Source organism: Neoroseomonas soli, assembly GCF_018129065.1.
GTDB classification, from domain to species: Bacteria; Pseudomonadota; Alphaproteobacteria; order Acetobacterales; family Acetobacteraceae; genus Neoroseomonas; species Neoroseomonas soli.
Genome location: NZ_JAAEDM010000016.1, coordinates 1 through 54,403 on the forward strand (window position 1 = coordinate 1; position 54,403 = coordinate 54,403).

Sequence of the window (54,403 nt, forward strand, 5' to 3'; positions counted from 1 at the left end):
CACCCTGCCGCGCGGCATGCCGGTCCCGCCCCCGCAGCCGCAGACCCTGCCCACGCCCGTCGCCGCTCCGGCCGCCCCGGCGGCCAGCCAGGGTGGCGGCAACCGCTGGTCCGTTCAGGTCGGCGCCTTCGCGTCCGAGAACCTCGCGCGCACCACCGCCAACCAGGCGCGCGACACCGTCGCCACCATGGGGACGCGCGCCTCGGTGACGCCGGTGCGCCAGGGCAACGCGACGCTCTACCGCGCGCGCGTGACCGGGTTGACCCGCCAGGCGGCGGACCAGGCCTGCTCCCGCCTGCGCACGCGCGGCGCATGCACGGTGGTCGCGCCGGACGCCTGATCCCGCCGGATCGGGACGCTTTGATGCAAGGGGCCGGGGCCGAAGGGTCTCGGCCCCTTTTCCATGCCCGCGCGTCGCGCAGGGGCGCCTCTGCATATGGGCGGGACTGGCCCCCTTGCCGGCATGGCCCGCGGCGGCCACCCTGCCGCCCGCCTTAGCGGAGGAAAGCCCATGCCTGTCGATGGCAGCCCGGTTCGACCATCAACACTTGTCTCGGGCTTTGCTGCCCTCGATGCCATGGTCCGGCCGCGCTCGGTCGCGGTCATCGGCGCGTCGGACGATCCGACGCGCATCGGCGGCCGGCCGATCTCCTACATGATGAACCAGGGCTTCAACGGGCGCCTGCTGCCGGTGAACCCGAATCGGCCCACGGTGCAGGGGCTGCCGGCCTTCGCCTCCGTCGCCGCCCTGCCGGAAGTGCCGGATGTCGCCATCGTCGCGGTGCCGGGCGAATCGGCGGTGCAGGCCGTGGCCGACCTCGGCGCCAAGGGCTGCCACGCGGCCATCGTCTTCACCGCGGGCTTCGCGGAAGTGGATGACGCCGGCGCCGCCATGCAGGACCGCCTGGTGGCGGCCGCGCGCAGGCACGGCATGCGCATCCTCGGGCCGAACTGCCTCGGGCTGTTCAATGCCGAGGTCGGTTTCTACCCGATGTTCTCGACCTCCTTCGAGCAGGGCTGGCCGATCAAGGGGAACATCGGCATCGCCTCGCAGTCGGGCGCCTATGGCACGCACCTGTTCGCTACCTCGCGCGCGCGGGGCCTCGGCACCACGGTCTGCGTGACGACGGGCAATGAGAGCGACGTCTCTCTCGGCGAAGTGATCGGCTGGATGGCGCAGGCGCCGGAAGTCGAGGTGATCTGCGCCTACGCTGAGGGGATTCGCGAGAGCGAGCGCTTCGTCGCCGCGCTCGACCTGGCGCGGCGCAACCGCAAGCCGGTGGTGATGATGAAGGTGGGCCGGTCCGAACTGGGCGGCCATGCGGCGAAGTCGCACACCGCGTCGATCGCCGGCGACGACACCATCACCCAGGCGGTGCTGGACGAATTCGGCGTGGTGCGCGCGAACACCACCGAGCAGATGCTCGACATCGCCTACGCGGCGTCGCGGCGCATCTACCCGGCGAAGAACAGCCTCGGCGTGATTACCGTTTCCGGCGGCGCGGGCGTGCTGATCTCGGATGCGGCGGAAGCGGCCGGGGTGCCGATGCCGGAAATGCCGGCGGAGGCGCAGGCGAAGCTGAAGTCGCTGATCTCCTTCTCCGCGCCGCGCAATCCGGTGGACTGCACCGCCCAGGCGGTGAACCAGACGGAGATGTTCGAGCACTTCCTCGAAACCACGGCGGATGCCGGTGGGTATGCCTCGATGCTGGTGTTCCTGACCCAGACGGGCGGGTCCACCACCATGGCGCCGAAGTTGCGGCCGTATCTCAAGCAGGCGCGGGAGAAGTTCTCCGACCGGCTCTGGGTGCTCTCCGTCATCGCCTCCGCCGACAAGGTGAAGGGCTATGAGGAGGACGGGTACATCGTCTTCGAGGACCCGACCCGCGCGGTCGCGGCGATCGAGGCCATGGGCCGCTTCGGCGCCGCCTTCGCCGCGCCGGCGGCGGAAGAAATCGTGGTGCCGGACGTCGCCCTGCCGGCGACGACGCCGACCGAGGCCGAGGGCAAGCGCATCCTCGCCAAGGCCGGCGTGCCGGCGGTGCCGGAGAAGGCCTGCGCTTCGGTCGATGAGGCCGTCGCCGCCGCGGAGTCCTTCGGCTACCCGGTGGTGGCGAAGATCCTGTCGCCGGACATCCTGCACAAGAGCGAGATCGGCGGCGTCATCCTCGACCTCGCCAGTGCCGATGCTGTGCGCGAGGCCCATGCGACGCTGCTGCAGCGTGCCGCCGAACGCGCGCCCGGCGCGCGCATCGAAGGCGTGCTGATCGCCAAGCAGATCAAGGGCGCGGTCGAGATGGCGCTCGGCGTCGCACGCGACCCGGTCTTCGGGCCGGTGGCGATGGTCGGCCTCGGCGGCGTGTTCATCGAGATCCTGAAGGACGTCTCCTTCCGCCGCTGCCCGTTCAGCGAAGCCGAGGCCGAGCGGATGATCCGCTCGCTGAAGGGCTTCCCGCTGCTCGACGGCGCGCGCGGGCGGCCGAAGGCGGATGTGAAGGCGCTGGCGGGTGCGCTCGCCGCGCTGTCGCGCTTCGCGGCGGGCGCCGGCGACCGCCTGCTGTCGGTGGACGTGAATCCGCTGCTGGTGCTGCCCGAGGGCCAGGGCGCCTTCGCCGCGGATGCCGTGATCGAGGTGGAGGAAGGCAAGTGACCATCAACTACGAACACCTGCTCAACTACCCGATCCCGGAGATCCGGCAGACCATCCGCTGGCAGGACACGGCGCTGTACAATTTCTCCATCGGGCTCGGTCAGGACCCGATGGACCAGAAGCAGCTCGACTTCCTGTACGAGCCGCGGCTGAAGGCCATACCGGCGATGGCGAACGTGCTCGGCTATCCGGGCTTCTGGCTGCGCAACCCGGACACCGGCGTGGACTGGACGCAGGTGCTGCATGGCGAACAGTCGCTGATCCTGCACAAGCCGCTGCCGGCGGAAGGCGAGATCATCGGCAAGTCCCGCATCAGCGCGATCGTCGATCGCGGCGCCGGCAAGGGTGCGCTGCTCTACAACGAGCGCGTAGTGCTCGATGCGAAGACGGGCGAGAAGCTCGCGACGCTGGAAGGCACGACCTTCGCGCGCGGCGATGGCGGCTTCGGTGGCCCGTCCGGCCCGGTGAAGAAGCCGCATGCGGAACCCGAGCGCGCGCCGGACGTCGTCGTGGACCTGCCGACGCGGCCGGAGCAGGCGATCGTCTATCGCCTCAACGGCGATCACAACCCGCTGCACATCGACCCCGAGGTCGCCGCCAAGGCCGGCTTCCGGCAGCCGATCCTGCACGGGCTCTGCACCTTCGGCGTGGTGTGCCATGCGCTGATGAAGGCGTTGTGCGGCTACGATCCGGCGCGCTTCGGCCGGATGGACCTGCGCTTCTCCTCGCCTGTCTTCCCGGGCGAGACGATCCGCACCGAGATCTGGCACGAGGAAGGTGGTGCCGCCTTCCGCGCCCGCGTCGTGGAACGCGACAAGGTGGTGGTCAGCAACGGCCTGTTCAGGCACCCGTGACGAACGACGCCGGGAGAGAGACGGAACGATGATCAACAAGATCGTACAATCCATGGCCGACGCCATGGCGGGCATCAAGGACGGCTCGACCGTGCTGATCGGCGGCTTCGGCGCCGTCGGCCAGCCGGACCAGCTCATCGAGGCACTGATCGAGCAGGGCGCGAAGGATCTCACCTGCGTCTGCAACAATGCGGGCACGGGGCGCGTCGGCCTGGCGAAGCTGATGGAACTCGGCCGCGTCAGGAAGATCATCTGCTCCTTCCCGCGCAGCGCCGGTTCCGTGGTGTTCGAGGAACTGTACCGCGCCGGCAAGCTGGAGCTGGAGATCGTGCCGCAGGGCACGATGGCCGAGCGCATGCGCGCCGCCGGCGCCGGCGTGCCGGCCTTCTTCACCGCCACCTCGGTCGGCACGCTGCTCGCCGCCGGCAAGGAGCAGCGCGAATTCAACGGCCGCCAGTACGTGATGGAGCATGCGCTGAAGGGCGACGTCGCGCTGGTGGAAGCCTGGGAAGGCGACCGCTGGGGCAACCTCGCCTACCGTTCCTCCGGACGGAACTTCAACCCGGTGATGGCGATGGCATCGGACCTCACCATCGCGCAGGTCTCGCATGTCCGCGAACTGGGCGAGATCGAGCCCGACCACGTCCACACGCCCGGCATCTTCGTCCATCGCGTGATCCGGGTGGATCGCGGCCCGGACTGGGCGTAACGGTAAGCCAGGAGAGGAGACACACCCATGCAGGGTTTTGACCGCAAGGGGATGGCCGCCCGCCTCGCCCAGGACATTCCGGAAGGCTGGTACGTCAACCTCGGCATCGGCATCCCGACCATGGTCGGCGACTTCGTGCCGATGGACCGCGAGGTCATCTTCCATTCCGAGAACGGCATCCTCGGCATGGGCCCCGCGCCTGCGCCGGACAAGGTCGATCCGTGGCTGGTCAATGCCGGCAAGCAGGCCGTCACGCTGCGCCCCGGCGGGTCCTACTTCCACCACGCGGACAGCTTCGCGATGATCCGCGGCGGGCATATCGACCTCTGCGTGCTCGGCGCCTTCGAGGTCGCGGCGAATGGGGACATCGCCAACTGGGCGACCAGCGAGAACGACACGGCGCCGGCTGTGGGCGGCGCGATGGACCTCGGCGCCGGCGCCAAGCGCCTCTGGGTGGTGATGGAACACACCACCAAGGACGGCCGTCCGAAGCTGGTCGAGAAGTGCGGCTATCCGCTGACGACGCCCGGCGCCGTCAGCCGCGTCTACACGAATCTCGGCGTCTTCGAGATCGTGAAGGGCAAGGGCTTCGTCGTCGTCGAGCTCGCCCCCGGCGTGACGCTCGAACAGGCCCAGGCCGCGACCGCCGCGCCACTGCACACGCAGTGAGTCCCGCGCATCGCCAGCGGCGATGCGCCCCCGCCAAAGAAGGGAGGGGGTTCGGGGGAGGTTCCCCTCCCCCGACCTGCCCATGAGGAACCGATGAGCCAGGCCCTGGACGACCGATCCGAATCCATCCGCATGATCCGCGACAGCGCGGGTGCTGTTGCCCCGCGCGGCGGCGACACCAAGCGCGTGCGCGCCCTGCGCTTCACCAATCCCGGCTTCGACAAGGGCGTCTTCGCCCAGATGGGCGAGCTCGGCTGGATCGGCCTGGCCGTGTCGGAAGACGCCGGCGGTGCCGGCCTCGGCATGTCCGAGGCGGTGGCGCTGGCCGAGGAGATCGGCGCCGGCCTGGCGCCCGAGCCGCTGATCCCGGCGATGCTCTCCGCCCGCCTGCTGGCGGCGGCCGAGGACAAGGCGCTGCTCGCCCCGCTGCTGGAAGGCGGCAAGGTGGTGCTGACCGCGTGGCAGGAGAAGGCGGACACGCTCGCCGTGCCCGGCACCTCCGACGCGCCACGCGTCTTCGTCCCGATGGCGGCGGGGGCCGATGCCTTCCTGCTGCCGGTGCGCGAGGGCAACCGCATCGCGCTGCTGGCGCTGGATGCGGCCGGTGCGGATGTGGCGCTGGAAAAGACCATGGACGGCGGCAATGTCGGCACGCTCCGCGCCGACCTCTCGCGTGCCGCGCGCGTCGCCGACGATATCGGCGCGGTGGTCGAGCAGGCGCTGGACGAGGCGGCGCTGGCGACCGCAGGCCACATGCTGGGCCTGATGGAAAAGGCCTTCGAGATGACGCTGGCCTACCTCAGGACGCGCCAGCAGTTCGGCCGCATCATCGGCACCTTCCAGTCGCTGCAGCACCGCGCGGCGGACCTCAAGGTGCACATCGCCCTGACGCGCGCGGCGGTGGAATCCGCCGCGGCGGCGCTCGATGCCGGCGCGACGGGCGCGGTGCGGCAGGCGGCCGTGTCCAAGGCCAAGCACCGCGCGGCGGAAAGCGGGCTGCTGGTGCTGCGCCAGTGCATCCAGCTCCATGGCGGCATCGGCTACACGGACGAATACGACGTCGGCATGTATCTGCGCCGCGGCATGGTGATCGCGAACCAGTACGGCTCGGCGACGCTGCATCGCCGCCGCTTCATGGCCCTGGCGCCGGAGGATGTGGAATGAGCGAGGCCGCGCGTGTCCGCGAGGAGATGGACGGCAACGTCCTGATCCTCACCATCGACTACCCGCAGCGGAAGAACGCCATCGCACCGGCCGTTCGCGCGGCGCTTGAGGAAGCGATCGAACGCGCCCATGCCGACAAGGCGGTGCGCGCCATCGTCATCACCGGCGCGGCGGGCACCTTCTGCGCGGGTGGCGACATCTCCTCCATGGATGTGGGCGACGCGCTCGCGGGGCGTGAGCGCATGCGCCGCACGCACCGCCTCGTGCGGCTGATGGCGAAGGGCGCGAAGCCGCTGGTCGCCGCGGTGGAAGGCTGGGCAGCCGGTGCCGGCATGGCCGTGGCCTGCGCCTGCGACACCGTCGTCGCCGCCGAGGATGCGCGCTTCGTCGCCGGCTTCCACAAGATCGGCCTGATGTCCGACATGGGCCTGCCCTTCTTCCTGCCGCGCCGCGTGGGCGTCGGCCGGGCGCGCCGCATCCTCTTCTACCATGAGGTGACCGGCGCCGCCGAAGGCGAGAAGATCGGCCTCGTGGACTTCGTCGCGCCGCCGGGCAAGGCGCTGGAGGTCGCGCTGGAGAAGGCGCGCTTCCTCGCCGCCGAGGCCGCCGGCCCGATCGAGCTGACGAAGAAGATCCTGGCCGAGGGCCTCGACGAGGCGCTCGCCGACGAGCAGACCTTCCAGGGCCTGCTGTTCACCACCGCCGACTTCCAGGAAGGCCGCACCGCCTTCCTCGAGAAGCGCAAGCCGAACTTCGGGGGCTGACCATGGTCAACATCGCTCCGCGCGAAACGCAGGACCTCAACCTGATGGAGGACGAGGCGTTCCGCGCCCATGTCCGCCAGTGGATCGAGGCCAACTACCCGGCGGACCTGCGCAACCCGCCCAAGCGCCTGCACTGGGATGAGAACAAGCCCTGGTACTTCAAGCTGGCCGAGAAGGGCTGGCTCTGCCCCGGCTGGCCGCGGCAGTTCGGCGGCCTGGGCCTCGCACCCGCCAAGCAGATCATCTTCACGGAAGAGATCGAGCGCTACGGCTGCGCGCGCACCAACGACCACGGCATCGTCATGGTCGGCCCGCTGCTGATCAACCACGGCACGCCGGCGCAGCAGGAGTACTTCCTGCCCAAGATCCTCTCCGGCGAGCACATCTGGTGCCAGGGCTATTCGGAACCCAATGCGGGCTCCGACCTCGCGGCGCTGCGCACCGAAGCGGTGCTGGACGGCGACCACTACATCGTCAACGGCCAGAAGATCTGGACCACGCTGGCGACGGACGCCAACTGGTGCTTCCTGCTGGTGCGCACGGACAAGAACGCGAAGAAGCAGGAAGGCATCTCCTTCCTGCTGGTGGACATGGCGACGCCGGGCATCACGGTGAAGCCGATCATCAACCTCGAGTACCATGACGAGTTCTGCGAGGTCTTCTTCGACAACGTGCGCGTGCCGGCGAAGAACCTGGTGGGCACGCCGAACCGCGGCTGGGACATGGCCAAGGCGCTGCTGTCCTTCGAGCGCATCTACCTCGGCTCCCCGCGCCTGTCCGCCTATGCCTTCACGCGGCTGCGCCAGCTCGCGGAACGCATGGGCGTATGGGATGACGCGGCCTTCCAGGAAACCTACGGGAAGCTGCGGCTCGACCTCGAGGACCTGAAGTCGCTCTACGGCACCTTCGTCGAGAAGCTGCGCCGCGGGGAGACGCTCGGCCCCGACGTGTCGATGCTGAAGATCTTCCAGACGGAACTCTTCCAGCGCATCACCGATACGATGCTGGAAATCGCCGGCGAGAATGCGGGCCTGCTGGAGCCGATGGAAGGCAACCGCAACCTCAACCCGACGGGTCTCTACATCCAGGCGCGCCCGGCCACGATCTATGGCGGGTCGAACGAGATCCAGCGCAACATCCTCAGCAAGAACGTGCTGGGGCTGCCGGGGTAGGACCCGCACGAAGGGATCGCTCGGCCAATCCGGGCGATCCTTCCGGCCAGCTTCGCCGGGTTTGCGGCGATCTTCGCGAGGACCGGCGGGCCGTCCCGGTCGGCATCGATGGCCGTGGCGGCTTGCCCGCATCGCCGCTGCGGCGCCATGCTCGCCGCGCATCACCGCAGCGGACCCAGCCCGACATGACCGACCTCTGGCGCCTTCCGGCCACTGACCTCGCCGCCCGCATCCGCGCGAAGCAGGTTTCCGCCACCGAGGCCGCGCGCGACGCCCTCGCCCGCCTCGATGCGGTGAACCCGAAGATCAACGCGGTGGTGGACCACCGGCCGGAAGACGTGCTCGCCCAGGCCGCCGCCGTGGACGCGACCATCGCGCGCGGCGAGGACCCCGGCCCCCTCGCCGGCGTGCCGGTGACGATCAAGGTCAACGCCGACCAGGCCGGCTACGCCACCACCAACGGGCTGCGCATCCAGCAGGACCTGATGGCGGCGGTGGACAACCCCGTCGTTGCCAACCTCCGCCACGCGGGCGCCGTCCTTCTCGGGCGCACCAACACGCCGGCCTTCTCGCTGCGCTGGTTCACGCGCAACTCGCTGCACGGGCACACGAAGAACCCGCGCGATCCGTCCATCACGCCGGGCGGCTCCTCCGGCGGCGCGGCGGCGGCGGTGGCGGCCGGCATCGGCGCCATCGGGCACGGCACCGATATCGGCGGGTCGGTCCGCTACCCGGCCTATGCCTGCGGCGTGCACGGGCTGCGGCCGACTCTCGGGCGCATCCCGGCCTGGAACGCCTCATCGGCTGAACGCCATATCGGCGGGCAGGTCATGGCGGTCTCGGGGCCCATCGCGCGGACCATCGCGGACATCCGTGTCTCCTTCGCCGCCATGGCGGCGCGCGACATCCGCGACCCCTGGTGGGTCGGGGTGCCGATGGAAGGGCCGCCGGCACCGAAGCGCGCGGCGCTCTGCATCCGTCCCGACGGCATGGACACCCAGCCCGCCGTAGAGGCTGCCCTGCGCGACGCCGCGAAGCGCCTGCAAGCCGCCGGCTGGACGATCGAGGAAACCGACACGCCGCCCCTGCGCGAACCCGCCGCGCTCCAGGCGATGCTGTGGCTCGCCGAATCCCGTCGCGGCCTGAATGCGGCGCTGCAAAGGGAAGCCGACCCGGACGCGAGCTTCATCTTCGGGCAGATGGAAGAACTCTGCCCCCTCCCCGACATCAACGCCTTCATGGATGCGCTGCAGAAGCGGTCCTACTTCGTGCGCGTGTGGATGGAGTTCTTCGAACGCTTCCCCGTCGCCATCACGCCCGTCTCGGGCGAACTGCCCTTCCGTGACCAGGAGGACGTGGAAAGCCCCGAGGCCTTCCGCCGGATCATGGCGGCGCAGCTCACCCAGGTCGGGCTGCCGCTGATGGGACTGCCGGGGCTGACGGTGGCCACGGGACTGGTCGGGACGATCCCGGTGGGCGTGCAGCTGCTGGCCGGGCGCTACCGGGAGGACCTGCTGCTGCAGGCCGGTGCGGCCATCGAGGCGGGTGGCGTGCCGGCCTCTCCGGTCGATCCCGCCTGAAGCAGGCCGGAGGGCTCTGCCCTCCGGACCACCCGCCGAGGGCCGAAAGGCCCTCGGAACCCGTTACTCTCGGCGGACAGGCGGGACGCTGCCGCCAGGGCCGGGGCCCTGCCAGGGGGCCGAGGGCGGCTGCTGGCCATAGCCGGGCGGCGGCGCGCCATGGCCCTGCGGGGGCGACTGCCAGCCCTGGGCAGGCGGCGGCTGCCATTGCTGCTGCGGGGGCTGCGGCTGCTGCCATTGGGGTTGCTGCTGCCACTGGCCCCCCTGCTGCGGCTGCCAGCCGGGCGGCGGCATGCCGGGCTGCCACTGCGGCGGGCCATAGCCGCCGCCCAGGGGATCGGGCCCGAAGCGGTTCGGCCCTGGCGTGCCGCGCAGGAAGCCGATCTCGACCAGCATCCAGAGCGCATAGCCCAGCAGCACCACGGCCAGCGCGAACCCGGCCACCATCAGGCCACCCCCGCCGGCGCCGGCGGAAGCGACCGCTGCCCCGGCCACGATCAGCACCCCGCACACGGCGGCAAGCAGGTAGTACCCGCCGATCCACCAACCGCTGCGGTCGCGGTCGTGCAGCCGCTTGATCGCGCCGGCGAGCGAAGGCCACAGCGTCAGCAGCGCCGCCAGCCCGCCGATCGGCCCGGTCTGCACCTGGTCGGCCGGCACGGCATCGCCGAGCATCGTGAAACCCAGCGCCACGTCGAGCACCTGCGCGACGATGGTAAGCGCGAGCAGCGGCAGGACATAGCCGAGCCAGAAGGTCTTGCGGCCGATCCTGCCGCGGAATGCGAGCCATTGGCCGAAAGTCATGTCCGATCCCCGCGACGGAAGCGCTTCACACCACCATGCCGCGCGGCCGCCGCGCAAGCCCCGGACCACCTTGCCGGCGTTCCTTTCGACGCATACCGTCGCGTTATCGAAACACGGCCGCCCCGGTGGCGCGCCCGACGGTCCGGGAGATCGTTCCGCATGTTCCGCCGCAAGCTGCTCACCCTCTTCGCCATCCTCGGCGCCGCCGCGGTGTCGGCCTGCGCGCCGCAGACGATCGCGGTGCCGCAGCCGGTCTATGTCGCCCCGCCGGCGGTCGCCTGCGACACCCGCTTCCAGGTGGTGAACAACTCGTCCATGACCGTCATGCAGGTGTTCTTCAGCCATTCCAGCATCAACAACTGGGGCACGGATCAACTCGGCCAGTACGTGCTGCGGCCGGGCGGCACGTGGAACTATCGCGCCGCCAACGCCGGCGCCTACGACTTCCGGATCGTGTGGCAGAACGGCCGCGCGGCGGAACTGCGCCGCATCGACATCTGCCGCGCGAGCCGCATCGTCGTGACGAATTCCGGCCTCTACGCGCAGTAATCCGCTCGCGGCACCCGCAGCGGCGCGATAGCCTCCCCGGCGTCACCGACGTCGGGGAGTTTTCTTATGGCCGAGGACCGCCTGGGCATCCTGGAGCAGCGCCGCATCGAGGCCGCCTTCGCCAAGGGCATCTACGAGGAGATGAAGGCCGAGCTCGGCGAGGCGCGCGCCAAGGCCATCCTCTCCCGCGCCATCGTCAAGCTCGCGAAGCAGACGGCGGCGGAAATGGCGAAGGAAGGTCCGGACGGGAAGCCCTCGCTCGAGCACTTCATCGCGCTCCAGCCGCTCTGGACCAAGGGCGACGCGCTGCGCATCGAGACCCTGCGCAAGGACGCGAAGCACTACGACTTCAACGTCACCCGCTGCCGCTACGCCGAGATGTACCGGGAGATGGGCCTCGCCGAGCTCGGCGCCGTGCTCTCCTGCAACCGCGATGGCGCCTTCTGCGAAGGCTACGATCCGAAGCTGAAGCTCGAACGCACGCAGACCATCATGGGCGGCGCGAGCCACTGCGACTTCCGCTACCGGATGGAGGAATAGCAGCCGCGCCCGGCGCTGCGCCGGGGAAGTGACGGCGGCGATCCGGTGCGCGATAACCCGTGCGGGTTGAGGAGAACCGCCATGTCCAGGATCACGCGCCGCGTCGCGCTCGCATGTCCGCTTGTCATTCCCATGGCCGCCCGCGCGCAGGACTGGCGTCCGGGTCAGCAGAGCCGCATCGTCGTCCCCGCCGCGCCGGGCGGCACGGCGGACGCCATGGCGCGGTTGCTCGGGCAATACCTCCAGGCCAAGTGGGGCACGCCGGTGGTGGTGGAGAACCGTTCCGGCGCCGGAGGCACCATCGGGACCATGGAAGTGGTGCGCGCCCCGGCGGACGGGCGCCACATGCTGCTCGGCAATATCGGGCCGCAGGCGATCGGCCATTCGCTGTTCCGCAACCTGCAGTACCGGCCGGACAGCCTCGCCCCCGTCGCCAATGTCATCCGCGGGCCGAACGTGCTGGTGCTGCACCCTTCCGTACCGGCGCGGACGGTTCCTGAATTCGTCGCCTGGCTGAAGGCGCAGGGCGGCAGGGCCTCCTACGGCACATCCGGCATGGGGCAGTCCCCGCACCTGTCTGGCGTGTGGTTCCACCAGCTCGCCGGCACGCAGGCGGAGGCGGTGCATTTCCGTGGCGCGGGGCCGCTGCTCATCGACCTGCTCTCGGGCAACGTGCAGTTCGCCTTCGACAACCTGACCAGTTCCATGCCCCACATCCGTGACGGGCGCCTGCGCGCACTCGGCGTGACCAGCGCCGCGCGCAGCCCGCAACTGCCGGATGTGCCGGCCATCCGCGAGACCATGCCGGAACTGGCGCCCTACGACGTCTCGACCTGGTTCGGCGTGTTCATGCCGGCGGCCGCGCCGGCGGAGATCGTCCGCAGCGTGAACGCCGACGTACAGGCCATGCTGACCCTGCCGGACACGCAGGCCCGCTTCGCCCAGATGGGCGGCGTGCCCGCCCCCGGCACCCCCGAGGACTTCGGCGCCTTCGTCCGCGGGGAGATCGAGAAGTGGAGCGGCGTCATCCGGCGCGAGGGCCTGCAGATGGACGCGACCTGACCCTCGCCGCGCCCGGCATCTTCCCGGCCGGGCGCGCCCGCGCCATGCTCGCCCCAGGCAATGAATAGCCTGGGAGGAAACGAGAATGGTCGCCTTCACGCGCCGCGCGGCGATGGCCGCGCCGCTGCTTGCCTTGCCGCCCGTGGCGCGCGCGCAGTCCTGGCGGCCGCCGGGGCAGACGCGCATCATCGTCCCTGCCGCGGCAGGCGGCACCACCGACATCATGGCGCGCATCCTCGCGCAGTTCCTCCATCCGCGCTGGAACATCCCGGTGGTGGTGGAGAACCGCACCGGCGCCGGCGGCACCATCGGCTCGCTCGAGATGGTGCGCTCCCGCCCCGACGGCACCACGCTGATGCTCGGCAATATCGGGCCGCAGGCGATCGCCTACTCGCTGTTCCGCAACATGCCCTACAGGGCGGAGCAGATCCTGCCCATCGCGGGCACCATCGCCGGACCGAACGTGCTGGTGGTCAACAGCAGCGTGCCGGCGCGCACGGTGGCGGAACTCGCCGCCATGCTGCGCGCGCGGCCGGGGCAGATCCCCTACGCCTCGACGGGCGTGGGGCAGTCCACGCATCTCTCGCCGGTGCTGATGCTGCAGATGCTGCACGCCGAGGCGATCCACGTGCCGCATCGCGGCTCCGCCCCCGCGCAGGTGGACCTGCTGGCGGGCAACGTCGCCTTCATGATCGACAACCTCACCGGCATCATGGGCCACATCCAATCAGGCCGCGTGCGCGCGCTGGCGGTCACCAGCAAGGAACGCAACGCCATGCTGCCCGAGGTTCCGGCGATGCGCGAGACGATGCCGGAACTGGCGAACTACGAGGTCAACACCTGGTTCGGCCTCTTCGGCCCGGCCGGCCTGCCGGCGGAGGCGGTGACCAGCCTGAACGCCGAAGTCGCCGCGCTGGTCGCCCTGCCCGAGACGGAACGCCGCTTCGCCGAGCTCGGCGGCTTCCCGATGCGCGGCAGCCCGGAAGACTTCGCCGCCTTCGTGCGCAGCGAGATCGCCAAATGGGCGGAGGTCATCCGCAAGGAAGGCCTGCAGATGGACGCCACCTGATACGGGCGGCGGCGACCGTTGGCCCGTGGCCGGCGGTCGCTGCCACCGGCATCCCCTTTGTCGTGCGCGCGGCCGCCCCGCCAGCCGCGCGTGCGGACACGCCCCGCAGTGATGCCGGGCGCATGGGTCCGAGTTTGGCGGGCGGGGACGTGCTGCTGCGCGACGGCGCGGCACCGCATGCGGACGACGCCGCCGAGCGGGATGCGGCGGCGATGCCCGCACAATCCGGCATGGCAGGCATGATCGCCGAGGACCCGCGCCGGGGCCGCACCCGCCGTTGATGCGCGGCCCGCTTCGGGCCACGCTGCGCGGATTCCGGGAGGACCGACGCTATGATCCGACGCCGCAGCCTGCTCGCGGCCGCCACGGCGGCCTGTGCCGCGCGCCCCGCCCTCGCGCAGGCGCCCTGGCCGACACGACCGGTCCGCTTCATCCTGCCGGACGGCGCCGGCGCCGGGAACGACACCACCGCGCGGCTGATCGCGCCGCTCCTGGAAGCCGCACTCGGCCAGCCCTTCATCGTCGACAACAGGCCGGGCGCCGGCGGGCGCATCGGCGTCGAGGCCGCCTTCCGCAGCCCGCCGGACGGCAGCACCTTCCTGCTCGGCAATGCCGGGTCGAACGGCATCAACGCGGCGATCTACCGCGACCTGCCCTTCGACCTCGCCACCGCCTTCGATCCGGTGGCGCTGCTGGTGGTCGGGCCGAATGCGCTGATCGTGAACAGTCGCGCGCTGCCGGTGGCGAATGTCGCGGAACTCATCGCAACGGCCCGCGCGCAGCCTGGCCGGCTCAGCTATGCCTCGGCCGGCGCCGGCTCCTCAGCGCATATGAACATGGAGCTGTTCAAGCACCAGGCGGGGCTCGACATCGTGCACGTGCCCTATCGCGGCGCGCCCGCACTGGTGCAGGCGGTGATCACCGGGGAAGCGCCGCTCGCCTTCGCCAACCTGGTGAACGTCATGCCGCAGGTGCGCAGCGGGGAGGTGAAGCTGCTCGCCGTGACCTCCCTGGCCCGCGCGACGGACCTCCCGGACACGCCGACGGTGCACGAAAGCGGCCTGCCCGGCTTCGAGAGCCTGGCCTGGAACGGGCTGCTCGCGCCCAAGGGCACGCCCGCGCCGATCCGCGAGAGGCTGCACGCGGAACTGACGAAGCTGCGCGGCAATGCGGCGCTGCAGGAGCGCGTGCGCCTGCTCGGCGGCGAGTTGGCGGTCTCCTCCCCGCAGGAATTCCAGGCGCGGATCGATGCCGACATCGCCAAGTGGAAGCGCCTGGCCGAAGCCGCGAACATCCAGGCCCAGTGAGCATGCGCATCGCCTCGATCGAGTTCCTCGGCGTCAACGTCACGCCCAAGACCAACTGGTCCTTCCTGCTGGTGCGCACCGAGGACGGCCGCACCGGCATTGGCGAATGCACGCTGGCGAACCAGGAAGCATTGCTGGAAGCGGAGGCGGCGCGGCTCGCGGCGAATCTCGCGGGCGAGGATGCACGCGCCCGCAACCGCCTCGCGCGGCTGATCCCGCATGCGCCCGCCGGCCTCGTCGCCCACGCCGTGCTCTCGGCCTTCGAGCAGGCGCTGTGGGACCTGGCAGGCCAGGAGGACGGGCGGCCGATCCACGCCATGCTCGGCGGCGCATTGCGGGAGGCGGTGCCGCTCTACGCCAACATCAATCGCGGCGCGAACCCGCGCACGCCGGAAGGCTTCGCCGCCGCCGCGCAACGTGCGGTCGCCGAGGGCTTCCGCGCCGTGAAGCCCGCGCCCTTCGAGCCCCTGGTCTGGGAAGACGCGGCGGATGCATCCCAGCGCGCCGCCTATGCCGAGGGCCTCGACCGCATCGCCGCGGTGCGCGATGCGGTCGGGCGCGACATCGACATCATGGTGGACGCGCATTGGCGCTTCTCGCCGGGCGGCGCGGCGCGGCTGGTGCAGGATGTCGCGCCGCTCGGCTTGTTCTGGCTCGAATGTCCCGTCAGCGAGGCCAACCACGCGGCGATCCGCCGCCTGCGCGCCATGGCGAACGACCGTGGCATGCGGCTCGCGGGCGCCGAGACGCTCGCGGGCCTCGGCGCCTACCGCACCGTCATCGAGGCCGGCTGCTACGACGTTCTGATGCCCGACATCAAGTACGCCGGCGGGCATGAGGAGATCCGCCGCATCGCCGCCCTGGCCCAGACCGCCGGCGTCGAGATCGCGCCCCACAACCCGACCGGCCCGGTCTGCCACGCGCATTCGGTGCATCTCTGCGCCACCCTGCCGAACCTGCTGCCGCTCGAGGTGCAGTTCGGCGAGACGGACCGCTTCTTCACGCTGGTGACGGGACACGACCTGCACTTCGCGCGCGGCAACGCAACGCTGCCGGGCGCACCTGGCCTTGGCAACGCGCTCGACGAGGCCGGCGCGCGGCTGATGCCCTGGCAGCCCATGCCAAAACCCTGGCTCGACCCGAGGCTCGGCTGATGCCGATCTGGGTTGGCGCGACGATCCTCGCCGGGCTGTTCCAGACCTGGCGCACGGCCCTGCAGCAGCAGCTGCGCGGGCAGCTCTCGGTGAATGCGGCGGCGGTGGTGCGCTACCTCTACGGCGTGCCGGTGGGCGTGCTGCTGGTGACGCTCTACCTGGCGCTGTTCGGCGGCAGCCTTTCGGCGCCGTCCTGGACCTATGCGCTCTACTGCGCGCTCGGCGGCTTCGGGCAGATCATCGGGACCAACCTGCTGATCATGTCCTTCGGTCATCGCGGCTTCGCGGTGGGGACCGCCTACTCGAAGACGGAAGCGGTGCAGGCGGCCTTCATCGCGCTGATCTTCCTGGGCGAGTCCTTTGCGCCGCTGGCCTGGCTCGGGATCGCGGTCTCGGTCGGCGGGACGCTGTATCTCTCGCTGGCAGGGCGCGTTTCCAGCCTGCGCGAGGTCGCGGCCGCGACGGTGCAGCCGGCGGCGCTCTACGGGCTCGGCGCGGGGCTCGCCTTCGCGCTCTGCGCGCTCGCCATCCGCGCCGCGACGCAGTCGCTCGACGGGCCGGACCCGACGCTGCGCGCGCTGGAAACGCTCGTCGTCATCAACACCATGCAGACGGTCATGCAGGGTGGCTGGCTGGTGGCGACGGAGCGTTCCTCCATCCCGCAGCTCTTCACCACCTGGCGGTCCTCGGCGCAGGTCGGGGCGCTGTCGGCCTGCGGTTCGGCCTGCTGGTTCACGGGCTTCGCCTACGCGCCAGTCGCGCTGGTCCGCGCCGTCGGGCAGGTGGAGATCCTGTTCACGCTGCTGTTCAGCCGATTCTTCCTGAAGGAACGGATGAAGCGGAGCGACGTGACCGGGGCGCTGATCGTGGTGGCCGGCGTGGTGCTGGTGCTGGTGGGGCGGTAACGCGGGGGGAGAAGGGAACTTCTCCCCCCGCACCCCCCTCAACCTTCTTTGTCCCTTGGGAACCGACAACGGAAGTCAGTCCCCAAAAGACAAAGAAGGGAGGGGGATCGGGGGAGGTTCTCCTCCCCCGACCTTACTTCTTCATCTTCTCGAAAAACGGCGCCGGCTTCACGATGCGGTTCTCCATCTTGACCAGGATGCCGCGCTTCGCGACCTCGGCGAGGTATTCGCCCCAGGCCGGATCTGCCGCCATCGCCGCGCGCCGTCGTTCGCGATCGGCCTGGTCCGCGTAGCCCCACATGTGGACCACCGTGTTCAGCGAGCCTTCGATGGTCGTGTACCAGCCGACGCAGTTGCCGAGGTGCTTCTGCTGCAGCGGCCAGCCCATCTTCTCGTAGAGCTCGACGAATTCTGCCACGCGGTTGGGCAGGCAGGTATAGATGCGCAGGTCGACGATCATCGGCTTTCCCTCCGGTTGGGCGCGCGCAGCATGTCCTGCCGCGCGCGCCCGGGAAAGGCCGGTTACTGCACTTCGATCCGCGCCAGGTCCTGGAACCAGGACTGGGCGGGGGTGAAGTTCCGCACGCGGCGGCTCATCGCGCGCGGGTTCAGGTCGTGCACGATCCAGAGCCAGGGCGGATTGTCCACCAGGCGCTCATGCGCAGTCCGCAGCAGCGCGGCCTGGCGCGTCGGGTCGCGTTCCACCTCGAGCTGCGCGAAGGCCGCATCGAACTGGGCGTCCCGCCAATGGCCGTTGTTCGACCCTGCCGGGGAGAAGTTCGCCGAGAGGAACCACCGCGCCATCGCCGAGGGGTCCGAGGAGTAGAGGCTGATGTTCACCGCATCCGCCCCCAGCCACTGCGGCTGCATCGGCGTGAAGCGCAGGGCGGAGAGCAGCGTGTTCCACTCCACCACCTCGAAGTTCACGCGGACGCCGCAATGTTCCTGCAGCGACTGCTGGACGAACTCGTTCATCGGCAGCGGCAGCATCTGGCCCGAACCGGAGTTCGAGATGCCGACCTTGATCGTCAGCGGACGCTGCGCGTTGTAGCCGGCTTCGGCCAGCAGTGCCCGCCCGCGCGCCGGGTCCAGGCGGTAGCGGTTCTGCGGGCTGCCGAAGGCCGGGTCGTTCGGCTTCAGGAAGCCCACGGCAGGCTCCGCCGTGCCATTCACGAGCTGCACCATGCCCTCGCGGTCGACGCAGTAGTTGAGCGCCTGCCGCACGCGCACGTCCTGCACGGGGCTGCCGTCCCGGCCTGTCGCGAAGGTCCAGGGCCAGACATGCGGGTAGGAACCGGTGCTGATGGTGAAGCCCGCGCTGCGCAGCGACGGGATCGCATCGGGCGGCGGCACCTCGATCCAGTCCACCTGGCCGGAACGCAGCGCCGCGAGGCGCGTATTCGCCTCCGGCATCGGCAGCAGCAGGATGCGGTCGAGCCGCGCGCGGCCGTTCGCATCCCAGTAGCCGTCATGGCGGGTCAGTTCCGCCGACTGCCGCGGTACGAAGCGCGAGAGGCGGAACGGCCCCGTCCCGGCCGGCGGCAGAGCCGCCACGCGGCCCCAGTCGCGGCCCGCGGTCTCCCAGGACTGCGGCGAGGCGAGCAGGATGTAGGTGACCAGGTACGGCCAGTAGGAGAGCGGCCGCGCCGTCGTCATCTCGACGGTGAAGTCGTCCACCTTGCGGTAGGATTCCAGCGCCGGCACGCGCCCGCGGACGATGGCGCTGCCCGTCGCGTCGAACTGCGGGCTGTCGTTGCGGAAGAAGCGGTCGAAGTTCCAGATCACCGCATCCGCATTGAACGGCGTGCCGTCATGGAAGGTCACGTTGCGCCGCAGGTGGAAGCGCCAGATCTTCGGGTCGTTGGCGTCCTGCTCGTAGCGCTCGGCCAGGCCCGGCCTGACGCCCGCGTTCTGCTGCGGGTTCGAGAGGTCCCACAGCACCAGCGATTCGAAGATCGGATAGCCGAGGAAGCGCAGGCCCTCGAAGCCGTTGTTCGGCAGGCCCGTGGTGGTGGGCACGTCCGTTGCCGTCATGGCGATTCGCAGCGTGCGCGGCTGTTGCGCCAGCGCAGTGCCCGTCGTCAGGGCAAAGGCCGCGGCAACCACGCCACCGGCGAGGCGTGATGTCCTCATCTGAAGTTCCTCCCAAATCCGGCATCGGCCGGTCGTCAGCACCCTAGCAAGGCTGGCGCGAACGCCAAGCCATGCTCATTCGGGGCGGATGTTCTGCTCGCGGATGAGGCGGCCCCACATCTCCGTCTCGTCCGCGAGCATCCGCCGCATCGCCTCCGCATCGCCGGCTGTCAGGGCGACGCCCTGTTCCGCCATGCGCGCGACCAGCGCGGGGTCGGTCGTCGCCTCGCGCAGCGCCGCGCCGGCACGTGCGACGATCGGCGCGGGCAGACCCGCCGGGCCGAACAGCCCCTGCCAGAACACGCCGTCGAAGCCCGCGACGGCGTCGGCGACGGGCGGCAGGTCCGGCAGCACCGTCATGCGCTCCTTCGAGGAGACGGCGAGGCCGCGCGTGGCGCCTTCGCGCAGCGCCGGCAGCGCTTCCTGCGCCGCGCTGAACATCGCCTGGATGCGGTTGGTGCGCAGGTCGATCAGCGCCGCCGCACCGCCGCGATAGGGCACGTGCACCACATCGATCCCGGCGCGCGCGCGGAAGAGCTCGAGGCACAGGTGGTTCACCGCGCCGGTGCCGGAGGACCCGAAGTTCAGCTTGCCGGGGTTCGCCTTGGCGTAGGCGATCAGTTCCGCCGTGTTGCGCACCGGCAGGGAAGGATGGACGTGCAGCACGAAGGCCGTGCGGAACACCGTGCCGATCGGCGTGAGTTCCGTACGCGGATCCTTGGGCAGCAGGTTGGGCTGCAACGCAGGGTTGATGGCGAGCGTCGAGGTTCCCATCAGCAGCGTGTAGCCATCCGGCCGCGCCTGCGCCGCCGCGCTGTTCGCCACCGCAGTCGCGGCGCCCGGGCGGTTCTCCACCACCAGGCTCTGGCCGAGGGCGCGGCCCATGCGTTCGCATACCGCACGGGCGCCGAAATCCGTCACGCCGCCGGGCGGATAGCCGAGCAGCATGGTGACGGCGCGGTTCGGCCAGGCATCCTGCGCCGCGGCGCCACGGGCGAAGGCGGGCAAGGCGAGCGGGGCGGCAAGCAGCGCGCGGCGGGTGGTCATGGCGTTCCTCCAGGCTTGGTTGCGGCCATCGTGCCGCCCGCCTCCACCGACGGCAACCGCGCGCCGCAACGGGTCTGTCATGCGCTCGTCATCCGGGAGTCACGGCCCGCTGCTACTGCGCCGCAATACGGAGGCACCGGGACCATGCTGGAAATCGATGGGTTGACGCGCCGCTTCGGCGACAGGACGGCCGTGAACGGCGTGAGCCTGCGCATCCCCGCGGGACAGATGGTCGGCGTCATCGGCCGCTCCGGCGCGGGCAAGTCCACCATGCTGCGCATGGTCAACCGCCTGACCGATCCGTCGGACGGGCGCATCCGCTTCGAGGGCACCGACGTCACCGCCCTGCGTGGCCGCGCCCTGCGCGACTGGCGCATGCGCTGCGCCATGATCTTCCAGCAGTTCAACCTGGTGCAGCGGCTCGACGTGCTGACCAACGTTCTGGTCGGGCGGCTGAACCGGCGGCCGGTGATGACCTCCCTGCTGCGCATGTTCACGGCGGAGGAGCGCGCCATGGCGCTGGCCGCGCTGGACCGCTTCGACCTCGCCGAGACCGCGTTGCAGCGTGCCGACACGCTTTCCGGCGGGCAGCAGCAGCGCGTCGCGATCGCGCGCGCCATGCTGCAGGAACCGCGCATCATCCTCGCCGACGAGCCGATCGCGAGCCTCGACCCGCGCAACTCCCGCATCGTCATGGAATCGCTGCGCGGCGTGAACCGGGAAGGCATCACGGTGCTGGTCAACCTGCACGACCTCGCCACCGCGCGCGACTACTGCGACCGCATCGTCGCGCTGAACGCCGGCCGCCTGGTCTTCGACGGCCCGCCCGAGCACCTGACCGCGCAGCGCATCCGCGAAGTCTATGGCGTGAGCGAGGAGGAATTCGCCGAGGAGGCGGCCATCGCCGTCGGCGCCACGCCCCGCCACGCCGCCATCGCCGCCTGACCCACCCCCAAGGGAGAGTTCCGATGATCACCCGCCGCACCCTCGCCGGCCTGGCCGCCGGCGCGCTGCTGACGCCCGGCCTCGCCGCCGCGCAGCAGCAGGCGATGCGCCGCACGCTCGACGCCAGCACCGCGATGCCGGAAGCCGGCCGCCGCCCCTGGGCGGAACAGGTCCCGCAGCTGCGCGTCGGCCTGCTGGGCGGCGAGAACGAGGCCGACCGCCTCGGCCGCTTCGGCGCCTATCGCGAGCTGCTGGAGCGCACCTTCGGCGTGCCGACGCGCCTCTTCCCCGCTTCCGACTACGCGGGCGTGCTGCAGGCCTTCTCGGCCGGGCAGATCGAGGTCGCGAGCCTCGGCGCCTCCGGCTACGCGGGCGCCTGGCTCGACACCAATGGCGGCGTCGAGCCGCTGGTCGTCGCCGAGGAGAATGACGGCTCCATCGCCTATGTCGCGGTGATGGTGGTGCGGGCGGATTCCGGCATCACCAACCTCGAGCAGATGCGCGGCAAGTCGCTCGCCTGGGCCGATCCGAACTCGACCTCGGGCTATCTGATCCCGCGCTTCGCGCTGCGCCGCGCCGGCATCGGCGTCGAGAGCGGGCAGTATTTCACCCGCACCGGCTTCGCCGGCGGCCACGAGCAGGGCGTCGTCGCCGTGCTGCAGCGCCAGTACGACGGCGCGGTGACCTGGGCCTCGGGCCAGGGCGACGCCGCGCAGGGCTACAGCCGCGGCAACCTGCGCGCGATGGTCGAGAAGGGCATGCTCAACATGTCCGACCTCCGCGTGATCTGGACCTCCGACCCGATCCCGAACGGCCCGCTGACCGCGCGCAGCGCGCTGCCGGCGGCCTTCAAGGAAGACATCAAGCGCTTCCATCTGGCGCTGCCCAAGGCGCATCCGGACATCTACCGCCAGGTCGAGCGCGGCGGCGGAACCGGCTACCGCGAAGTCAACCACCAGACCTTCGACCTGATCGTCGAGCTGCGGCGCGAGGAAGCCGCCGCGCGCCGCCGGCGTTCGTGAGCACGGCCTACGGCAACGACCTCCCTGCGGTGATCCGCGGGGAGGAAGCCTACCGGGCGGCCCGCCGACAGAAGCGCGCACAGGCGCTTCTCGGCGGGCTGATCCTGCTTGCCTGCCTGCTCGCCGCGGCCTGGGTCAGCGAGGCGCATCCCGCCACCCTCTGGGCCGGCCTGCCGCGCATCGGCGAATACTTCGCCCGCATCCTGCCGGACCTGCGCTGGCACGCGCTGTTCGCGGGATCGGAGACGGAAGGCTCCATCGCCTTCTGGTTCTACCGCCTGCCCGAATGGGCGCTGCTGATCCTGGAAACCGCCAACATGGCGGCGCTCGCCACGCTGCTCGGCTCGGCCGCGGCGCTGGTGCTGGCCTTTCCGGCGGCGCGCAACATCGCGCCCTCGCCGCTCGCCTTCCATCTGGCGCGCCGGTCGCTCGAAGCGCTGCGCACCGTCCCCGAGATCGTCTATGCGCTGATCTTCGTCTGGGCCTTCGGCGTCGGGCCGCTGGCGGGCATCCTCGCCATCGCGCTGCATTCGGCCGGCGCCAACGGCAAGCTGTTCGCGGAAGCGATCGAGAACGCGGACCTCAAGGCCTGGGAAGGCGTGCAGAGCGCCGGCGGATCCTGGCTGCATGCCTGCCGCTTCGCGGTGCTGCCGCAGGTGCTGCCCAACATCATCTCCTACCTGCTGCTGCGCTTCGAGGTGAACATCCGCTCCGCGAGCGTGATCGGCTTCGTCGGCGCCGGCGGCATCGGGGAGGAACTCTACAAGGTGATCTCCTTCAACTACTATGAGGAGATCAGCGCCATCGTCATGCTGATCATCCTGACCGTCGCCTGCGTGGACCTGCTCTCCGAACGCCTGCGCCACGCCGCGATCGGGCGGCTGGAGGCGGCGCGATGATGCCGCGCGCGAATGTCGCGACGTGGCGGGAACGCATGCCCGCGGCCTTCGGTGTTTCCCCGGCGCGGCGCGCGTTGCGCGCGGTCGGGTGGGCGCTGTTCCTCGCCTGGTTCGCCGGCGCGCTGTGGTGGTTCGGCTTCACGCCGCAGCGGCTGTGGAACGGGCTCTCGGGCCTCGGCACCATCGTCGTGCTGATGGTACCGCCCTCCCCGGGCGAACTCTGGGTCGAGATCCTGAAGGGCATGGCGGAATCCGTCGCCATGGCCTTCCTCGGCACCTTCATGGCGGCGATCGTCGCGGTGCCGCTCGGCTTCCTCGGCGCGCGCAACGTCGTCACCAGCGTGCTGTGGCGCTTCTCGCTGCGCCGCCTGCTCGATGGCTTCCGCGGCGTGGACCAGCTGATCTGGGCGCTGGCCTATGTTCGGGCGGTGGGGCTCGGGCCGCTTGCGGGCGTGCTCGCGATCTTCACGGCGGATATCGCGGTGCTGGCGAAGCTCTACGCCGAAGCGATCGAGAACGCGGAGAGAAAGCAGGCCGAAGGCGTCGTCGCCGCGGGCGGCGGGCGGCTATCCGCCGTGCGCTTCGGCATCCTGCCGCAGGTCGCGCCGGTGATGCTCGCGCAGGCGCTGTATTTCTTCGAAAGCAATACGCGCTCGGCCGCCATCCTCGGCGTGGTGGGCGCGGGCGGCATCGGATTGCAGATCGCCGAGCGCATCCGCGTGCGGCACTGGGACGAGGTCGCCTTCATCATCCTGCTGATGATCGTGACGGTCGCGGCCATCGACTTCCTGTCCGCCCGGATCCGCCGCAGGCTGATCGGCACCCGCGCCTGACGGGCGTTGTGGCCCGCGGCCGCGCGGCGCATCCTCCCGCCGTCGAACGGGAGAATGCGATGAGGAAGGGCTACAAGGCGCTGCTCGAGGAAGCGAACGCGGTCATCGAGACGGTGCCCGTGGACCAGGCCCTGCGCCTGCTGGGAAATGACGGCGTGGTCTTCGTCGATCTGCGCGACCCGCGCGAGATCCAGCGCGAAGGGCGCGTTCCCGGATCCTTCTCCTGCCCGCGCGGCATGCTCGAATTCTGGATCGATCCGGAGAGCCCCTACGCCAAGCCGGTCTTCGCCGAGCCCAGGAAATTCCTCTTCTACTGCGCGAGCGGTTGGCGGTCCGCGCTGGCGACGAAGACCGCGCAGGAGATGGGGCTGGAGAACGTCGCGCATGTGGGCGGCGGCTTCACGGCCTGGCGGAACGGCGGTGGCGCGGTGGAAATGCCCGAACCGAAGCACCGCTGACCGCGAGGGGCTTCGCCCCTCAAGCGCGTGGATGAGGTTTCATGGTGTAAGGGCGGCGTGATGCCCCCGCATTGCCAGAAAGGCGCCCTCAACTTCCCCATATGATGGGCGTTGATCTCCCATGGCGCCGTCCGCGCCCAAGGAGAAGCAGGCCATGCGCAGCTTCACGAAGCCGGGCACACGCGCAGCGATCCTGGCGCTTCCGCTCGCCCTGCTGCTGCCGGCGCCGCTGCCGGCGCAACCCTTGCCCCCGCCCGTCGCCGGCGCGGACGCCACCGCGGCCGAACCGTTCGACCCGCCGACGCGCGTCGGGCGCATCGCGCGCCTGAGCGGCCAGGTCTCCTATCGCCTGCCCGGCGACGAGCAATGGCAGCCGGCAAGCCGGAACCTCCCCATCACCGAGGGCAATGCCATCTACGCGGCGCCAGGCAGTCGCGCGCTGCTGGAGGTCGGCCAGAGCCGCATCGCGCTGGAGGGTGGTTCCGACCTCCAGTTGGCTGCGCTCGATGACAGGGCGCTGGCTGCCACGCTGCCGCGCGGCGCGGCGTATGTGACGCTTTCCGGCGTCGCACCGGGAGAGACGGCGCAGATCGTCACGCCGCAGGCGGGCGTCACCCTGCCGGTTCAGGGCCGCTACCTTTTCGAGGTGCCGGAGAGCGGCCCCTCGCGCGTCGCCGTGCTGGAAGGCGAGGCCCTGCTCGCCACCGGCGGCGGGGAAATGCGCCTGACCTCGGGCCAGGCCGCGATCTTCGCCGAGGGCGCGCCCCCGCGCATCGAGCGGGCAGGGCCGGGCTCGCCCCTGGTCGCCTGGGCCGATGGCGTCCTGCCGCCGCAGCGCTACGCCGTTCCGGCCGCCGCCGCCGGCATGACGGGCATCGGCGAACTGGCCGCCTATGGCACCTGGGCGCCGAGCCCCGAATACGGCCAGGTCTGGTATCCGAACGTCGCCGCCTCCTGGGCGCCCTATCGCGACGGCTACTGGGAGTGGGTGGAACCCTGGGGCTGGACCTGGGTGGACGCGCAGCCCTGGGGCTATGCGCCGTCCCATTACGGCCGCTGGGTCCAGATCGGCCCGCGCTGGGCCTGGACGCCGGTGGTGGTGGTGGCCGTGGGTGCACTCATGCCGAGCCCGGTCTGGGCCCCCGCCAATGTGCGCTTCTTCGGCGGCGGCTACGGCGGGCCGGGCTATGCGCCGGTCGCCTGGGTGCCGCTCGCGCCGCGCGAGGCCTATTACCCATGGTATCGCGCCTCTCCCCGCTACGTGGAGCGGGTGAACCTCCGCTACGTCACCAATGTGCGCGAGGTGACGAACGTCTGGGTGCAGAACCGCGACGGGCGCGACTTCCGCCGCGGGGAGACGATCGAGCAGTTCCGCAACCGGCGCTACGCGACGGTCGTGCCGGCCGAGGCGATGCTGCGGTCCCGTCCCGTGCGGCAGGAGATGGCGCGCGTGCGGCCGGAGGACCGGCGCCGGGTGGCGTCGCTGCAGGAGGGCGTCCCTCGCCCCGGGCCGGGCACGGCGGGGCTGACGCCGCTGGCCGCCGAGAGACTCGGCATTGCGCCGGACGCACTGCGCCGCGGGCCGGCGCGGCGGGGTCCCTCCGCCGAACCGCATGCGGCGCTGCGGGAGCGCCTGCCGGACGAGATGCGTGGTCCCCCCGAGGGACGGCGCTGGGCCGATCGTCGCCCGGATGAGCCTGTCGCCGGAAGGCCGGCGCTGCCGCCGGGCGCGCGCCCAGGCACCCCGATGCCGCAAAGGGACGCGACGGCGCCGCCGCGAGCCGGGACTTCTCCCGCACCCGGCGGCCCGCGCCCACCCCTGGACGACCAGCAGCGCCAGGCCATCGAGCAGCAACGCCGCCTGATGGAGGAACATCAGCGCCGTGCGGCCGACCGGCCAGGCCGGGTGGTCGAGGACCAGCAGCGCACGCAGGGCCAGCCCCCTCGCCCGGGCGAAGAACGCCAGCGCGGCCGCCTCGACGCGGTGCGCCCCGAAGGCGCGGACCAGCGGCAACGCCAGCCCGTCGAGCAGCAACGCCGGGCCATGGAGGAACAGCAACGCCGCGGCGCGGAACAGCAGCAACGCCAGGCCGTCGAACAGCAGCGCCGGGCCATGGAGGAACAGCAACGCCGCGGCGCGGAACAGCAGCAACGCCAGGCCGTCGAACAGCAGCGCCGGGCCATGGAGGAACAGCAGCGCCGCGGTGCGGAACAGCAGCAACGCCGCGCCATGGAACAGCAGCAGCGCCAAGCCATGGAGCAGCAGCGTCGCGCCGTGGAGCAGCAGCAACGGCACGGTGCCGAGCAGCAACAGCGCCGCGCCGCCGAGCAGCAGCACCAGGCCAACCCGCGGCGCAACCAGCAGCGACCTGAGAACTGATCCGCGGCACCCTGCCGCCGCGGCCGCGTCTGCGCGGCAAGGCCCCGCCAACCGGAACGGCCCGCGCCGGCCGTTCCGGCACGGGCTCGCCGATCGGGCCGTCGAAACCGGCGTCAGGTCCTGGAACCACGGCTGCGCCCGCACGAAGCCCGTTGACGCCTCGGTGCATCGCGCGCGGGCAGAGGGCGGGAGCGGCGCCGGCCGGCCGCTGATCGACAGGCCCAGTCGCACGGCTTGGTCGAAGAACGCGATGCCATGAGGCAGCGCCCTTCGCCCTCCCGTCCGTCATGCCGTTGGACAGCGGCACGGCCGAGGCGGTCACGCCGGCACGATGATTGCCCCCGGGGATCGAGCGCATGGCGCGATGTCGCCGGGCCGCGTGGCAGCCAGGCCAAGGGCGATGCCGGCGCCGCGAAGGCGCCGACGGTTGAAGGACGGGCACGCCAGGCGGTGACGCCAGTTGGGAAGCCAGGCGTATGCAGCGCAACATGATTTGCGGGGCGCAGGCGAAGGATCTTCGAACTACGCGGGAACCGCACATCGGCAGTCCTGCACGCGCATGAAAAAGGCCGCCCAGGCGAACCGGGCGGCCTCATGGCCTCGGTGCGGGTCGGGCGCTCAGTCCTCGCGGTCGCGCTGCGCTGCCTGGGACTGCGCGGCCAGGGCGCGGGCCATCTGGCTCAGGGCTTCCTGGTGCTTGTCGTTGTCGATCAGGGCGAAGTTGCGCGCGAGTTCGAGGAACATGCGCTGGCGGGGGGAGACCGGCTGGGCCTCGCCGCCCGGCTGCAGCCCCTCGAAGAAGTAGGACACCGGGACGTCGAGGACCTGCGCGATCTCGAACAACCGCCCGGCAGAGATCCTGTTCAGCCCGCGCTCGTACTTGTGCGCCTGCTGGTAGGTGACCCCGATCATCTTGGCCAACTGTTGCTGCGAGAGGCCGAGCATCGTCCGGCGTTCGCGTATCCGTGCGCCGACATGGTGATCGACGACGCTTGCTCGTTGCGTGGAACTCTCGTCCTCCCCCGGGGGGTCGGCGGCGTGCAGATTGGAGGTGGGAGACAGGCTCATGGCGTTGTCACCTAGACTATCGAATTCGCGTGCGCCAGAAAACAGATCTTCTACTTCTGCGCGCATCACGAAGCCGAGACGACTCTAGGCCTTCGGCCGAGCCGAGCGCAACCTTGCAAGTTCCTCGCGGAGCGAATCGATCTCCGCCCGCAACGCATCGACCTCCGGCCCGGCTGCCGGGGCGCCCCCGTCCTCCCGCCGGGCGAAGGGCGCGAACAGGCTCATGGCGCGTTCCAGCATGGCCATGTTCTGCTTGCCCATCTCCTCGAGGTTCGGGAACGAGGGGGGAAAGGGCACGAATCCGCCGATCGCCTGCTCCATCGTGCGGCGCATCTGATCCTGCTGGCGCCCGAAGGACGCCATGGCGAATTCGAGGTAGCGCGGCACCAGGCCCTGCAGGTTGTCCCCGTAATAGCCGATCAGCTGGCGCAGGAAGGCGGTGGGCAGCAGGTTCTGCCCGCCCTTGCTCTCCTCCTCGACGATGATCTGCGTCAGGACGGAGCGGGTGATGTCGTCCCCGGTCTTGGCGTCGTAGACCACGAAATCGCGGCCGTCGCGGATCATCTTGGCCAGGTCGTCGAGGGTGACGTAGGTCGAGGCCTCGGTATTGTAGAGACGGCGGTTGGCGTACTTCTTCACGACCACCGGCGGGGCCGGGGCCTCGTCGCCCTGCACCATCCCCGCGGCCTTGGTTCCAGCCATCGACATTTCGCCTCGCTTCAACCCTGTATGAGGCATGCTAACACGCCCGATGCCGCAGTGCGAAATACGCAATCGGCACCGTTCCGTCCGCGGCCGCCCGGGGCTATGGTCCGGCGCGGCGAGGAGCCCCGATGGAACGGCCTGAGGATCTCGACAGCCTCGCGGAGGACTGGATCACGCTGTGGCAGAGCGAGATCGCCGGCCTGGCGGCCGATCCCGAACTGGCAGAGCAGTGGGCTGCCTGGGCCGCGCTGGGCGCCGCCTGGATGCGCGCGGCCACGGCCATGGCGCCGCGCCATGGGGCCTATCCGCATGACCGGCCCGCTCCGCCGCCGGGGCCCCCGCCCGCTGCCCCTGCATCTGGGGCTGGCGGGCATGCGGGCGCTGGCCGCGACGACCAGCCTGCCCGGGCCGCCATGGCCGAGCGCCTGGCTGAACTCGAGCGCCGCCTGGCCGATCTCGAGGGCGGGCCAGGCGGAAAGGGACAGGATCCTCGCGGCCCTGGCCGCCGCGGGCCACGCGCCTGAAGCCTTCGGCACCGCCGTCCTGACCCGGCTGGCGCGGGCCGACCGCGCGATGATCGCCGGGCTCGCCGCCTATCGCCGCCACCCCTGGCAGCGCGAGGCCGCCGACCCGCCGGCGATCTGGGCGGAGGGCGGCTCCCGCATGCTCGATTTCGGCGGGGACGGCCCCGCGGTTCTGTTCGTCCCGTCATTGGTGAACCGCGCCTATGTGCTGGACCTGACGCCGCCGCGTTCGCTGATGCGCTGGCTGCCCGGCCAGGGCTTCCGCACCCTGCTGCTCGACTGGGGCTGGCCCGGCGAGGCGGAGCGCAACTTCACCCTGACCGACTACATCGCCGGACGGCTCGAACGCGCACTCGCCGCCGCGCCCGGTCCGGTGGTGCTGGCGGGCTACTGCATGGGCGGGCTGCTCGCGCTGGCCGGGGCGCTGCGCCGGCCCGACCGCGTGCGCGCGCTGGCGCTGCTCGCCACGCCCTGGGATTTCCACGCCGGGCCGGACGGGCCGCGCCGCGCCCGCACCGCCGCCGCCCTGCTGCCGGGGCTCGAGACCATGATGGAGCCGACCGGCGCGTTGCCGGTGGACGCGATCCAGTCGCTCTTCGCGTTGCTCGATCCCTTTGGCATCGCGCAGAAGTTCCGCGCCTTCGCCAGGCTCGACCCCGGTTCCGAGCGTGCAGCGCTGTTCGTCGCGCTGGAGGACTGGCTGAACGACGGCATCCCCCTGCCCGCCCCGGTCGCCCGCCAATGCCTCGCCGGCTGGTACGGCCGGAACGAGCCGGGGCGGCTCGCCTGGCGCGTCGCCGGCCAGGTGGTGGACCCGGCCGCCTGGGACGGTCCGGCCTTCGCCGGCATTCCGGAACGCGACCGCATCGTGCCCCCGGCCTCCGCGCGGGCGGCCGCGGCGCGGCTGCGGCACGGCACGACGCACATCGCCGCCGGCGGGCATATCGGCATGGTCGCCGGCGCCGGGGCGGAAGCGGCGCTCTGGCAGCCCTTCACCGCATGGCTCCGGCGCTTGTAGCCACCCCCCGCCCAGGCGCATGCTGCGCCGCAATGGCCCTAAGGGAGAACAACCAGTCATGACCGAGATCGTCATCGCCTCCGCCGCCCGCACGCCGGTCGGCTCCTTCAACGGGGCCTTCGCCTCCCTGCCCGCGCACGCGCTCGGCACCATCGCCATCAAGGCCGCCATGGAGCGCGCCAGGATCGAGGGTGGCGACGTGGACGAGGTGATCCTCGGCCAGATCCTCGCCGCCGGCGCGGGCCAGAACCCGGCCCGCCAGGCCAGCGTCAACGCCGGCATCCCGGTCGAGCACACCGCCTTCGGGATCAACCAGCTCTGCGGCTCGGGCCTGCGCGCGGTCGCGCTCGCCGCCCAGCAGATCGCTTCGGGCGACGCCCGCATCGTCGTCGCCGGCGGCCAGGAGAGCATGACCCAGGCGCCGCACGCCCAGCAGCTGCGCGCCGGGCAGAAGATGGGCGACCTCGCGCTGGTCGACACCATGCTGCGCGACGGCCTGATGGACGCCTTCCACGGCTACCACATGGGCAACACCGCCGAGAACGTCGCCCAGAAGTTCCAGATCACCCGCGCCGAGCAGGACGAATTCGCCTTCAACAGCCAGCGCAAGGCTGGCGAGGCGATGAAGGCCGGCCGCTTCGCGGACGAGATCACCCCCGTCACGGTGAAGGGCCGCAAGGGCGACGTCGTCGTCTCCAGCGACGAATACCCGAAGCCCGAGACGACGATGGAAATCCTCGCGAAGCTGCGCGCGGCCTTCGCCAAGGACGGCACGGTCACCGCCGGCAACGCCTCCGGCATCAATGACGGCGCCGCGGTGGCGGTGGTGATGACGGCCGCGGAAGCGGCCAAGCGCGGCATCACGCCGCTGGCGCGAATCGTCTCCTGGGCGACCGCGGGCGTCGATCCGTCGATCATGGGCACGGGTCCGATCCCGGCCTCCCGCAAGGCGCTCGCCAAGGCGGGCTGGAAGATCGACGACCTCGACCTGATCGAGGCGAACGAGGCCTTCGCGGCGCAGGCGCTCGCCGTGAACAAGGACCTCGGCTGGGATACGTCGAAGGTCAACGTGAACGGCGGCGCGATCGCGCTCGGGCACCCGATCGGGGCCTCCGGCGCCCGCGTGCTGACGACCCTGCTGTTCGAGATGCAGAAGCGGAACGCCAAGAAGGGCCTGGCGACGCTGTGCATCGGCGGCGGCATGGGTGTCGCCATGTGCCTCGAGCGGTAGTCGCGACACGCGAGGGGGCGCCGCCCCCTCGCACTCCCCCGCCAAAGGCCGAAAGGCCTTTGGAAACCGGAACCTGGCGGGGCCGGGAGAAGAAGCCCGTGGGGCGTTGCGGGCCAGGGCTGCCCTACGTGACCGACAGCGAGGCCCGGACCCGGGCATCGTAGTCGTCGGCGAGATCCCGCAGCGCGGCGGCGCAATCGCCGGCGAAAGACGGGCCGTGCATCAGCGCCAGCGTCCGCGGCGAGATCTCCGCCAGCCGGCGGATCGTCCGCCCCATGCCGGGGTTCAGGCTCGAGAACCTGAAATAGTCCTCGGTGGCGATGGCCGGGCCGACGATGTCCGAGCCGGTCAGCGCGGGACCATCCCCCACCTGGGTGAAGAGATCTCCGCACAGCAGCGTGCCCGACGCCTCCTCATAGAGCACGCCGGCATCCCAACCGTGCGGGATGTGCGGCGTGTCGACGTAGCGGACCCGCCTGCCCTTGCCGAGGTCGATCACCTCGCCGTCCTGCAGCACGCGCGGCAGGCGGTCGGCCATGTCGTTCAGCGACACCATGCAGCCGGTCTGGCCGTGCGCCACCTCGGCCCGCGGCGCCACGGCGAGCCATTCGTTCATCGCCCCGCACTCGTCCGCCTCATAATGGCCGAAGCTGATCCAGCGCAGCTTCTCCGGCGGGATCAGGTGGCCGAGCGCCTCCCGCAGCACCGGGAACATGCCCCGCAGCCCGGCGTGGAAGAGCAGCGGTTCATCCCCGAGCACGACGAAGTGGTTGAAGGTGAAGCCGGCCGGCGGGGCGATCGCGTCCACACGGACCGAAAGCCTGAAGATGCCGTCGGCGATCTCGCCGATGCGCGCGTTCATGGTGCTGTCTCCCTTGGGGGCGGGCCGGGCCGATGATGGGCCTTCTGTTTATTTTCGAAGTACGCTATCGTGCATTCATTCCGATCTCGCTGTCAATAATGATCGCACAACACCGTGCAATGGAAACCGCATGGCACGCCCCTACACCCTCAAGCGCCGGGCCGAGCGGCAGGCCGAAACCCGCCAGCGCATCGTCGAGGCGGCGGTCGAGCTCCATGGCAGCATCGGGCCGGCGCAGACGACGATCACCATGGTGGCCGAGCGGGCGCAGGTTCAGCGTCACACCCTCTATGCCCACTTCCCCGATGAGCGGAGCCTTCACCGTGCCTGCTCCGGCCTCGCGCTCGAGCGCGACCCGCTGCCCGACCCGCAGGCCTGGCATGCTGGGGCGAAGCCCGAGGCACGGCTGCGGGCAGGGCTCGCGGCGATATACGGATGGTACGGGCGCAATGCGAAACTCGCGGGCTGCGTCCTGCGCGATGCGGAACACCATGCGCTGACCCGGGAAACCGTCGGCCTGCGGCTCGCGCCCTGGATGCAGGCCGTCCACGAGATCCTGTCGGAAGGCCTGACGCAGCAGCAGCGCGCGATGCTGCACCTGGCGCTTGGCTACTTCACCTGGCGCGGCCTCGTGCGCGAAGCGGGGCTCGCGGAGGCCGAGGCGGTGACGGCGATGGTGACGGCCATCCTCGGCCAGCCGTGATCGACGGCATCAGGCCTCGAGCAGCACCACCCATTCCCGGCGGCCCGCACCTGGTCCGTCCGCCGACGGACGCAGGATCCGCGCAGCACCGAAGCCGGCGGCGCGGCCGTGCCGTTCCCAGTCGGCATCGCCCCAGGTGCGCAGGAAGTAGGCGGGGCTCTGGAACGGTTCCTCGCCCGGGAAGATCACCCAGGACAGGCAGACCAGGCCGCCGAGCGCGGCGACGAAGACCTGGCGCACCAGGAACAGCACCCCGTCGCCGAGCGGGACCTTCATGTGCTGGACCCAGCGCCCCTCGAGCGCCGCATGCGCGTCGAGATCGCCATGGACCAGGGCGAGGCCGCCCGGGCGCAGGACACGGCGGAATTCCTTCAGCGCCTCGATCTCATCGGCCTCGTCGAGGAAATAGCCGAAGGAGTTCCACATGTTCAGGACGAGGTCGAAGGCGCCGTCCGCCACGGGCAGGTGCCGCATCTCGGCCGCGGCGCAGGTGGTGGTTCCGCTCGCGCGCGCGATGCGCAGACTTTCCTCCTGCAGGTCCATGGCGACGACGTCGTAGCGGCGGCGCAGGAGTTCGCTCGCATGCCGGCCGGTGCCGCAGGGAATGTCGAGGATGCGCGGCCGCCGCGGTCCGAAATGCTCGCCGGCGATGCGGCAGATCATGTCGGCTTCGCGCCGCGTCAGCTCATCCTCGGTGATCGCGGGATTGGCCGGGTCGCGCGGGAAGCGCGCTGCGATCTCGCGGTAGGCCTCCCCGAAATAGGCCTGTTCCCCGGCCTTCCACCAGGTGTCCGATGGCCTGGCGACGGTCGCGAATTCCTCCGCCGGGCAGGTCCAGAGGTGCCTGGCGTCCTCTGTCCCGACGCGCGCGAAGCGCCGCGCCACCGTCGCTTTCAGCGCATCCATACCCATGCGGCGCCAATATCCTGGTTTCCAAAGGCCTTTCGGCCTTTGGCGGGGTGGTCCGGAGGGGCGGCGCCCCTCCGGTGCCCTGTCAGAACAGCAGCCCCTTCTTCAGCATCCCGTGCACCCCCTTCTCCCCGTTCACCGTCTGGGTGACGCGGAAATCCACCGCGAGCGAACAGAACTGGTAGGCATCCGCGTCCGACAGGTTCGTCCGCGAGCAGATGAAGGCGATCATCTCCCGCAGCGCCTGCTTCATGGCGAGGTCGAGATCCTCGTTCATGCCCATGGTGATGTAGTGGGTCTTCGTCTCGGCGCGCGGGAACTTCAGCACCGGATCCTTCGCCCCGCCGCCCTTGACCAGCGAGAGGCGGAAATGCCCCGTCAGGCAGATTTCCAGCGCGTTGATGCAGACCTCGCCGTCGCCCTGCACGCCGTGGCCGTCGCCGGCGGAGAACAGCGCGCCCTCGTTGAACACCGGCAGGAACAGCGTCGTCCCCTCGGTCAGTTCCTTGTTGTCGAGGTTGCCGCCGATCGCGCGCGGCTCCTTGGTGTTGACCGTCCCCCAGTCGCGCGGCGGGGCCACGCCCATCACGCCGAAGAAGGGTGCGAGCGGCAGGTCCATCCCGCCCTCCTTGGGCCCGAAGGGCAGGCGGCAGGTCATCGCGGCCTTGTCCACCGGGATGTGCAGCGTGCGGCGATAGGGGAAGTCCTCCGGCAGCGTGCCGAAGAGCGGGCGGAAGCCGCAGAAGCCCCAGTCGGCGCCGAGTTCGATCTTCTCGATGTCGATGCGCAGCGCGTCGCCCGGCTCGGCGCCGCGGACCTCGACCGGCCCGGTGATGACGTGGGCGCCGAGGCGCGGCAGCTTCTGGTGGATCTCCCGCAGCACAGGGTGCACCGCCATCATCTTTTCCTGCGGCGGCATCTGCTCCGGCCCGCCGGAGACGCATTCGAGGACCACGACCTCTCCCGGGTCGATGCTGGCGACCGGCGGGAAGGAGGCGTCGAAGGCGCCCCAGCGGCAGTTCGTCAGGGATGCGGCAACGCGGGTGGGTTCGCTCATGCGCGGGTCCTTGCGGGTTCTACGCCCGGCAGCATTGCCGGGCGTATCCGCACGCGGGGCTGGCGGGGCGGCCGCGCGCGGAACAATGGGGATACCGGCGGCCGCGGCCGCTGACCACGGGTCAACGCTCGCCGCCGCCCGTATCAGAGCCAGCCTTTGCGGCGGAAGTACCAGACGGGGAGGATGGCGCTGCCGATCATCAGTGCGATCGCGAGCGGATAGCCGTACTCCCACTTCAGTTCCGGCATGTTCTCGTAGTTCATGCCGTAGATGCTCGCGATCAGCGTCGGCGGCATCAGCGCGACCGAGGCCACGGTGAAGGTCTTGATGATCGCGTTCTGCTCGACGTTGATGACGCCGAGCACCGCATCGAGCAGGAACTGCGCCTTGCTGTTGAGGAAGTTCGCGTGATCGACGAGGGAGCGCACGTCGCGCACCAGCGTCTTGATCAGCGGCTGGTTCTCCTTGCGCACGGCGGAGGCCTTCTCGGCGCTCACGAAGGCGAGGATGCGGTTGAGGCCGAGCAGCGTCTCGGAGGTCCGCGTCGTGACCTCGCCGACCTGGCCGAGGGTGATCAGCGTCTCCTTGAGCTGATCGTCGCGGCGGTTCGCCTTGAGGTTGGTGCGCGCGGCGCGGAAGGTCCGCTGGCTGGCGCGGTCCATGTCGGCGCCGACACGCTCGAGGATGTCGGCGAGCCGGTCCACGATCTGCTCGAAGAGATGGAGCATCACCGCATCGGCGGAGACGAGCAGCGACACCGGCTGGCGCTGCGCGCGCGCCGAGAAGACCGTGAAGGCCTTGGGCGAGGCGTAGCGCACCGTCACCAGCGTGGTGTTGGTCAGCACGAAGGTGATGGCGGTCGAGCTGTATTCCCCGCTGTCCACGCCATAGAGGAAGTTCGCGGTCAGGAAGAGCGCGTCGTCCTCGCGATAGAGGCGGGAGGAGCTCTCGATCTCCTGCATCTCCTCCCGCGTCGGGATCTCGACGCGGAGCGCGGCCTGCACCGCCTTCTCCTCGGCAGGGGTGGGGTTGAGCAGGTCGATCCAGATGGCGCGGCGCAGCGCCTCGGGCGCGGCGACGGCGGCAGCGGCCTCGCGCGCCTCGTTGGGCAGTGCATCGGTGATGTCGGACATCGCGCCTTCGCGCACGCGACAGCGGCCGTCTTCGACCGTCCAGGTCGTCAGCATGGCAGCGGCCTCCTGCTCGTCAGGATTGAAGGGGCGATGGGACTATGTAGCGGCGCCTCGGCGCCGGCGCCACGGGGGGGTCTTCAGGTCGGGGCGGGCAGTCCGAAGCGGCGGGCAATGGCGGCAAAGTCCGGCGCTTCCGGATGGCGGCCGGAAGGCCGGGTGCCGTCCGCCGCGCGCACCAGCTGGCAGGTGGCGAGGCCCGCCGCCGCGGCGGCATCGAGTTCCTCCGCGACATCCGAGAGGAACAGCACCTCGTCCGGGGGCAGGTTCAGGCCAGTGGCGATGGTGGCGTAGGACGCCGCCTCCCGCTTGCCGCCGACGCGGGTGTCGAAGAAGCCCGAGAAGAGCGGCACCAGGTCGCCCGCCGCCGAATGGCCGAAGAGCAACTTCTGCGCCTCGACCGAACCGGAGGAATAGACCGCCAGCCGCAGCCCCGCCTTCGCCCAGGCCCGCAGGCAGGGCGCCACGTCGGGCCAGAGATGGCCCTTGATCCGCCCGTCCTCGTAGCCCGCGCGCCAGATCAGCCCCTGCAGGGTCTTCAGCGGCGTGACCTTGGCGTCCTCCGCCATCCAGCGGCGCAGCGCGGCGCGCGGGTCCTCGCCCGGTGCCGCGGCGGCGACATCGGCGAGGATGGAAGCGACCTCGGGCGCCGTTCCGCGGGCGTCGAGGAAGGCATCCAGCTCGGCCGCCGCGAAGGGGAACAGCGTCTCCTTCACGAAGGCGATGGCGCTGGTCGTGCCCTCGATGTCGGTCAGGATGCAGGCGGGCGGGGCGGCCAAGGACGCGTCAGCCCACGGAGACGGGGATGCGGGCGGCGATGTCGCTGCCCGTGTAGTGCGGCGTCCAGCCCGTGGTGTCGGTGAAGACGCGCAGCGCGGTGACGTGCGGCTCGGCGCCCGCGTCGAACCAGTGCTTCGTATTGGCCGGCACGGAGATCAGGTCGCCGCGCGTGCAGTGCGCGTCGTAGATCTTCCCTTCCACATGCATGACGAAATTGCCCGCGCCTTCGTGGAAGAAGCGGATCTCGTCCTCGGTGTGGATGTGCTCGGAGAGGAACTTCGCGCGGATCGCGTCCTTCTGCGGATGGTCCGCGGTCAGGCGGATGACGTCGGCCGTACCGGCCTTCGTCTCCTTCAGGAAGGCATCGAGATGCGGACGGTAGGCTTCCAGCACCGCGTCGGCCTCCGCGCCCGCAGGCAACTCGGCGACCGGCCAGCGCTCGAAGCGCACGCCGATGGGCGCCAGCGCCTCGGCGATCCTCGCCGGGTCGTCGGTCTTCAGGGTTTCGGCGCCGGTGGCGGCGTCGCGGATGGTGAGAAGGCTCATCGGGCGTTCCTCCCTTCCTCGAGGTGGCAGAGCAGCATGAATTCGAGGGCTTCGAGCCGCGCCACGGCGTGGCCCATGTCCTTGCCCCAGACATAGACCCCGTGCCCGCGGATCAGGTAGCCCGGAGGGGCATCCGGCGTGCGGTCCCACAACGCGTCGAGCATCCGTTGCAGGCGCGGGATGTCCTGGTCGTTGTCCAGCACCGGGACGGCGGTTTCGGTCTCGTGGGTCGGCCCGCCGGGGAAGGCCTTGAGCAGTTCGTAGCCGGAGAGGCGGATCTCATCACCCGCACGGCGGGACAGCACCGTGTTGGCCACGGAATGCCCGTGCACCACCGCCCCGGCGTCAGGGAAGCGGCGGTAGATGCCGCAATGGAGCAGCGTCTCGTAGGATGGCCGCGCGCCGGGTTCGAGGGAGGCGCCATCCCCATCCACGCGCATCACCTCGGCCGGGGTGAGCTGCCCCTTGTGGCAGCCCGAGCGGGTGATGGCGATGCGGCCAGAGCTCTCGCGGACCGAGATATTGCCCGCGGTCGCCGGCACCCAGCCCATCGCATCCATGCGCTGCCCGGCCGCGACGATGGCCGCGGCGGCGTCGTCGAATTTCATCTCGCTGCAATTCCTGGAAACCGAGAAGCCCCGCCGCGCCCTATGGGCACGACGGGGCCATCCTCGGAAGGCCGGAAGGCGGCGTCAGGCCGCGGGGCGGCTGCTGCCCTGCTGCGGCTGCGCCTGGGTGGCGCTGGCCTGGCCCTGCTGCGGCCCGGCGATGTTGCCGGCCGGCGGGGTGGTGGCCTGCGCCTCCATGGAGGCGTCCTTCTCGTCTTCCTTGATGTTCGCCTTGAAGGACTTGATGCCCTTGGCCAGGTCGCCCATCAGCCCGCTGATCTTGCCGCTGCCGAACAGCAGCAGAATGACGAGCAGCACGACCAGCCAGTGCCAGATGCTGAACGAACCCATGGCGACGCCTCGATCCCGTTGTGGCCGCCCCCCGGAGCGGCCAAGGCCGTATGAACGGGGCGCAACCTAGTGTCCCGGCGGCGCCCGTGCAAATCCACATGGGACATCCGGGGCCGCACCGCAACGGGTCTTGACGCCTTCGGGTCCGGAAACCATTTCCCGCAACGATCCGGGCCCCTCTGGCGGCCGCCCGTCCATGCATGGCGAGGCGTCCGTGATGTCGGATCGCGTGGAAATCGCGCGATCCGGGCCCTCTTTGGCCGATGTCGGGTCGCGCCAGAGAGGAGTTGTTTGGGGAATGGAATTCTTTTCGGCTGAATGGCTCGGCAAGCCCCTCTGGATGTGGAAGGGCTTCCTGGCGGTCGTGCTGGTATTGCTCGCCTTCGACCTCGGCGTGCTGAACCGGCGCGACAAGGAGATGGGGATCGCCCAGAGCCTCTGGCTCTCGGCCTTCTACATCGGCTTCGCCTCGCTCTACGGCGCCGGCATCTGGTGGGCCTACGAGAGCGGCGAACTGACCACCACCGACGGCAGCCATGCCGGCGTCGCCTACTTCACCGGATTCTTCATCGAGAAGGCGCTGTCGATCGACAACGTCTTCGTCATCAGCCTGATCTTCGGCTACTTCGCCATTCCGCGGATGTACCAGTACCGCGCTCTGGTCTGGGGCATCGTCGGCGTGATCGTGCTGCGCGGCATCATGATCGCGGCGGGCGCGGCGCTGGTGCAGCAATATGCCTGGGTGCTCTACCTGTTCGGCGCCTTCCTGATCGCCACCGGCATCAAGATGCTGGTCGTACCGGAAGGGGAGCAGGACATCTCGCGGAATCCGGTGGTGAAGTTCATGCGCCGGCGCATGCGGGTATCGGACACGCTGCACGGCCAGAAATTCTTCGTGAAGGAGGCCGATGCGAAGACGGGGAAGATGGTGCGCGTCGCCACGCCGCTGTTCCTGGCGCTGGTGGTGATCAACATCGCGGACCTGATCTTCGCCGTGGACAGCGTGCCGGCGATCTTCGCCATCACGACCGACACCTTCATCGTCTACACGGCGAACATCATGGCCATCCTCGGCCTGCGCGCGCTGTACTTCGCGCTGGCGGCGATGGTGCACCGCTTCCACTACCTCAAATACGCGCTGGCGCTCGTGCTGGTGTTCATCGGCGGCAAGATCTTCTGGAACCAGATCGTGGGGAAGGTCGATCCGGCCATCTCGCTCGGCGTGACGCTGGCATTGATCACGGGCGGCGTCCTGTGGTCGCTGTGGAAGACCAGGAAGGACACGCCGATCGCGGCGCAGTGACGGGGCGGGAGGGGCGGAGCGCGCCCCTCCCCCCTCAATCCTCCGGACGGATGTTGAGGCGGCGGATCATGCCGCCCCAGCGTTCGGTTTCCTGCGCCAGGAAGGCGGCGGCCTCGGCCGGGGTCGTCGCCATCACCTCGAACCCGGCGCCTTCCAGTCTCTGGCGGGCGGCGGGTTCGCGCAGCCCGCGCTGCACCTCGGCCGCGAGGCGCGCGACGCGCTCCGCCGGCGTCGAGGCCGGCACCACCATGATCTGCCAGCCATAGGATTCGGCATTCGGCAGGCCCTGTTCCGCCAGGGTCGGCACCTGCGGCGTCGGCGCGAAGCGGTCGGCCGAAGTCACGGCGATGGCGCGGATCTGCCCGGCCTGCACCTGCGGCAGCACCGCCGCCGTCGTCACCATCATCGCCTGGATGCGACCGGCGACCAGGTCCAGCGTCGCGGCCGGGAAGCCACGATAGGCGACGTGCAGCATCTCCAGCCCGCCGCCCGACCGGGCGAGCAGGTCGAGCATGCCGAGATGCCCGCCCGAGCCCGACCCCACCGACCCGAAGGCCAGCTTGCCCGGATTGGCGCGCACCTCGGCCAGGAACCCTGCCAGGTCCGTGATCGGAAGATCCTTGTTCACCACCAGGAACTGCGGCCCGCGGACAAGCAACGAGACCGCAATCAGGTCCTTGACCGGGTCATAGGGGAGGTTGGGATACAGGGCGGGCGCCGTCGACAGCGGGCCATTGATCGAAAGGCCGATGACATGGCCATCGGTCGCCTTGGCGATGAAGTCGGTGCCGATGTTCCCGCCCGCGCCCGCCCGGTTGTCCACCACCACCGGCTGGCCGAGCACCTTGCCGAGATGTTCCGCCACCACCCGCCCGGTCAGGTCAGGGCTGGAGCCACCCGGGAAGGGCACCACGAAGCGCACAGGCCGGTCGGGCCACGCGGCCTGGGCGCGCGCCGGGCCCGCGGCGAGGGCAAGGACGGGCAGCGCGGCGAGGCCGCGGCGTGTGAGGGTCATGGCGCTTCCTCCGGCAGGGCGATCGGGCGCTCCGGACCGGCCGGCGACTCCCCCGCATCGGCCGAGTATCCAGCATGGGCGGCCGGCTGCCGCAAGTTCCCGGCCCGGCGCCGCGCCGAACTTCCTTCACCATTCCGCATGGATGTGCGATGCAACCTGGACGGGTTCCCCGACAGGAGCGCACCCCATGATCGCGTTGCTGCGCGCCGGCCTTCTGTGCGGCGCGATGCTCGTCCTGCCTGGTTGCGCGACCGTGGCGCTGAATGCCGCGCTCCGTGCCGCGAACCCCCAGCCCGCCTGGAACGGAGAGGTCGCGGTGGCGAGCGATCCGCCCGGTGCCCGCTGCACGGTGAACCGCGGCGACCGCGTCATGGCGGAGGTGCTGGCCACGCCCGGCACCGTGCAGCTCTCGCGATCCCACATCACGCTCGAGGTGCGCTGCGTGGCGGAAGGCCACCTGGAAGGGATCGACCTGCTTCGCCCGCAGGACGACCCGGCGGTGTTCCGCATGGCCCCGAACGGGATCATCGGCGCGACGGCGACGGTGTTCAGCCTCGCCTCGGCGCGCACCATGCGATACCCGGCGGAGGTGACGGTGGCGCTGCCGCCCGCGCTCTTTCCTTCGGAAGCGGCGCGCGAACTCTGGTTCTCCGGGCGGCGGGACGCCATCATCGCCCGTCGCGCCGCCGCGCTCGCCCTCGCCGAGGACCGCTGCCGCGCCAATGCCGAGACCACCACCTGCGACCCCGCCTTGATGGTCATGCAGCGCGAGCAGGCCGACGAGCTCGACCGCCTCGAACGGCAGCGCGCCCAGGCGGGCGTCGCGGCTCAGGTCGCCGCGGTGGAGTGAGCGGGCGGGGCGCCTACCGTGCCTCTGCCACCAGCGTGCCGCCGTGGATGAAGCCGAAGGTCGGATAGGTGCTCTGGCCGAGGTCGTTCACCGGCGGATACCAGACACGGACCAGGGACCAGTCGTTGTTGGGCGAGACGTCCACCACCGGCTGGTCGCGCGCGATGCGGCCGCGGTTGCGCCCGCTCGCCCAGTTGGCGTGGTCGACCCGGATCTCCCGCGAGGAGACCACCCGCGTCACCACGGAAAGATGCCCTGTCCGATTTCGGTAGGTGCGCATGAAGACCAGCACGGAGCCGGCCCGCGGCCGGCGGGAACGGTCGTAGCGGCTCGTCGAGGCGGCGGCCTCCCACCACTCCCAGGCGTCCCCTTGCAGGTCGATGCCCGAGCGTGCCCGCGCATAGGGCACGCAGGAGATGTCGCCCCCCGCATATCCCGGCACGCCGGTCCGCGGCCTGGCGCCGCCCGAACTGCCGCAAGCCGCAAGGCTTAGCGCGGCCAGCATCGCGATCATGCGAAGCATGACCCCGAACCCCCTGATTCCCCTGGATTCAATCTAGCCGAACTCGGAGCGAAAGGGGAATGGCTACCGAGGATGGGGAATTGCCTCGCCGCGAACTCGTTCATCCTGCGCGGACCATGCCTGCGGGTCCGTCCTCGCGCCGCTTCCGTGGCGTCGACCCATGGCAGCCGCCGAGACCCTGTATTTTCGCGAGTATCTTCCCCCGGTCAGGGCATCCCGCCCGGCCGGCGGCCGCCCGGATTCCGCCCGTGGGGATCGACGGCGTTCCACACCCGCAGCGATTGCGGGTCTAGGCTCGCCCGTGCCGGAAGACGGCAGAACCGAGGGAGGGAAGGATGCAGGACGAGCCCGTCTATCGCAGGACTGACCTGGTCGGCAGTTCCAAGAAATCGGTCAGCGACGCGATCGAAACGGCGATCGCCCGCGCCGCGAAGACGCTTCGCCACATCGAGTGGTTCGAGGTCGGCGAGATCCGCGGCCGCGTGCAGGACGGAAAGGTCGCCCAGTACCAGGTGAGCATCAAGGTAGGCTTCCGCGTCGAGGAATAGGATTGCCTGCGCCACGACGCGGATGCACCGGGGCCCGGCGAGGACCCGGAACAGCCTGGAAACGGGGGGAAGGTCCCTTCCCCCCGAATTCCTTCAGGCCGGCGTGAACATCGGCACCGGGGCGCCGCCTTCCTCGGTCGGCTTGAACACGACCTTCACCTTCTGGCCGATCTTCAGCGCATCGAGGTCGCAGTCCACGATGTTGGTGAAGACGCGCGGGCCCTCGTCGAGTTCGACATAGGCCGGGGCATGCGGCTCCTTCGAGCGCATGACGGTGAAGGAGTAGATCGTCCCGGTGCCCTTCGCCTCGACCAGCTCGACATTGTTCGAGAGGGTGTAGGGCGAGCAGCCGCGCGGATACCAGAAGTGCTTGCCGGTATCCTTGCACAGGCCGATCAGGAACTTGCCCGCGCGGGCAGCGTCCCAGAACGGCTTCGTGGTGGGGTCTTCCTTCGGCGCCGGGATGGCGCGATTGGCGGACATCGTCGCCATGATGATCACTCCCGCTCCATGATGAGGGTGGCGGCACCGTGCCGGTGGCCGAGCAGGCCGCCGATGCCGTTGGCGAGCGCGAGCTTGCAGCCCGGCACCTGCACCTTGGCGTGCGCTTCGCCACGAAGCTGGCGCACCGCCTCGATCACCTTGGTCATGCCGCCGCGGTTGGCCGGGTGGTTGTTGCACAGCCCGCCGCCATCCGTGTTGAAGGGCAGCTTGCCGACGCCGCTGATCAGGTTGCCGTCGGCGACGAACTTGCCGCCCTGGCCCTTCTCGCAGAAGCCCAGGTCCTCGAGCTGCATCAGCACCGTGATGGTGAAGCTGTCGTAGATCGAGGCGTACTGGATGTCGGAAGCCTTCACCTTCGCTTCGGCGAAGGCCGCCGCACCCGAGGCGCGCGCCGCGGAATACGACAGGTCGATGCCGCCGGCCGCCTGGTTCTTGGTCGCCTCGGCGCAGCCGAGCACCTTCACCAGCGGACGCTTCAGCGACTTCGCGATCTCCGGCCGCGTGACGATCAGCGCGCCGCCGCCGTCGGAGATGACGCAGCAGTCGAGCCGATGCAGCGGGTCCGCCACCATGGGCGAGTTCACCACGTCCTCGACCGTCACCGGCTTCGGCAGCATCGCATGCGGGTTGTGCTGCGCGTGCTGCGACGCGGCGACCTTGATCCAGGCGAGCTGCTCGGAGGTCGTGCCGTACTGGTGCATGTGGCGCTGCGCGACCATCGCGTAGGAGGTCACGACCGTGCGCGCCATCGGGATCTCGAACGGATCGTCCGGGATGTTCGGCGCCCAGGACCGCGGCACCGTGCCCGTCGCCATGCCTTCCGCGCGCGGACGGCCGGCGAGCGTGATCAGCGCGACGTTGCAGCGGCCTTCCCTGATCGCCTGCGCGGCGTGGCCGACATGCATGACGTAGGAGCAGCCGCCCATGTCCGTGCTGTCGACATGGCGCAGCTTCGTCAGCCCCATGTAGTCCGCCATGTTGATCGGGCCGAGGCCCGGGGCGGCGGAGGTGCAGAAGAAGCCGTCGACGTCGTCCTTCGACAGGCCGGCGTCCTGAAGGGCGCCATAGGCGACCTCCGCATGCAGCTGAGCGACCGATTGGCCCTCGGCCTTCCGCGTCGGGTGCTCGAAGGCCCCGACGATATAGGCTGCGCCGTTGATGCTCATGGCGGGGGCGTATCCTCCTGCTTTGCGTGACGGGCGCAGGGAAGCAGCCGGGGCGGGATGTGTCGAGGGGGCGGGGGAGAAGGCCGGGGCAGGAGAACCTCCCGCGAATCCCCCTCCCTTCCTTGGCCTTCAGGGCTGGCGCGCGGGTGGGGAAGCGCCGGCCGATCCGGCCTTTTTCGCCGATGTCCCACCACGGGCCGGCGATCGGGCCGAGGCCTCCGCGCAACAGCGGGGCCAGGGCGTGCTCGTCAGATCCGTGCTGGTTGCAACCCGGGTATGAGTTGGGAATTGAGATCGCGGGCACGCCGTGGATCCGGCGGAACACCTCCATCGGCGAAGAAACCGGGGCGTTCGGCAGGAGGTTCGGCTGCCGGTCGCGGCCCGGCCTCCGAGGGCTTGAAAAAAGCATCCCCGCCGGGCTCGTGCGGGATTGCACGGCGCCCGGCGGGGCTCACTGCCGACTGGGGGGCATGTCAGCGCGGCAGGAACTCGGTGAAGTATTCGTAGCTGTCGGCGTTCATCTGCGCGGCCGCCGGGTCGTCCTTGGCCAGCGCCTCGGCGCCACGGGGCTGGTAGGCGTGGTCGCGCGTGCCGAGCGCGAGGTGGCTCATCTCATGCACGATGATGCCGCCCTGGCTGTCCTGGCCGCTGCGCGCGGCACTGAAATAGGCGGGGCAGAGGCCCATCACCTCGCGCGCATTCCCGCCCCAGCGGACATAGGCGAAGGTGCTGCCACGGCAGGCGTCGGTGCGGTTGCACTCGTAGACCAGCCGGGATTCGCGCTGGTCGAGACCCACCGAGATGGCGCGGAAGTTCTTGGCGATGGCGCCGGCGGGGTTGGAGCCGAAGAAGCGGGCGAGGTGCGGGCGGACCACCTCGGGCTCCATCGTGAGTGACGCGATGGCCCGGTTGCTCATCTGCCGCGCATCGGCGAAGCCGCGGCGGACGACGACCATCTGCTCGGCGGAGCAGGCGCCGTCGCGGGCCAGCGCCTGCGGCTGGCCCTGCGGGAACTTGGTGCCCTGCGCGGCGACCGGCAGCGGCGCCAGCACGATGGCGGCGAGGGCGGCGGCGGTGGCGAGGGACTTGCGCATCTCGGTCTGCCTTGGGTTCGGGTGGCAGACGGACGATGCGCCGGGCCAACCGGCCCGGCGATGAAACGGTTCAGGCGGAGGGGGCGTCCCCTCCCCTGGTTTCAGGCGGCCGAGGCCGCCGGCGCTGCGCCGCGCTTCTCCTTCGCATTCCGCAGCAGCGCGATGCCGCGGTAAACGCCGTGCACCATCTTCGAGTAGGGCATCAGCAGGAAGAAGGAGAAGACCAGCCCCAGATGGATGGCGAGCATCACGCCCATCGCCCCGGTGTGCCGCACGGCGAGCAGCAGCAGCCCCGTCGCGGCGATCAGGAACAGCAGCGCGAGCATCGCGAATTCCCCGCCCGCCAGCTTCTTCGCCACCGGCCCCGGATCGGTCACGATCTTCACATGCGCGAGCCCCGCCGCGCCGATCATCATCAGCACGCCGCCCCAGAAGCCGAACTGCACGGGCAGGGAAAGGAAGGCGTGCGGCGAATACCAGCCGAGGAGGTAGTGGTAGATCGTGCCCGTGCAGGTGGCGGCGAAGCAGAGCATGAAGCCGCCGAACAGCGCCTGGTGCAGCCAGCGGCGGCGGGTGGAGAAGCCTTCGTCGAGGTCGTTGCAGCCATGCCCGCCACCGCCGAGGTTGCGCATGGTGACGATGTCCACCGCCGCTTCCGTCGCCGGCGCCGGGGCGAAGCCGCCGCCCGTGCCGCCCGTCGCCTTGATGTAGGACCGCGCCCCCATCGCCATGGCGAAGATCGCATAGCCGAAGGTCAGCAGGCCGAGCGCAATCATCAGCCAGTGGGGAATGACGCGGAAGAAGGCGCCGACGCCACGCTGCGCGGACCACAGCACCGCCGGGTCCTGCAGTGCCACGGTCAGGATCAGTACCAGCGCCAAGCCGAGTGCCGCGAACAGCGAGACCACCGTGCCGCTGCGCGCGAACAGCGCGCCCATCGGCGCGGGCCAGGCGTGCTTCGCGTAGGATTCCTGCCGCAGCTCCGCGAAGGTCGCGGGGATGTTCATGCCGAAGGCATGCGGCGGCGCGTACTGGCAGGCGTGGTAGCAGCCCTTGCAGCCATGGCAGAGATTGGCGAGGTGCGTGAGGTCGCCTTCCGTGAAGGAGCGCCGCATCGTCATCGCGGGGAAGACCGCGCAATAGCCTTCGCAGTAGCGGCAGGCGTTGCAGATCTCCATCAGTCGCCGGGCTTCGGCGACGGTCTCGGATTCCTGGGCCATCGCGTCAGTTCCTCACCAGTTTCGCCGCTTCCTCGCCCGCGATGCGGCCGAAGACGGTGCCGATGGTCATGCCGAAGCCGGCGAGGTAGCCCTGCCCGAGGATGTTGCCGGACATGATCTCGCCGCTGGCGAACATGTTCCCGCTCGGCGAGCCGTCCGCCATCATCACGCGCGCCCGCTCGTTCACCTTCACACTCAGGAAGGTGAAGGTGATGCCGGGCTTGAGCGGGTGGCAGTAGTAGGGCGGCGTGTCGATCCTGCGCGCCCAGTGCGACTTCGGCGGCGTCAGCCCTTCGGTGCGGCAGTCGTCGAGCGTCTGGCCGCTGAAGGTGCCGGGCTGCACCGCGGCGTTGTAGTCGGCGATCACCTTCTCCAGCTTCGCCGCATCCAGCCCGATCTGCGCCGCGAGTTGCGCGATGCTGTCCGCGCGATAGGGCGCGAAGACCGGCGGCAGGTAGTCGAGCTGCGCCTTCGAATCATTGATCGCGAAGGCGACCTGGCCGGGCTGCTGGGCGATCAGCCGGCCCCAGATGGCGTAGCGCTTCGGCCAGACATCCTCGCCCTCGTCGTAGAAGCGCTCGACATCGCGGTTCACGACGACCGAGAAGGGCACGCAGTCGAGGCGCATGGCGAGGCCGCCATCCTCCATCGGCGCGCGCGCGTCGTTCGCGACCGCGTGGAACTGCGTCGGGTCGCCCACCTGCTGCACGCCCTGGCCAAGCAGGTCCTTCAGGATGCGCCCCTGGGCATAGGGCGTGCCGCGGATCTGGAAATTATCCGCCGCGTCGCCCCAGTATTCGCGCAGCCATTCGCGGTTCGCCTGGAAGCCGCCGGCGGAAGCGACCAGCGCCTTGAACCTGATCTTCGCCGGGAAGCCGCGGTGGGAGAGGATGGCCTCGGTGGCGAAGCCGTCCTTCACCTCGATGTGCTGCACTTCGGTGTCATAGAGGATGACGATCCCGAGCGCCTCCGCCGTGCGGTACAGCGCATTCACCAGCGCCTTGCCGCCGCCGAGGAAGAACGCATTCGTCCGCGACAGCGACAGCGTCCCCGACAGCGAGGGCTGGAACACCACGCCGCAGGATTCGAGGAACTTCGGCGCGTGCTCGGAGGCGCGGATGCACATGCGCGCCAGCGCCTCATCCGTCTTGCCGGCGGTCACGCGCTTCAGGTCGTCCCAGTACTCCTCCTCGAGGTAGGAGTCGGTCAGCACGCCGGTCGGGCCGTGATGCAGCGCGCGCAGGTTGCGCGTGTGGCGCGAATTGCCGCCGCGCATGGGCCTGGGCGCGTGCTCGGCCAGCACGACGGAAGCACCCGCCTGGCGCGCGGTGATGGCGGCGCAGAGCGCGGCATTGCCACCCCCCGCGACCAGCACGTCGAAGGTCTGCGTCAGGTCCGCCATCGCACCCCCGGTCCCGCTTGTTCGCCGATGATGTGTACAGATGTATCCAAGGATGTCCAGATACCCGTTCCGGCGCCGCCGCCGTTCCGGTATGGAAGCACCATGGACGGCACCACCCCAGCCCGCGACCTCGGCGAGGCCGCCTATGCCCGCATCCGCGCGGCGATCCGCGAGGGCAGCCTCGCGCCCGGGGAAAGGCTGACGGAAACCGACCTGGCGGCGCGCTTCGGCGTCTCCCGCACCCCGGTCCGCCAGGCGATCGCGCGGCTGGAAGCCGAGGGCCTGCTGACCCACGAATCCCGCCGCGGCCTGACCGTGACGCGCCCCGACCACCAGCAGGTGGTGGAACTCTACGTCATGCGGGAGGTGCTGGAAGGTGCTGCCGCCCGCCTCGCCGCCCAGCACGCCAGCGAGACCGAGATCGCCGCCATGGCCGAGATCGTCGAGCACGAAGCCGAGGCCTTCGGCGACGCCCGCGCGCTGGCCGAGGCGAACCAGCGGCTGCACGGGCTGCTCTACCTCGCGGCCCACAACCGCTACCTGTTGCGCAGCCTCGAGCAACTTGCCGCGACCATGGCGCTGCTGCCGACGCTGCTGACGCGCGGCGGCCGCGCGGAACAGGCGCATGCCGAGCATCGCGCCATTCTCGCGGCGATCCTCACCCGCGACGGGGCGGCAGCCGAGGATGCCGCGCGGCGTCACGCCCGCGCCGCGCAGAAGCACCGCCTCGCCTGGATGATCGGCACGCTCGGTGTACCGCTGGCCACGCCCGGCGGGGATGCCTAGAGCAGATCCCGATCAGGTGGACTCACCTGATCGGGTGAAGATGCTCGCAGAAACAAGGGCCTGGAGCGGCGTCCGTGAACCGAGGCGGACGGAGGCCGCTCCAGGCGCGCCGCCGCGCCCACTGTGATCCGGCCGACCGCCGCCTAGGCCAGCGCGCGCTTCCGCTCGCCCGCGAAGGGGCTCAGCCCGAGCCAGGTCTGCATGGTCCGAGCCAGATCGCGGTCGCCGGTCAGGTCGATCCGGTCCCGCTCCTTCTCGATGGTCGTGAGCCCCATCCAGATCGCCGTCATCGTCCTGAGGTCGGTTTCGACAAAAAGATCGATCTCGAAGCCGGGGGGGGACCAGCAGAGATCCACCTCCCCGTCCGGCTCGATCACAAGCCACCACAGGCGCTTCGAAGGCGGCATTTCGCCGTACAGGAACTGGACCACCACCCGGCGCTTCGGCAGCGGCGCCGGGCTGAGGTTCCGGCGCATGTCCCACATCAGCAGCGAGGGATCGAGATTCCTGAGCGACAGGCTCGCCTCGACCCATTTCTGCCCCCAGAAACCGAGGGCCTCCACGACCGGGCGGCAGTCCTTGCCGGCCTCGGTGAGGCAGTATTCGAAGACGCCGCGCTCGGACGTGAGTTCGCGCCGTTCCACGATCCCCGCCCGCTCAAGGTCCTTGAGCCGCTGCGACAGCAGGGTCGGCGACATCTTCGGGACGCCGCGGCGAAGTTCGTTGAAGCGTGTCGAGCCCGCGACCAGTTCCCGAAGCAGCACCAGCGTCCACCGCGTGCACAGCACCTCGGCCGCCATGGCGACCGGGCAGAACTGCTTGTAGCCAGGGGCGATCATCGACCGATCCTCCGGATCCGGCACTGAGCTTCGTCCTTCTGCCGGGGCGATGCCAGTGCTGCGACTGTACTGCCCGGTACAGTCGCAGCACTGGACCCGCACCGCGGCCTGCCCCCGAGATGCCCACCACCCGCGGGCAATCATGCCCGGCAGGGAAGTGCAGGAGGCGACGGCAATGACCGTCTTCGTGATCGCGGACATCAAGGTGACCGATGGCGCCTGGGTGCCCGCCTACGCAGCATCGGTGCACGAGATCGTGCACCGGCACGGCGGGCGGTATCTCGCCCGCAGCGGCAATGTGAAGGTGCTGGAAGGCAGCCCGCCGGAGACCACTCTGGTCGCGCTGATGCAGTTTCCCTCGCCCGAGGCGGTCCAGGCCTTCGCCACGGACGCCGACTACGCGCCCCATGCCGCGGCCCGGCAGGTGGGGAGCGAGAGCCGCTTCACCATGATCGACGACACCGACCTCGCCGGAACCATCCCCTATCTCCGCAAGGGGTGACGCGCGGACCACGCCGAACGGTCGGCCATGGGCGACTGTTCGGCGCGGCGAGGCCGCGCGCGTTGACTCTCTCTCCGGCGTGCCGAAGGCTGGGCCCGGCCGCAGGAGAGACCCCCGTGACGCGACTTTGTTCTGCCCTCGCGGCAGCCTGCCTGCTTGCGTTCGCCCAGCCTGCGAAGGCGCAGACGCTGACGGTGGGGGTGGAAGCGCCCTTCGGCCTCGACCCGCATTTCCTCTTCGCCGGGCCGAACATGGCCGCCGCCCGGCACATCTACGACAGCCTGATCAACCGCGACCCGGAAAGCCGCTTCGTCCCCGGCATCGTCGAAACCTGGGAGATGATCGAGCCCCAGGTCTGGGAACTGCGCCTGCGCCGCGGCGTCAACTTCCACGACGGCAGCCCCTTCACGGCGGAGGACGTCGCCTTCTCCATCGCGCGCGTGCCGAACGTGCCGAACAATCCCGGCCCCTACACGTCGAACCTGCGCACCATCACGCGGGTGGAGGTGGTGGACGCCCACACCGTCCGCCTGCACACCGACCGCCCCAATCCGGTGCTGCCGGGGCAGTTGACGAACATCTTCGTCGTCTCGAAGCGCGCGACGGAGAACGCCGGCACCGCCGACTTCACCAGCGGCCGCGCCGCCATCGGCACCGGCCCCTTCCGGCTGGAACAGGCGCGCGGCTCGGAAGGCATGACGGTGGTGCGCAACGATGCCTTCTGGGGTGGGAAGGCGGCCTATGCGCGCGTCAACCTGCGCGTCATCGGCAATGATTCCGCACGCCTCGCCGCGCTGCTCAGCGGTGACGTGGACCTGATCGAGAGCGTGCCCCCCGCCGACGTGGCGCGGCTGGAGCGTGATGCGCGCGTGTCGGTCTTCCGGCGCAATTCCGACCGCATCATGTACCTGCTGCCCAATGTCCGGCTGGACCAGTTCCCGCTGCTGGTGGACGGCGCCGGGCAGGTGCTGCCACGCAACCCGCTGCGCGACCTGCGCGTCCGCCAGGCGCTTTCGCTCGCCATCGACCGCCAGGCGCTCGCGGACCGCGCGCTGGACGGCCAGGCGGTGCCGACGGTGCAGATGGTGCCGGAGCAGTTCGGCGGCTTCGATCCCGCCATCGCCCTGCCCGCCGCCGATCCGGCCCGCGCCCGCGCATTGCTGGCGGAAGCCGGCTACCCGGACGGCTTCGGCCTGACCATCGGCTGCCCCAACAACCGCTACGTCAACGACGCCCGCGTCTGCCAGGCGGCGGGGCAGATGCTGACGCGGGCGGGCTTCCAGGTGCGGGTCGAGACGCAGCCCTGGAACGTCTTCTCCCCTCGCACGCTGGCGAACAGGAACGACCTTCCGCTGATGCTCTACGGCCTGTCGCTGTCCTCGTCGCGCGATGCCTCCTACATCCTGTCCACCGCGGTCCACACGCGCATCCCGGCGCAGGCCTTCGGGCAGGGGAACCGCGGCGGATTCAGCGACGCGCGGCTCGACGCGCTGATCGCCGGCGTGATCGAGCACACCGGCCCGGGGCGGGAGGAGGATCTCCGCCACGTTGCGCGGGAGGCGGGCGAGCAGATCCCCTTCATCCCCCTCTACAACCAGGTGGTGATCGTCGCGGCGAAGCGCGGCGTGACCTACACGCCGCGCATGGACGAGCAACTGGTCGCCTATCACGCGCGCCCGGCGGCGCGCTGAGCGGACCTCAGCCGAGTTCCTGCCGGACGAGGTCCACCCAGAAGGCGACGCCGAAGGGCAGCGCCTCGTCGTTGAAGTCATAGAGCGGCGTGTGCAGCGCGTGCACATGCCCGTCCGGCCCCGTGCCGTTGCCCATGAAGACGAAGGCGCCGGGCTTGGACTCGATCATGAAGGAGAAATCCTCCCCGCCCGTCACCGGCGCCATGCCCGTGTCCAGCGCGGCATCGCCGGCGACGGCGCGCACGGCAGCCGCCATCACGTCGGTCTCGCGCTCGTGGTTGATCAGCGGGACGGTGCCCCAGGACAGCGTCGTCTCCGCCGTGGCGCCCTGGCTCGCCGCCGCGAGGTCGGCGAGTTCGCGGATGCGCCGCTCGACCAGGTCCTGCATGGGGCGGTTGAAGGCGCGCATCGTGCCGCCGATCAGCAATTCGGACGGCATGACGTTCAGCGCCTCCCGCGTGCCGGCGGCGATGTGGCCGACGCTGACCACGACGCTTTCGAGCGCGGGCACGTCGCGGCTGACGATGCCCTGCATCGCCTGCACGAAGATCGCCTGCGCCACCGCAAGGTCGTTCGCGAGGTGCGGCGAGTTCCCGCCATGCCCGCCGGAACCGCGGAAGATCACCGTCCAGCGGCCGGAAGCGGCCATCATCGACCCCTTGCGCAGCGCGAAATGCCCGACCGGGATGCCCGGCATGTTGTGCATCCCGTACACGGCGTCGCAGGGAAAGCGCTCGAACAGCCCGTCCGCGAGCATCGCCTTCGCGCCGCCGCGGCCTTCCTCGGCGGGCTGGAAGATGAAGTGCACCGTGCCGGCGAAGTCCGGGTCCTCGGCCAGCGCGCGCGCGGCGCCGAGCAGCATCGTGGTGTGCCCGTCATGCCCGCAGGCATGCATGCGGCCCGCCGCTGTTGAGGCGTAGGGCAGGCCGGTGTGCTCGGTCAGCGCCAGCGCGTCCATGTCGGCGCGCAGGCCGATGGCGCCCTGCCCCGGCCGCTTGCCCTTCAGCGTGCCGACGACGCCGTACCTGCCGACGCCTTCGACCGTCTCGATGCCAAGGGCGCGCAACTCCCGCGCCACCAGGGCGGCGGTGCGGTCCTCCTCCATGCCGAGTTCGGGATGGGCGTGGATGTCCCGCCGGATGGCGACGAGTTCGGGGATGTGGCGCGCGATGCGGGCGCGCGTCCGGCTGTGGTCCATGTCCGTCCGGGTCCTTGTGGCCGTGCCGCCGCTACTTCACCGCCGAGAAGGCGGTCGGCTGAAGGAAGGCGTTGGTGATGTTGGCGACGATCGGGCCGTCCTTCTCGGTCTCGGCACGCTTCGCGATCCATTCGGGGTCGTGCTGGAAGGCGGTCCACTTCGCCTCCCGCTCGGCGAGGGAGTCCCACGCCAGCAGGTAGTGGAGATCCTGGTTGGATTCGCCCACCACCGTGGTCCAGAAGCCGGCCTGGCGGATGCCGTGCTTCTCCCACAGCTTCAGCGTGATGGTCTCGAACCGCTTGAGCAGCACCGGCAGGCGGCCGGGCACGCAGCGGTAGATGCGGAGTTCGTGGATCATGGTGGCTCCCTTCCTGCCAGTGATCTGCCGCGCCGCACACCCCGGAACGGCGCCGGGCCGCATTTCACCTCACCGGCAACGGAATGGCGACAGGCCCCGGGGCGGCCGCAACGGACCGGGCGGGTCGGCGCATGCCTTCGGCCGGGGGGGCGCGCCGGATCCCGGCCTCGGGATCCGGGGTCTCGAACCAGGCCTCGCGCCATTCCTCGATCCGCGACCGGCCGGGACGCTGACAGACGGCGGCGGCTGACGCAGTCTGCGCCGCACCGAATCCCGAGGAGGACACCATGGACCTGCCGCACTACGAGACCCTCGCGCTGGAAACGCCCGAGCCGCACATCCTGGTGGTGCGGCTGAACCGGCCGCATGTCTCGAACGCGCTGAACACGCAGATGGGCCGCGACCTGCACGCGGAATGGTCGCGCCTGATCGCCGAGCCGGGCGACGTCCGCTGCGTCATCTTCGCCGCGGCCGGCGAGAAGGCGTTCTGCGGCGGCGGCGATCTCAAGGAGCGCAACGGCATGACCGATGCCGCCTGGCGCGCCCAGCACGAGATCTTCGAGCGCGCCTTCTGGACGCAGATGGACTGCCCGATCCCGATCATCGCCGCCGTCTCCGGCCACGCCTTCGCCGGCGGGCTCGAGATGGTGCTGGCCTCGGACTTCGCCTACGGCGTGGACACTGCGCGCTTCGCGCTGACGGAAGTGACCATCGGCATCATGCCGGGCGCCGGCGGCACGCAGAACCTGCCGCGCGTGGTGGGCGAACGCCGCGCGAAGGAGATCATCCTGACCGGCAAGCCGTTCACCGCGGCGCAGGCGCTGGAATGGGGCATCCTCAACCGCCTCTGCACGGCGGACGAGCTAATGCCGGCGGTGATGGACACGGCCCGCACCATCGCGGCCAACGCGCCGCTGTCGGTGCGGCAGGCCAAGAAGTCGATCCATTTCGGCCTGCAGATGGACATCCGCACGGCGCTGCGCTTCGAGATCGAGGCCTACAACCAGCTCGTCAACACCGAGGATCGCATCGAGGGCATCCGCTCCTTCAACGAGAAGCGGAAGCCCGTCTTCAAGGGACGCTGAGCGGGACGGCAGCGGCGCCAGGGTCAGACGCCGCTGCCGGCCGCCTTACGGGTTGGCGGCCATGTAGGCCCGCGCGGCGGCGACCTCCGCCACGTCGG

Annotated in this window: 58 protein-coding genes (1 of these 58 cut by a window edge); 33 read left to right on the forward strand and 25 right to left on the reverse strand. The window is 70.4% G+C overall.

The window, feature by feature from the left end; translation table 11 throughout:
- The 9 genes from GXW76_RS08460 to GXW76_RS08500 form a co-directional block, all read left to right on the forward strand.
- On the forward strand, positions 1–340 hold a 340-nt coding region (locus GXW76_RS08460; RefSeq protein WP_211861572.1), incomplete at its 5' end, for an SPOR domain-containing protein.
- A gap of 171 nt (positions 341–511) precedes the next feature.
- Positions 512–2,650, forward strand: coding sequence for an acetate--CoA ligase family protein (locus tag GXW76_RS08465; protein ID WP_211861573.1), 2,139 nt, complete (start codon positions 512–514; stop codon positions 2,648–2,650).
- Positions 2,647–3,504, forward strand: coding sequence for a MaoC family dehydratase (locus GXW76_RS08470; RefSeq protein WP_211861574.1), 858 nt, complete (start codon positions 2,647–2,649; stop codon positions 3,502–3,504). The genes GXW76_RS08465 and GXW76_RS08470 overlap by 4 nt, the downstream gene beginning before the upstream one ends.
- 28 nt (positions 3,505–3,532) lie before the next feature.
- Entirely contained in the window at positions 3,533–4,213 is a 681-nt protein-coding gene (locus GXW76_RS08475; protein ID WP_211861575.1) for a 3-oxoacid CoA-transferase subunit A, read from the forward strand.
- Between the two features lie 27 nt (positions 4,214–4,240).
- Positions 4,241–4,882 (forward strand): 3-oxoacid CoA-transferase subunit B, encoded by a 642-nt coding sequence (locus tag GXW76_RS08480; RefSeq protein ID WP_211861576.1) that lies wholly within the window; start codon positions 4,241–4,243, stop codon positions 4,880–4,882.
- Between the two features lie 93 nt (positions 4,883–4,975).
- Positions 4,976–6,046: an acyl-CoA dehydrogenase family protein gene (locus GXW76_RS08485; protein WP_211861577.1), complete on the forward strand. Its 1,071-nt coding sequence runs from the start codon at positions 4,976–4,978 to the stop codon at positions 6,044–6,046.
- Entirely contained in the window at positions 6,043–6,810 is a 768-nt protein-coding gene (locus tag GXW76_RS08490) for an enoyl-CoA hydratase/isomerase family protein (RefSeq protein ID WP_211861578.1), read from the forward strand. Before GXW76_RS08485 ends, GXW76_RS08490 begins: the two co-directional genes overlap by 4 nt.
- 2 nt (positions 6,811–6,812) lie before the next feature.
- Complete coding sequence (locus GXW76_RS08495) at positions 6,813–7,982, forward strand: acyl-CoA dehydrogenase family protein (RefSeq protein WP_211861579.1); 1,170 nt, start codon at positions 6,813–6,815, stop codon at positions 7,980–7,982.
- Between the two features lie 185 nt (positions 7,983–8,167).
- The gene (locus GXW76_RS08500) at positions 8,168–9,562 is read left to right on the forward strand and encodes an amidase family protein (RefSeq protein WP_211861580.1); all 1,395 of its coding nucleotides are present in this window, start codon (positions 8,168–8,170) and stop codon (positions 9,560–9,562) included.
- 63 nt (positions 9,563–9,625) lie between these two features.
- Here the strand turns inward: GXW76_RS08500 and GXW76_RS08505 are convergent, their stop codons facing one another.
- A complete protein-coding gene (locus GXW76_RS08505; RefSeq protein WP_211861581.1) occupies positions 9,626–10,366 on the reverse strand; it encodes a DUF805 domain-containing protein in 741 nt (246 codons plus the stop codon).
- A gap of 159 nt (positions 10,367–10,525) precedes the next feature.
- On the opposite strand from GXW76_RS08505, the gene GXW76_RS08510 reads away from it, so the two are divergent.
- From GXW76_RS08510 to GXW76_RS08545, 8 genes are all read left to right on the forward strand, one after another.
- Complete coding sequence (locus GXW76_RS08510) at positions 10,526–10,915, forward strand: hypothetical protein (RefSeq protein ID WP_211861582.1); 390 nt, start codon at positions 10,526–10,528, stop codon at positions 10,913–10,915.
- Positions 10,916–10,981: 66 nt separating this feature from the next.
- A complete protein-coding gene (locus GXW76_RS08515; RefSeq protein WP_211861583.1) occupies positions 10,982–11,455 on the forward strand; it encodes an L-2-amino-thiazoline-4-carboxylic acid hydrolase in 474 nt (157 codons plus the stop codon).
- 81 nt (positions 11,456–11,536) lie between these two features.
- On the forward strand, positions 11,537–12,517 hold the full coding sequence (locus GXW76_RS08520) for a Bug family tripartite tricarboxylate transporter substrate binding protein (RefSeq protein WP_246514036.1): 981 nt from the start codon (positions 11,537–11,539) through the stop codon (positions 12,515–12,517).
- Between the two features lie 85 nt (positions 12,518–12,602).
- Complete coding sequence (locus GXW76_RS08525; protein WP_246514037.1) at positions 12,603–13,586, forward strand: Bug family tripartite tricarboxylate transporter substrate binding protein; 984 nt, start codon at positions 12,603–12,605, stop codon at positions 13,584–13,586.
- Positions 13,587–13,708: 122 nt separating this feature from the next.
- Positions 13,709–13,867 (forward strand): hypothetical protein, encoded by a 159-nt coding sequence (locus GXW76_RS08530; RefSeq protein WP_211861584.1) that lies wholly within the window; start codon positions 13,709–13,711, stop codon positions 13,865–13,867.
- Positions 13,868–13,918: 51 nt separating this feature from the next.
- Positions 13,919–14,893, forward strand: coding sequence for a Bug family tripartite tricarboxylate transporter substrate binding protein (locus tag GXW76_RS08535; RefSeq protein ID WP_211861585.1), 975 nt, complete (start codon positions 13,919–13,921; stop codon positions 14,891–14,893).
- A 2-nt stretch (positions 14,894–14,895) separates the two neighbouring features.
- Positions 14,896–16,047: a mandelate racemase/muconate lactonizing enzyme family protein gene (locus GXW76_RS08540; RefSeq protein ID WP_211861586.1), complete on the forward strand. Its 1,152-nt coding sequence runs from the start codon at positions 14,896–14,898 to the stop codon at positions 16,045–16,047.
- Entirely contained in the window at positions 16,047–16,952 is a 906-nt protein-coding gene (locus GXW76_RS08545; RefSeq protein WP_211861587.1) for an EamA family transporter, read from the forward strand. Before GXW76_RS08540 ends, GXW76_RS08545 begins: the two co-directional genes overlap by 1 nt.
- 133 nt (positions 16,953–17,085) lie before the next feature.
- On the opposite strand, the gene GXW76_RS08550 is transcribed toward GXW76_RS08545, so the two are convergent.
- The 3 genes from GXW76_RS08550 to GXW76_RS08560 all read right to left on the reverse strand — a co-directional run bounded on the left by GXW76_RS08550 (position 17,086) and on the right by GXW76_RS08560 (position 20,132).
- The gene (locus tag GXW76_RS08550) at positions 17,086–17,412 is read right to left on the reverse strand and encodes an NIPSNAP family protein (RefSeq protein WP_211861588.1); all 327 of its coding nucleotides are present in this window, start codon (positions 17,410–17,412) and stop codon (positions 17,086–17,088) included.
- Positions 17,413–17,474: 62 nt separating this feature from the next.
- Positions 17,475–19,085, reverse strand: coding sequence for an ABC transporter substrate-binding protein (locus tag GXW76_RS08555; RefSeq protein WP_211861589.1), 1,611 nt, complete (start codon positions 19,083–19,085; stop codon positions 17,475–17,477).
- A gap of 75 nt (positions 19,086–19,160) precedes the next feature.
- On the reverse strand, positions 19,161–20,132 hold the full coding sequence (locus GXW76_RS08560; protein WP_211861590.1) for a Bug family tripartite tricarboxylate transporter substrate binding protein: 972 nt from the start codon (positions 20,130–20,132) through the stop codon (positions 19,161–19,163).
- Between the two features lie 144 nt (positions 20,133–20,276).
- On the opposite strand from GXW76_RS08560, the gene phnC reads away from it, so the two are divergent.
- The 6 genes from phnC (at position 20,277) to GXW76_RS08590 (ending at position 26,669) form a co-directional block, all read left to right on the forward strand.
- Positions 20,277–21,077 (forward strand): phosphonate ABC transporter ATP-binding protein, encoded by an 801-nt coding sequence (gene phnC / locus GXW76_RS08565; RefSeq protein WP_211861591.1) that lies wholly within the window; start codon positions 20,277–20,279, stop codon positions 21,075–21,077.
- A gap of 23 nt (positions 21,078–21,100) precedes the next feature.
- Entirely contained in the window at positions 21,101–22,099 is a 999-nt protein-coding gene (phnD, locus tag GXW76_RS08570) for a phosphate/phosphite/phosphonate ABC transporter substrate-binding protein (protein WP_211861592.1), read from the forward strand.
- Positions 22,096–22,998: a phosphonate ABC transporter, permease protein PhnE gene (gene phnE / locus GXW76_RS08575; protein WP_211861593.1), complete on the forward strand. Its 903-nt coding sequence runs from the start codon at positions 22,096–22,098 to the stop codon at positions 22,996–22,998. The genes phnD and phnE (GXW76_RS08575) overlap by 4 nt, the downstream gene beginning before the upstream one ends.
- Complete coding sequence (phnE, locus tag GXW76_RS08580) at positions 22,995–23,831, forward strand: phosphonate ABC transporter, permease protein PhnE (RefSeq protein WP_211861594.1); 837 nt, start codon at positions 22,995–22,997, stop codon at positions 23,829–23,831. Before phnE (GXW76_RS08575) ends, phnE (GXW76_RS08580) begins: the two co-directional genes overlap by 4 nt.
- A 59-nt stretch (positions 23,832–23,890) precedes the next feature.
- Complete coding sequence (locus tag GXW76_RS08585; RefSeq protein ID WP_211861595.1) at positions 23,891–24,289, forward strand: rhodanese-like domain-containing protein; 399 nt, start codon at positions 23,891–23,893, stop codon at positions 24,287–24,289.
- A gap of 154 nt (positions 24,290–24,443) precedes the next feature.
- Positions 24,444–26,669: a DUF6600 domain-containing protein gene (locus GXW76_RS08590; RefSeq protein ID WP_211861596.1), complete on the forward strand. Its 2,226-nt coding sequence runs from the start codon at positions 24,444–24,446 to the stop codon at positions 26,667–26,669.
- 618 nt (positions 26,670–27,287) lie between these two features.
- On the opposite strand, the gene GXW76_RS08595 is transcribed toward GXW76_RS08590, so the two are convergent.
- Together GXW76_RS08595 and phaR are read right to left on the reverse strand one after the other, a co-directional pair.
- Complete coding sequence (locus GXW76_RS08595) at positions 27,288–27,737, reverse strand: helix-turn-helix domain-containing protein (RefSeq protein WP_211861597.1); 450 nt, start codon at positions 27,735–27,737, stop codon at positions 27,288–27,290.
- 84 nt (positions 27,738–27,821) lie between these two features.
- Positions 27,822–28,439, reverse strand: a complete 618-nt coding sequence (gene phaR / locus GXW76_RS08600) for a polyhydroxyalkanoate synthesis repressor PhaR (RefSeq protein ID WP_246514038.1) — start codon at positions 28,437–28,439, stop codon at positions 27,822–27,824.
- A 312-nt stretch (positions 28,440–28,751) separates the two neighbouring features.
- Between phaR and GXW76_RS08605 the strand changes: the two genes are divergently transcribed.
- Together GXW76_RS08605 and GXW76_RS08610 are read left to right on the forward strand one after the other, a co-directional pair.
- Complete coding sequence (locus GXW76_RS08605; RefSeq protein WP_211861598.1) at positions 28,752–29,984, forward strand: alpha/beta fold hydrolase; 1,233 nt, start codon at positions 28,752–28,754, stop codon at positions 29,982–29,984.
- A 58-nt stretch (positions 29,985–30,042) separates the two neighbouring features.
- Positions 30,043–31,215 (forward strand): acetyl-CoA C-acetyltransferase, encoded by a 1,173-nt coding sequence (locus GXW76_RS08610; RefSeq protein WP_211861599.1) that lies wholly within the window; start codon positions 30,043–30,045, stop codon positions 31,213–31,215.
- Between the two features lie 124 nt (positions 31,216–31,339).
- Here the strand turns inward: GXW76_RS08610 and GXW76_RS08615 are convergent, their stop codons facing one another.
- Positions 31,340–32,077, reverse strand: coding sequence for an oxygen-binding di-iron domain-containing protein (locus GXW76_RS08615; RefSeq protein WP_211861600.1), 738 nt, complete (start codon positions 32,075–32,077; stop codon positions 31,340–31,342).
- Positions 32,078–32,207: 130 nt separating this feature from the next.
- Here GXW76_RS08615 and GXW76_RS08620 point away from each other — a divergent pair, with 130 nt between their 5' ends.
- Entirely contained in the window at positions 32,208–32,780 is a 573-nt protein-coding gene (locus tag GXW76_RS08620; RefSeq protein ID WP_211861601.1) for a TetR/AcrR family transcriptional regulator, read from the forward strand.
- A 9-nt stretch (positions 32,781–32,789) separates the two neighbouring features.
- Here GXW76_RS08620 and GXW76_RS08625 read toward each other — a convergent pair whose 3' ends face one another.
- The 7 genes from GXW76_RS08625 to GXW76_RS08655 all read right to left on the reverse strand — a co-directional run bounded on the left by GXW76_RS08625 (position 32,790) and on the right by GXW76_RS08655 (position 38,221).
- Positions 32,790–33,692, reverse strand: a complete 903-nt coding sequence (locus tag GXW76_RS08625; RefSeq protein ID WP_211861602.1) for a class I SAM-dependent methyltransferase — start codon at positions 33,690–33,692, stop codon at positions 32,790–32,792.
- A gap of 82 nt (positions 33,693–33,774) precedes the next feature.
- Positions 33,775–34,746, reverse strand: coding sequence for an acetamidase/formamidase family protein (locus GXW76_RS08630; protein WP_211861603.1), 972 nt, complete (start codon positions 34,744–34,746; stop codon positions 33,775–33,777).
- Between the two features lie 143 nt (positions 34,747–34,889).
- The gene (gene corA / locus GXW76_RS08635; RefSeq protein WP_211861604.1) at positions 34,890–35,933 is read right to left on the reverse strand and encodes a magnesium/cobalt transporter CorA; all 1,044 of its coding nucleotides are present in this window, start codon (positions 35,931–35,933) and stop codon (positions 34,890–34,892) included.
- A gap of 83 nt (positions 35,934–36,016) precedes the next feature.
- Positions 36,017–36,715 carry an acireductone synthase gene (gene mtnC / locus GXW76_RS08640; protein WP_211861605.1) on the reverse strand — a complete coding sequence of 233 codons (699 nt, stop codon included), beginning with the start codon at positions 36,713–36,715 and terminating at the stop codon, positions 36,017–36,019.
- 7 nt (positions 36,716–36,722) lie between these two features.
- The gene (locus tag GXW76_RS08645; RefSeq protein ID WP_211861606.1) at positions 36,723–37,262 is read right to left on the reverse strand and encodes a 1,2-dihydroxy-3-keto-5-methylthiopentene dioxygenase; all 540 of its coding nucleotides are present in this window, start codon (positions 37,260–37,262) and stop codon (positions 36,723–36,725) included.
- Positions 37,259–37,870 (reverse strand): methylthioribulose 1-phosphate dehydratase, encoded by a 612-nt coding sequence (locus GXW76_RS08650; protein WP_211861607.1) that lies wholly within the window; start codon positions 37,868–37,870, stop codon positions 37,259–37,261. Before GXW76_RS08650 ends, GXW76_RS08645 begins: the two co-directional genes overlap by 4 nt.
- Positions 37,871–37,954: 84 nt before the next feature.
- Complete coding sequence (locus GXW76_RS08655) at positions 37,955–38,221, reverse strand: twin-arginine translocase TatA/TatE family subunit (protein ID WP_211861608.1); 267 nt, start codon at positions 38,219–38,221, stop codon at positions 37,955–37,957.
- A 298-nt stretch (positions 38,222–38,519) separates the two neighbouring features.
- Between GXW76_RS08655 and GXW76_RS08660 the strand changes: the two genes are divergently transcribed.
- Positions 38,520–39,524: a TerC family protein gene (locus tag GXW76_RS08660; protein WP_211861609.1), complete on the forward strand. Its 1,005-nt coding sequence runs from the start codon at positions 38,520–38,522 to the stop codon at positions 39,522–39,524.
- A gap of 34 nt (positions 39,525–39,558) precedes the next feature.
- On the opposite strand, the gene GXW76_RS08665 is transcribed toward GXW76_RS08660, so the two are convergent.
- Entirely contained in the window at positions 39,559–40,539 is a 981-nt protein-coding gene (locus GXW76_RS08665; protein ID WP_211861610.1) for a Bug family tripartite tricarboxylate transporter substrate binding protein, read from the reverse strand.
- 187 nt (positions 40,540–40,726) lie between these two features.
- Between GXW76_RS08665 and GXW76_RS08670 the strand changes: the two genes are divergently transcribed.
- Positions 40,727–41,389, forward strand: a complete 663-nt coding sequence (locus GXW76_RS08670) for a hypothetical protein (RefSeq protein ID WP_211861611.1) — start codon at positions 40,727–40,729, stop codon at positions 41,387–41,389.
- 13 nt (positions 41,390–41,402) lie between these two features.
- Here the strand turns inward: GXW76_RS08670 and GXW76_RS08675 are convergent, their stop codons facing one another.
- The gene (locus GXW76_RS08675) at positions 41,403–41,912 is read right to left on the reverse strand and encodes a CHAP domain-containing protein (protein ID WP_211861612.1); all 510 of its coding nucleotides are present in this window, start codon (positions 41,910–41,912) and stop codon (positions 41,403–41,405) included.
- 335 nt (positions 41,913–42,247) lie between these two features.
- Here GXW76_RS08675 and GXW76_RS08680 point away from each other — a divergent pair, with 335 nt between their 5' ends.
- Positions 42,248–42,460: a dodecin gene (locus GXW76_RS08680; protein ID WP_211861613.1), complete on the forward strand. Its 213-nt coding sequence runs from the start codon at positions 42,248–42,250 to the stop codon at positions 42,458–42,460.
- Between the two features lie 93 nt (positions 42,461–42,553).
- On the opposite strand, the gene GXW76_RS08685 is transcribed toward GXW76_RS08680, so the two are convergent.
- From GXW76_RS08685 to tcuA, 5 genes are all read right to left on the reverse strand, one after another.
- Positions 42,554–42,952: a Zn-ribbon domain-containing OB-fold protein gene (locus GXW76_RS08685; protein WP_211861614.1), complete on the reverse strand. Its 399-nt coding sequence runs from the start codon at positions 42,950–42,952 to the stop codon at positions 42,554–42,556.
- A 5-nt stretch (positions 42,953–42,957) separates the two neighbouring features.
- On the reverse strand, positions 42,958–44,130 hold the full coding sequence (locus GXW76_RS08690; protein WP_211861615.1) for a thiolase domain-containing protein: 1,173 nt from the start codon (positions 44,128–44,130) through the stop codon (positions 42,958–42,960).
- 473 nt (positions 44,131–44,603) lie between these two features.
- Positions 44,604–45,224 carry a M35 family metallopeptidase gene (locus GXW76_RS08695; RefSeq protein WP_211861616.1) on the reverse strand — a complete coding sequence of 207 codons (621 nt, stop codon included), beginning with the start codon at positions 45,222–45,224 and terminating at the stop codon, positions 44,604–44,606.
- 101 nt (positions 45,225–45,325) lie between these two features.
- Positions 45,326–46,444: a tricarballylate utilization 4Fe-4S protein TcuB gene (tcuB, locus tag GXW76_RS08700; RefSeq protein WP_211861617.1), complete on the reverse strand. Its 1,119-nt coding sequence runs from the start codon at positions 46,442–46,444 to the stop codon at positions 45,326–45,328.
- A 4-nt stretch (positions 46,445–46,448) separates the two neighbouring features.
- The gene (tcuA, locus tag GXW76_RS08705; protein ID WP_211861618.1) at positions 46,449–47,846 is read right to left on the reverse strand and encodes an FAD-dependent tricarballylate dehydrogenase TcuA; all 1,398 of its coding nucleotides are present in this window, start codon (positions 47,844–47,846) and stop codon (positions 46,449–46,451) included.
- A 102-nt stretch (positions 47,847–47,948) separates the two neighbouring features.
- Between tcuA and GXW76_RS08710 the strand changes: the two genes are divergently transcribed.
- Positions 47,949–48,632 carry a GntR family transcriptional regulator gene (locus tag GXW76_RS08710; RefSeq protein WP_211861619.1) on the forward strand — a complete coding sequence of 228 codons (684 nt, stop codon included), beginning with the start codon at positions 47,949–47,951 and terminating at the stop codon, positions 48,630–48,632.
- A 143-nt stretch (positions 48,633–48,775) separates the two neighbouring features.
- Here the strand turns inward: GXW76_RS08710 and GXW76_RS08715 are convergent, their stop codons facing one another.
- The gene (locus GXW76_RS08715) at positions 48,776–49,471 is read right to left on the reverse strand and encodes a winged helix-turn-helix transcriptional regulator (RefSeq protein ID WP_211861620.1); all 696 of its coding nucleotides are present in this window, start codon (positions 49,469–49,471) and stop codon (positions 48,776–48,778) included.
- A gap of 175 nt (positions 49,472–49,646) precedes the next feature.
- On the opposite strand from GXW76_RS08715, the gene GXW76_RS08720 reads away from it, so the two are divergent.
- Both GXW76_RS08720 and GXW76_RS08725 read left to right on the forward strand, forming a co-directional pair.
- Positions 49,647–49,973 (forward strand): DUF1330 domain-containing protein, encoded by a 327-nt coding sequence (locus GXW76_RS08720; protein ID WP_211861621.1) that lies wholly within the window; start codon positions 49,647–49,649, stop codon positions 49,971–49,973.
- Between the two features lie 116 nt (positions 49,974–50,089).
- Positions 50,090–51,664, forward strand: coding sequence for an ABC transporter substrate-binding protein (locus GXW76_RS08725; protein ID WP_211861622.1), 1,575 nt, complete (start codon positions 50,090–50,092; stop codon positions 51,662–51,664).
- A gap of 7 nt (positions 51,665–51,671) precedes the next feature.
- On the opposite strand, the gene GXW76_RS08730 is transcribed toward GXW76_RS08725, so the two are convergent.
- Both GXW76_RS08730 and GXW76_RS08735 read right to left on the reverse strand, forming a co-directional pair.
- Entirely contained in the window at positions 51,672–52,862 is a 1,191-nt protein-coding gene (locus tag GXW76_RS08730) for a M20 aminoacylase family protein (RefSeq protein ID WP_211861623.1), read from the reverse strand.
- A gap of 31 nt (positions 52,863–52,893) precedes the next feature.
- Positions 52,894–53,220, reverse strand: coding sequence for an NIPSNAP family protein (locus GXW76_RS08735; RefSeq protein WP_211861624.1), 327 nt, complete (start codon positions 53,218–53,220; stop codon positions 52,894–52,896).
- A 287-nt stretch (positions 53,221–53,507) separates the two neighbouring features.
- Here GXW76_RS08735 and GXW76_RS08740 point away from each other — a divergent pair, with 287 nt between their 5' ends.
- Positions 53,508–54,305 carry an enoyl-CoA hydratase/isomerase family protein gene (locus GXW76_RS08740; RefSeq protein ID WP_211861625.1) on the forward strand — a complete coding sequence of 266 codons (798 nt, stop codon included), beginning with the start codon at positions 53,508–53,510 and terminating at the stop codon, positions 54,303–54,305.
- A gap of 45 nt (positions 54,306–54,350) precedes the next feature.
- On the opposite strand, the gene GXW76_RS08745 is transcribed toward GXW76_RS08740, so the two are convergent.
- Positions 54,351–54,403: the final stretch of a tetratricopeptide repeat protein gene (locus tag GXW76_RS08745; protein ID WP_211861626.1), read on the reverse strand. It continues 1,567 nt past the right edge of the window; 53 of the gene's 1,620 nt are visible here — the last part of the coding sequence; the start codon falls outside the window, past its right edge; it ends in the stop codon at positions 54,351–54,353.

Coding starts and splice junctions, on each gene's coding strand:
- GXW76_RS08685 (WP_211861614.1), bottom strand. CDS start 42,952: ATGGCGACGATGTCCGCCAATCGCGCCATCCCGGCGCCGAAGGAAGAC.
- phnD (WP_211861592.1), top strand. CDS start 21,101: ATGATCACCCGCCGCACCCTCGCCGGCCTGGCCGCCGGCGCGCTGCTG.
- GXW76_RS08490 (WP_211861578.1), top strand. CDS start 6,043: ATGAGCGAGGCCGCGCGTGTCCGCGAGGAGATGGACGGCAACGTCCTG.
- GXW76_RS08595 (WP_211861597.1), bottom strand. CDS start 27,737: ATGAGCCTGTCTCCCACCTCCAATCTGCACGCCGCCGACCCCCCGGGG.
- GXW76_RS08655 (WP_211861608.1), bottom strand. CDS start 38,221: ATGGGTTCGTTCAGCATCTGGCACTGGCTGGTCGTGCTGCTCGTCATT.
- GXW76_RS08550 (WP_211861588.1), bottom strand. CDS start 17,412: ATGATCGTCGACCTGCGCATCTATACCTGCCTGCCCAACCGCGTGGCA.
- GXW76_RS08645 (WP_211861606.1), bottom strand. CDS start 37,262: ATGAGCCTTCTCACCATCCGCGACGCCGCCACCGGCGCCGAAACCCTG.
- GXW76_RS08670 (WP_211861611.1), top strand. CDS start 40,727: ATGATCGCGTTGCTGCGCGCCGGCCTTCTGTGCGGCGCGATGCTCGTC.
- GXW76_RS08620 (WP_211861601.1), top strand. CDS start 32,208: ATGGCACGCCCCTACACCCTCAAGCGCCGGGCCGAGCGGCAGGCCGAA.
- GXW76_RS08615 (WP_211861600.1), bottom strand. CDS start 32,077: ATGAACGCGCGCATCGGCGAGATCGCCGACGGCATCTTCAGGCTTTCG.
- GXW76_RS08495 (WP_211861579.1), top strand. CDS start 6,813: ATGGTCAACATCGCTCCGCGCGAAACGCAGGACCTCAACCTGATGGAG.
- GXW76_RS08585 (WP_211861595.1), top strand. CDS start 23,891: ATGAGGAAGGGCTACAAGGCGCTGCTCGAGGAAGCGAACGCGGTCATC.
- GXW76_RS08715 (WP_211861620.1), bottom strand. CDS start 49,471: ATGATCGCCCCTGGCTACAAGCAGTTCTGCCCGGTCGCCATGGCGGCC.
- GXW76_RS08610 (WP_211861599.1), top strand. CDS start 30,043: ATGACCGAGATCGTCATCGCCTCCGCCGCCCGCACGCCGGTCGGCTCC.
- GXW76_RS08650 (WP_211861607.1), bottom strand. CDS start 37,870: ATGAAATTCGACGACGCCGCCGCGGCCATCGTCGCGGCCGGGCAGCGC.
- GXW76_RS08485 (WP_211861577.1), top strand. CDS start 4,976: ATGAGCCAGGCCCTGGACGACCGATCCGAATCCATCCGCATGATCCGC.
- GXW76_RS08690 (WP_211861615.1), bottom strand. CDS start 44,130: ATGAGCATCAACGGCGCAGCCTATATCGTCGGGGCCTTCGAGCACCCG.
- GXW76_RS08665 (WP_211861610.1), bottom strand. CDS start 40,539: ATGACCCTCACACGCCGCGGCCTCGCCGCGCTGCCCGTCCTTGCCCTC.
- tcuA (WP_211861618.1), bottom strand. CDS start 47,846: ATGGCGGACCTGACGCAGACCTTCGACGTGCTGGTCGCGGGGGGTGGC.
- GXW76_RS08710 (WP_211861619.1), top strand. CDS start 47,949: ATGGACGGCACCACCCCAGCCCGCGACCTCGGCGAGGCCGCCTATGCC.
- GXW76_RS08465 (WP_211861573.1), top strand. CDS start 512: ATGCCTGTCGATGGCAGCCCGGTTCGACCATCAACACTTGTCTCGGGC.
- phaR (WP_246514038.1), bottom strand. CDS start 28,439: ATGGCTGGAACCAAGGCCGCGGGGATGGTGCAGGGCGACGAGGCCCCG.
- GXW76_RS08590 (WP_211861596.1), top strand. CDS start 24,444: ATGCGCAGCTTCACGAAGCCGGGCACACGCGCAGCGATCCTGGCGCTT.
- phnE (WP_211861594.1), top strand. CDS start 22,995: ATGATGCCGCGCGCGAATGTCGCGACGTGGCGGGAACGCATGCCCGCG.
- GXW76_RS08520 (WP_246514036.1), top strand. CDS start 11,537: ATGTCCAGGATCACGCGCCGCGTCGCGCTCGCATGTCCGCTTGTCATT.
- GXW76_RS08740 (WP_211861625.1), top strand. CDS start 53,508: ATGGACCTGCCGCACTACGAGACCCTCGCGCTGGAAACGCCCGAGCCG.
- GXW76_RS08625 (WP_211861602.1), bottom strand. CDS start 33,692: ATGGGTATGGATGCGCTGAAAGCGACGGTGGCGCGGCGCTTCGCGCGC.
- GXW76_RS08530 (WP_211861584.1), top strand. CDS start 13,709: ATGGGTCCGAGTTTGGCGGGCGGGGACGTGCTGCTGCGCGACGGCGCG.
- GXW76_RS08525 (WP_246514037.1), top strand. CDS start 12,603: ATGGTCGCCTTCACGCGCCGCGCGGCGATGGCCGCGCCGCTGCTTGCC.
- GXW76_RS08720 (WP_211861621.1), top strand. CDS start 49,647: ATGACCGTCTTCGTGATCGCGGACATCAAGGTGACCGATGGCGCCTGG.
- GXW76_RS08510 (WP_211861582.1), top strand. CDS start 10,526: ATGTTCCGCCGCAAGCTGCTCACCCTCTTCGCCATCCTCGGCGCCGCC.
- GXW76_RS08605 (WP_211861598.1), top strand. CDS start 28,752: ATGACCGGCCCGCTCCGCCGCCGGGGCCCCCGCCCGCTGCCCCTGCAT.
- GXW76_RS08515 (WP_211861583.1), top strand. CDS start 10,982: ATGGCCGAGGACCGCCTGGGCATCCTGGAGCAGCGCCGCATCGAGGCC.
- corA (WP_211861604.1), bottom strand. CDS start 35,933: ATGCTGACGACCTGGACGGTCGAAGACGGCCGCTGTCGCGTGCGCGAA.
- GXW76_RS08475 (WP_211861575.1), top strand. CDS start 3,533: ATGATCAACAAGATCGTACAATCCATGGCCGACGCCATGGCGGGCATC.
- GXW76_RS08535 (WP_211861585.1), top strand. CDS start 13,919: ATGATCCGACGCCGCAGCCTGCTCGCGGCCGCCACGGCGGCCTGTGCC.
- GXW76_RS08500 (WP_211861580.1), top strand. CDS start 8,168: ATGACCGACCTCTGGCGCCTTCCGGCCACTGACCTCGCCGCCCGCATC.
- GXW76_RS08695 (WP_211861616.1), bottom strand. CDS start 45,224: ATGCGCAAGTCCCTCGCCACCGCCGCCGCCCTCGCCGCCATCGTGCTG.
- GXW76_RS08675 (WP_211861612.1), bottom strand. CDS start 41,912: ATGCTTCGCATGATCGCGATGCTGGCCGCGCTAAGCCTTGCGGCTTGC.
- tcuB (WP_211861617.1), bottom strand. CDS start 46,444: ATGGCCCAGGAATCCGAGACCGTCGCCGAAGCCCGGCGACTGATGGAG.
- GXW76_RS08505 (WP_211861581.1), bottom strand. CDS start 10,366: ATGACTTTCGGCCAATGGCTCGCATTCCGCGGCAGGATCGGCCGCAAG.
- GXW76_RS08730 (WP_211861623.1), bottom strand. CDS start 52,862: ATGGACCACAGCCGGACGCGCGCCCGCATCGCGCGCCACATCCCCGAA.
- GXW76_RS08560 (WP_211861590.1), bottom strand. CDS start 20,132: ATGACCACCCGCCGCGCGCTGCTTGCCGCCCCGCTCGCCTTGCCCGCC.
- GXW76_RS08660 (WP_211861609.1), top strand. CDS start 38,520: ATGGAATTCTTTTCGGCTGAATGGCTCGGCAAGCCCCTCTGGATGTGG.
- GXW76_RS08540 (WP_211861586.1), top strand. CDS start 14,896: ATGCGCATCGCCTCGATCGAGTTCCTCGGCGTCAACGTCACGCCCAAG.
- GXW76_RS08680 (WP_211861613.1), top strand. CDS start 42,248: ATGCAGGACGAGCCCGTCTATCGCAGGACTGACCTGGTCGGCAGTTCC.
- GXW76_RS08555 (WP_211861589.1), bottom strand. CDS start 19,085: ATGAGGACATCACGCCTCGCCGGTGGCGTGGTTGCCGCGGCCTTTGCC.
- GXW76_RS08630 (WP_211861603.1), bottom strand. CDS start 34,746: ATGAGCGAACCCACCCGCGTTGCCGCATCCCTGACGAACTGCCGCTGG.
- phnC (WP_211861591.1), top strand. CDS start 20,277: ATGCTGGAAATCGATGGGTTGACGCGCCGCTTCGGCGACAGGACGGCC.
- GXW76_RS08545 (WP_211861587.1), top strand. CDS start 16,047: ATGCCGATCTGGGTTGGCGCGACGATCCTCGCCGGGCTGTTCCAGACC.
- GXW76_RS08735 (WP_211861624.1), bottom strand. CDS start 53,220: ATGATCCACGAACTCCGCATCTACCGCTGCGTGCCCGGCCGCCTGCCG.
- GXW76_RS08480 (WP_211861576.1), top strand. CDS start 4,241: ATGCAGGGTTTTGACCGCAAGGGGATGGCCGCCCGCCTCGCCCAGGAC.